47 protein-coding genes and 1 pseudogene are annotated in these 51,680 nt (G+C 58.8%); 38 read left to right on the top strand and 10 right to left on the bottom strand.

Annotated features, from left to right (window positions below; translation table 11 throughout):
• Window positions 1-486: 486 nt before the first annotated feature.
• The 5 genes from DWV32_RS07995 to DWV32_RS07975 all read left to right on the top strand — a co-directional run bounded on the left by DWV32_RS07995 (window position 487) and on the right by DWV32_RS07975 (window position 5,983).
• Complete coding sequence (locus DWV32_RS07995) at window positions 487-2,382, top strand: BglG family transcription antiterminator (protein ID WP_117757822.1); 1,896 nt, start codon at window positions 487-489, stop codon at window positions 2,380-2,382.
• Window positions 2,383-2,501: 119 nt separating this feature from the next.
• Complete coding sequence (locus DWV32_RS07990) at window positions 2,502-2,828, top strand: PTS lactose/cellobiose transporter subunit IIA (RefSeq protein ID WP_117757821.1); 327 nt, start codon at window positions 2,502-2,504, stop codon at window positions 2,826-2,828.
• A 46-nt stretch (window positions 2,829-2,874) separates the two neighbouring features.
• Window positions 2,875-3,168 (top strand): PTS sugar transporter subunit IIB, encoded by a 294-nt coding sequence (locus DWV32_RS07985; RefSeq protein WP_117648560.1) that lies wholly within the window; start codon window positions 2,875-2,877, stop codon window positions 3,166-3,168.
• A 9-nt stretch (window positions 3,169-3,177) separates the two neighbouring features.
• The gene (locus DWV32_RS07980; protein WP_117757820.1) at window positions 3,178-4,527 is read left to right on the top strand and encodes a PTS sugar transporter subunit IIC; all 1,350 of its coding nucleotides are present in this window, start codon (window positions 3,178-3,180) and stop codon (window positions 4,525-4,527) included.
• Window position 4,528: 1 nt separating this feature from the next.
• On the top strand, window positions 4,529-5,983 hold the full coding sequence (locus DWV32_RS07975) for a family 1 glycosylhydrolase (protein ID WP_117757819.1): 1,455 nt from the start codon (window positions 4,529-4,531) through the stop codon (window positions 5,981-5,983).
• Between the two features lie 460 nt (window positions 5,984-6,443).
• Here the strand turns inward: DWV32_RS07975 and DWV32_RS10430 are convergent, their stop codons facing one another.
• Entirely contained in the window at window positions 6,444-7,274 is an 831-nt protein-coding gene (locus DWV32_RS10430) for a C39 family peptidase (RefSeq protein ID WP_233540437.1), read from the bottom strand.
• 564 nt (window positions 7,275-7,838) lie between these two features.
• Between DWV32_RS10430 and DWV32_RS07965 the strand changes: the two genes are divergently transcribed.
• From DWV32_RS07965 to hflX, 25 genes are all read left to right on the top strand, one after another.
• Window positions 7,839-9,290, top strand: a complete 1,452-nt coding sequence (locus DWV32_RS07965; RefSeq protein WP_117757818.1) for an APC family permease — start codon at window positions 7,839-7,841, stop codon at window positions 9,288-9,290.
• Window positions 9,291-9,421: 131 nt separating this feature from the next.
• Window positions 9,422-10,699, top strand: coding sequence for an amidohydrolase family protein (locus DWV32_RS07960; protein ID WP_117655955.1), 1,278 nt, complete (start codon window positions 9,422-9,424; stop codon window positions 10,697-10,699).
• A 117-nt stretch (window positions 10,700-10,816) separates the two neighbouring features.
• On the top strand, window positions 10,817-12,202 hold the full coding sequence (locus tag DWV32_RS07955) for a histidine kinase (RefSeq protein WP_233540436.1): 1,386 nt from the start codon (window positions 10,817-10,819) through the stop codon (window positions 12,200-12,202).
• A 39-nt stretch (window positions 12,203-12,241) separates the two neighbouring features.
• Window positions 12,242-12,976: a LytTR family DNA-binding domain-containing protein gene (locus tag DWV32_RS07950; protein ID WP_117757816.1), complete on the top strand. Its 735-nt coding sequence runs from the start codon at window positions 12,242-12,244 to the stop codon at window positions 12,974-12,976.
• A gap of 92 nt (window positions 12,977-13,068) precedes the next feature.
• Window positions 13,069-14,013, top strand: coding sequence for a zinc dependent phospholipase C family protein (locus DWV32_RS07945; protein ID WP_089573246.1), 945 nt, complete (start codon window positions 13,069-13,071; stop codon window positions 14,011-14,013).
• Between the two features lie 102 nt (window positions 14,014-14,115).
• Window positions 14,116-15,366 (top strand): MFS transporter, encoded by a 1,251-nt coding sequence (locus DWV32_RS07940; protein ID WP_089573245.1) that lies wholly within the window; start codon window positions 14,116-14,118, stop codon window positions 15,364-15,366.
• A gap of 182 nt (window positions 15,367-15,548) precedes the next feature.
• Window positions 15,549-16,736 (top strand): glycosyltransferase, encoded by a 1,188-nt coding sequence (locus DWV32_RS07935; RefSeq protein WP_117757815.1) that lies wholly within the window; start codon window positions 15,549-15,551, stop codon window positions 16,734-16,736.
• Window positions 16,733-18,076 (top strand): histidine kinase, encoded by a 1,344-nt coding sequence (locus DWV32_RS07930; protein WP_117757814.1) that lies wholly within the window; start codon window positions 16,733-16,735, stop codon window positions 18,074-18,076. The genes DWV32_RS07935 and DWV32_RS07930 overlap by 4 nt, the downstream gene beginning before the upstream one ends.
• Window positions 18,077-18,148: 72 nt before the next feature.
• Window positions 18,149-18,865, top strand: coding sequence for a LytTR family DNA-binding domain-containing protein (locus DWV32_RS07925; RefSeq protein WP_006235156.1), 717 nt, complete (start codon window positions 18,149-18,151; stop codon window positions 18,863-18,865).
• 96 nt (window positions 18,866-18,961) lie between these two features.
• Window positions 18,962-19,429: a YfcE family phosphodiesterase gene (locus DWV32_RS07920; RefSeq protein WP_117584170.1), complete on the top strand. Its 468-nt coding sequence runs from the start codon at window positions 18,962-18,964 to the stop codon at window positions 19,427-19,429.
• A gap of 489 nt (window positions 19,430-19,918) precedes the next feature.
• The gene (locus tag DWV32_RS07915; protein WP_006235967.1) at window positions 19,919-21,589 is read left to right on the top strand and encodes a ribonuclease J; all 1,671 of its coding nucleotides are present in this window, start codon (window positions 19,919-19,921) and stop codon (window positions 21,587-21,589) included.
• 1 nt (window position 21,590) lies between these two features.
• Complete coding sequence (locus DWV32_RS07910) at window positions 21,591-24,368, top strand: DNA translocase FtsK (protein ID WP_233540435.1); 2,778 nt, start codon at window positions 21,591-21,593, stop codon at window positions 24,366-24,368.
• Window positions 24,368-25,879 carry a helix-turn-helix transcriptional regulator gene (locus DWV32_RS07905; RefSeq protein ID WP_117757813.1) on the top strand — a complete coding sequence of 504 codons (1,512 nt, stop codon included), beginning with the start codon at window positions 24,368-24,370 and terminating at the stop codon, window positions 25,877-25,879. The genes DWV32_RS07910 and DWV32_RS07905 overlap by 1 nt, the downstream gene beginning before the upstream one ends.
• A gap of 26 nt (window positions 25,880-25,905) precedes the next feature.
• On the top strand, window positions 25,906-26,403 hold the full coding sequence (locus DWV32_RS07900) for a YajQ family cyclic di-GMP-binding protein (RefSeq protein ID WP_117654798.1): 498 nt from the start codon (window positions 25,906-25,908) through the stop codon (window positions 26,401-26,403).
• A 27-nt stretch (window positions 26,404-26,430) separates the two neighbouring features.
• Window positions 26,431-27,780, top strand: coding sequence for a 30S ribosomal protein S12 methylthiotransferase RimO (rimO, locus tag DWV32_RS07895; protein ID WP_117757812.1), 1,350 nt, complete (start codon window positions 26,431-26,433; stop codon window positions 27,778-27,780).
• 99 nt (window positions 27,781-27,879) lie between these two features.
• Window positions 27,880-28,428 carry a CDP-diacylglycerol--glycerol-3-phosphate 3-phosphatidyltransferase gene (pgsA, locus tag DWV32_RS07890; RefSeq protein ID WP_233540438.1) on the top strand — a complete coding sequence of 183 codons (549 nt, stop codon included), beginning with the start codon at window positions 27,880-27,882 and terminating at the stop codon, window positions 28,426-28,428.
• A 12-nt stretch (window positions 28,429-28,440) separates the two neighbouring features.
• The gene (locus tag DWV32_RS07885) at window positions 28,441-28,971 is read left to right on the top strand and encodes a CinA family protein (RefSeq protein WP_117757810.1); all 531 of its coding nucleotides are present in this window, start codon (window positions 28,441-28,443) and stop codon (window positions 28,969-28,971) included.
• A 257-nt stretch (window positions 28,972-29,228) separates the two neighbouring features.
• Window positions 29,229-30,377, top strand: a complete 1,149-nt coding sequence (gene recA, locus DWV32_RS07880) for a recombinase RecA (protein ID WP_117757809.1) — start codon at window positions 29,229-29,231, stop codon at window positions 30,375-30,377.
• An 11-nt stretch (window positions 30,378-30,388) separates the two neighbouring features.
• Entirely contained in the window at window positions 30,389-31,081 is a 693-nt protein-coding gene (locus DWV32_RS07875) for a regulatory protein RecX (RefSeq protein WP_117757808.1), read from the top strand.
• Between the two features lie 257 nt (window positions 31,082-31,338).
• Window positions 31,339-32,889: a ribonuclease Y gene (rny, locus tag DWV32_RS07870; protein ID WP_117629182.1), complete on the top strand. Its 1,551-nt coding sequence runs from the start codon at window positions 31,339-31,341 to the stop codon at window positions 32,887-32,889.
• A 1-nt stretch (window position 32,890) separates the two neighbouring features.
• Window positions 32,891-33,976: an ATP-binding protein gene (locus DWV32_RS07865; protein WP_117639870.1), complete on the top strand. Its 1,086-nt coding sequence runs from the start codon at window positions 32,891-32,893 to the stop codon at window positions 33,974-33,976.
• Between the two features lie 74 nt (window positions 33,977-34,050).
• A complete protein-coding gene (locus DWV32_RS07860; RefSeq protein ID WP_006235982.1) occupies window positions 34,051-34,368 on the top strand; it encodes a stage V sporulation protein S in 318 nt (105 codons plus the stop codon).
• 45 nt (window positions 34,369-34,413) lie between these two features.
• A complete protein-coding gene (gene miaB, locus DWV32_RS07855) occupies window positions 34,414-35,784 on the top strand; it encodes a tRNA (N6-isopentenyl adenosine(37)-C2)-methylthiotransferase MiaB (RefSeq protein WP_117757807.1) in 1,371 nt (456 codons plus the stop codon).
• Window positions 35,784-36,722, top strand: coding sequence for a tRNA (adenosine(37)-N6)-dimethylallyltransferase MiaA (gene miaA / locus DWV32_RS07850; RefSeq protein WP_117639866.1), 939 nt, complete (start codon window positions 35,784-35,786; stop codon window positions 36,720-36,722). Before miaB ends, miaA begins: the two co-directional genes overlap by 1 nt.
• Window positions 36,722-38,011 carry a GTPase HflX gene (hflX, locus tag DWV32_RS07845; protein WP_117757806.1) on the top strand — a complete coding sequence of 430 codons (1,290 nt, stop codon included), beginning with the start codon at window positions 36,722-36,724 and terminating at the stop codon, window positions 38,009-38,011. The genes miaA and hflX overlap by 1 nt, the downstream gene beginning before the upstream one ends.
• On the opposite strand, the gene DWV32_RS07840 is transcribed toward hflX, so the two are convergent.
• Complete coding sequence (locus tag DWV32_RS07840; RefSeq protein WP_117639862.1) at window positions 37,996-38,700, bottom strand: heparan-alpha-glucosaminide N-acetyltransferase; 705 nt, start codon at window positions 38,698-38,700, stop codon at window positions 37,996-37,998. The genes hflX and DWV32_RS07840 overlap by 16 nt on opposite strands.
• Entirely contained in the window at window positions 38,700-39,344 is a 645-nt protein-coding gene (lexA, locus tag DWV32_RS07835) for a transcriptional repressor LexA (RefSeq protein WP_040359862.1), read from the bottom strand. Before lexA ends, DWV32_RS07840 begins: the two co-directional genes overlap by 1 nt.
• 163 nt (window positions 39,345-39,507) lie before the next feature.
• Between lexA and DWV32_RS07830 the strand changes: the two genes are divergently transcribed.
• From DWV32_RS07830 to dut, 3 genes are read left to right on the top strand one after another with little or no spacing between them, the layout of a single operon-like run.
• Entirely contained in the window at window positions 39,508-39,957 is a 450-nt protein-coding gene (locus tag DWV32_RS07830) for a LysM peptidoglycan-binding domain-containing protein (RefSeq protein WP_158566116.1), read from the top strand.
• 51 nt (window positions 39,958-40,008) lie between these two features.
• Window positions 40,009-40,452: a transcriptional regulator NrdR gene (gene nrdR / locus DWV32_RS07825; RefSeq protein ID WP_117757804.1), complete on the top strand. Its 444-nt coding sequence runs from the start codon at window positions 40,009-40,011 to the stop codon at window positions 40,450-40,452.
• 4 nt (window positions 40,453-40,456) lie between these two features.
• Window positions 40,457-40,900, top strand: a complete 444-nt coding sequence (gene dut / locus DWV32_RS07820; protein WP_117757803.1) for a dUTP diphosphatase — start codon at window positions 40,457-40,459, stop codon at window positions 40,898-40,900.
• A gap of 455 nt (window positions 40,901-41,355) precedes the next feature.
• On the opposite strand, the gene DWV32_RS07815 is transcribed toward dut, so the two are convergent.
• Complete coding sequence (locus tag DWV32_RS07815) at window positions 41,356-42,657, bottom strand: glycosyltransferase (protein ID WP_117757802.1); 1,302 nt, start codon at window positions 42,655-42,657, stop codon at window positions 41,356-41,358.
• Between the two features lie 118 nt (window positions 42,658-42,775).
• On the opposite strand from DWV32_RS07815, the gene DWV32_RS07810 reads away from it, so the two are divergent.
• Window positions 42,776-43,714 (top strand): NAD(P)/FAD-dependent oxidoreductase, encoded by a 939-nt coding sequence (locus DWV32_RS07810; RefSeq protein WP_117757801.1) that lies wholly within the window; start codon window positions 42,776-42,778, stop codon window positions 43,712-43,714.
• A gap of 154 nt (window positions 43,715-43,868) precedes the next feature.
• The gene (locus DWV32_RS07805; RefSeq protein WP_187361847.1) at window positions 43,869-44,480 is read left to right on the top strand and encodes a DUF1836 domain-containing protein; all 612 of its coding nucleotides are present in this window, start codon (window positions 43,869-43,871) and stop codon (window positions 44,478-44,480) included.
• 73 nt (window positions 44,481-44,553) lie between these two features.
• Here DWV32_RS07805 and DWV32_RS07800 read toward each other — a convergent pair whose 3' ends face one another.
• The 6 genes from DWV32_RS07800 to DWV32_RS07775 all read right to left on the bottom strand — a co-directional run bounded on the left by DWV32_RS07800 (window position 44,554) and on the right by DWV32_RS07775 (window position 49,407).
• Window positions 44,554-45,420, bottom strand: a complete 867-nt coding sequence (locus tag DWV32_RS07800; RefSeq protein WP_117757800.1) for a DegV family protein — start codon at window positions 45,418-45,420, stop codon at window positions 44,554-44,556.
• 175 nt (window positions 45,421-45,595) lie between these two features.
• Window positions 45,596-46,717, bottom strand: coding sequence for an NlpC/P60 family protein (locus tag DWV32_RS07795; protein WP_117757799.1), 1,122 nt, complete (start codon window positions 46,715-46,717; stop codon window positions 45,596-45,598).
• Window positions 46,718-46,749: 32 nt separating this feature from the next.
• Window positions 46,750-47,280 carry an adenine phosphoribosyltransferase gene (locus DWV32_RS07790; RefSeq protein ID WP_117757798.1) on the bottom strand — a complete coding sequence of 177 codons (531 nt, stop codon included), beginning with the start codon at window positions 47,278-47,280 and terminating at the stop codon, window positions 46,750-46,752.
• 40 nt (window positions 47,281-47,320) lie between these two features.
• Complete coding sequence (locus tag DWV32_RS07785; RefSeq protein WP_117757797.1) at window positions 47,321-48,199, bottom strand: MerR family transcriptional regulator; 879 nt, start codon at window positions 48,197-48,199, stop codon at window positions 47,321-47,323.
• A 3-nt stretch (window positions 48,200-48,202) separates the two neighbouring features.
• Complete coding sequence (locus DWV32_RS07780; RefSeq protein ID WP_187361845.1) at window positions 48,203-48,637, bottom strand: FHA domain-containing protein; 435 nt, start codon at window positions 48,635-48,637, stop codon at window positions 48,203-48,205.
• 65 nt (window positions 48,638-48,702) lie between these two features.
• Entirely contained in the window at window positions 48,703-49,407 is a 705-nt protein-coding gene (locus DWV32_RS07775; protein WP_117757796.1) for a CDP-alcohol phosphatidyltransferase family protein, read from the bottom strand.
• 396 nt (window positions 49,408-49,803) lie between these two features.
• On the opposite strand from DWV32_RS07775, the gene DWV32_RS07770 reads away from it, so the two are divergent.
• From DWV32_RS07770 to DWV32_RS07760, 3 genes and pseudogenes are all read left to right on the top strand, one after another.
• Window positions 49,804-50,532 carry a lantibiotic protection ABC transporter ATP-binding protein gene (locus DWV32_RS07770; RefSeq protein ID WP_117757795.1) on the top strand — a complete coding sequence of 243 codons (729 nt, stop codon included), beginning with the start codon at window positions 49,804-49,806 and terminating at the stop codon, window positions 50,530-50,532.
• Window positions 50,529-51,299: a hypothetical protein gene (locus DWV32_RS07765; RefSeq protein WP_117757794.1), complete on the top strand. Its 771-nt coding sequence runs from the start codon at window positions 50,529-50,531 to the stop codon at window positions 51,297-51,299. Before DWV32_RS07770 ends, DWV32_RS07765 begins: the two co-directional genes overlap by 4 nt.
• A pseudogene (locus DWV32_RS07760) lies at window positions 51,299-51,680 on the top strand (lantibiotic ABC transporter permease); the annotation flags it as partial. The gene DWV32_RS07765 and the pseudogene DWV32_RS07760, both read left to right, overlap by 1 nt.

Here is a 51,680-nt window from a genome sequence, read left to right as displayed (position 1 = left end):
ACAAGGCCGCCGAGACCATGGCCGGCCTCTCCGGTACCCGCATCCACGAGTAGTCTCTACTCCGTTGCCTCTCTCGTGGGCGCCAGGCAAAGCGCCCACAAACTAGCCTCTCTTCATGAGCCCCGCAGTCCGCTCCGACTGCGGGGCTTTTGCTATTCACCTAGTCATTGGGGACAAACCCGGCACTTGGGGACGGTCCTTTCCTGCCGGCAGCTTGGGACAGTCCTTAATAGCCATTGGGGACGTTCTTAAACGACTAGTCAAACAACAACGTTCACAACGACTACTCATTTAAGTCTGTCCCCAATGACTGCCCAATGGCTGGGAAGGCGCATCCCACACCGACGCATTGCCTTCGGGCCCTCTCCCCAGGCTCTCCATAGCTCAGCTGGACTCCCCGCAACCTGTTCCGAGTTGGCGGAACGAGCGCGACGTGGAGTGTCATTCTTTACCGCGTTAGACTAGACGCAGGGAAAGGAGGAGGACATGGATGCTCGCGTCAAGCAGCTTGTAAATATGATCGAGGACGCTCAGCCTGTCGCTGTCGCGGTACTTGCCAAGCGTCTCGAGGTAAGCGAGCGCGCCGTGAGAAACTATATCCATCGCGCAAACGACAGCCTTGCAGGGGTTGCACGCATCGTTGGCAGCAAGGGGCAGTATCGTATCGATGTTGCACGTGCAGATGAGCTTGCTCGCTTGCTAGACGGTGCGGCTCTGGCCCATCCGGGCATTCCTGATACGCGCGATGGCCGTGTGTCCTTCCTTCTTAACGACCTCCTCATGCGGTCCCAGTGGGTGACGATTGAGGAGTATGCGGATTTACTCTACGTTTCGGCGCGGACTCTGTCCAATGACATGCGTCTGGTAGAGCAGAAACTCGCCCAATTTGACTTAACGCTCGAAAAGCGCCCACGCTACGGAATCCGCGTTGCGGGCGGGGAGTCACAACGGCGCCTGTGCCTGGCCTCGCTGGTGAGGCCCGTGTTGCCCGACACCGACGATGCAAAGCTCGCCGAGCGCCTGCGGGCCATCGCCGCATGTGTGGACGATGCCCTGACGGCCTCGCCCGTCACGGTGAGCTCGCTGGCATCCCGCAATCTCATCATGCATCTTTACATTGCTCTTGGCCGCATCGAGCAGGGCTGCTATGTCCCAGCTGCAGAATCGGACGTTCAAAAACTGGAGGGAACGCGCGAATACGCCGCGGCTTTCCAGATTGCCGCAAACATCAAGGATGCCCTGGGCGTGAGCATGCCCCGAGAAGAGGTTGCCTTTATCGCAATCCATTTGCTCGGTAGGGGCACGGGCGTGCCCGAGAAGGGCTCTGCCGTTATCTCGGACGAGATGTGGGAGATTGCTTCCGAGATGGTACGTGCGGTCAACGATGAGTTTAGGTTTGACTTTAGCGGCGATCTTGAACTTCGCATGAACCTTGCTCGGCATATCGGCCCTCTGGGCTATCGCCTTGAATATCACATGCATATGGATAACCCCATGCTGCCCGATATCAAGACGAGGTTTCCGTTGGCCTATTCGATGGCAGCTGGCACCTCGCAGGTGCTCGAGCGTCATTTTGGCAGCCAGCCCTCTGATGAAGAGCTCGGCTACATCGCCATGGCATTTGCCCTGGCCCTCGAGCAGCAAGCCGACCAGCCGCGTCGCAAGCGCATCCTGATCGTGTGCGCCTCGGGAGCGGGAAGCGCCCGTATGCTCGAGCACCAGTACCGCAAGCAGTTTGGCATGTATATCGATTCGATTGAGACATGCGATGTCGCCCGCGTGGGAACGTTCGATTTTTCGCACATCGACTACGTGTTCACAACGGTGCCGCTCAACGTCAAGTTGCCCGTGCCCGTCCGCGAGGCCGATTTCTTCTTGGAGACGAGCGATGTCAACGCTATCCGCAAGGTGCTGAGCGACGACACTGCGCAATCGGACTCCGTGAGCTCTTTCTTTAGCCGTGCCCTGTTCTTCAACCGCGTTGAGGCGTCGTCGAAGCAGGCCGTTCTCCGATATCTCTCCGAGCGCGCCGTCGAGAGCGGCCGTGTCGATGCCCAGTTTGCCCAAGAGGTCGCCGAGCGCGAGAGCGCGAGTGCCACCTCGTTTGGCAATGGGGTAGCCATGCCCCATGGGATGCATCCCTTGAGCGCCGAGGCCTTTGTTACCGTGGGCCTGCTCGAACATCCCATTCTTTGGGACGAATACGGCCATGAGGTCGATATCGTCTTTATGGTGTCGTTTGCCCGGTCGGGCGGCGATGAGGCGCGGATCTTGAGCTCACTGCTCGCCGAGATCTTTATGGACCGCCAGGGGGTCGAGCGCCTACGCGAGCGCCGGTCCTGGCATGAGCTGATGGCGCTTGTGCAAGCGCATACGGCTTAAGACTTCTTTTGTCGATGACCCTGTCAGTCTACCTGCAATAAACCTCGAGGATTGCGGGCGGGAGATAGGCGTTTCGAATATTCAAGTACAAACCAAACATCACGGGAGAGGAGACCGTTATGGACGATCAGGGAACCGAGATGGTTTCGTTTCAGCTGGTCGCTGCAGCGGGAGAGGCACGCAGCCTTGCCTTCGAAGCCCTTGAAAAGGCAAAAGCGGGGGATTTTGACGCCGCCGCCAAACTCATGAAGCAGTCAAAGGATGCGGGAATCAAGGCTCACCACATCCAAACGCAGCTGCTTTCGACTGAGGCAGCGGGCGAGCATCTGTCGGTGGATGTGTTGCTGGTCCATGCTCAGGACCACCTCATGTGCTCCATGCTTGCTCAGGAGCTCGTGCAGGAGCTGATCTGCCTATATGAGCGCACTGCAACCAAGAACGCCTAGCGGCGTGCGGTGACTATCCAACCAATCAATGCGAAGGGAATCCCTTATGAAGATCCTTCTTGTTTGCGCAGCTGGTCTGTCTACAAGCATTCTGATGAAGAAACTCGAGAAATATGCGGAGCAAAACGGCATCGAGCTCGATATCGATGCGGTGGGTATCGGCGAGTATCAGGAGACGTGCGCCAATTATGACGTGCTGCTCTTGGGGCCGCAGGTGTCCTACCAGCTCAACACCGTCAAGCAGGGGAGCGGTAAGCCGACCGCGGTCATCCCCGCACAGGACTACGGCATGGGCAACGCCGCCAACGTGCTGGCACTCGCCCAGTCGCTGTTGGGTTAGGAGGCAACCATGGAAAAGTTCATGACCCTGCTTCAGGAAAAACTGACCCCTATCGCCAATTTCTGCGGCACCGAGCGCCACTTTGCCTCCATGCAAAAGGGCTTTATGAGCGCGATCAGCTTCATCTTGGTATCTGCCGTCTTTATGATCCTCGCCAACCCGCCGGTCACGGCCGACCTGGTGGCGCAGGGCGGGTTCTGGTCCGTCTTTGGCCCTTGGCTCGATTTTGCGACGGCCAATAAGCTCACGCTGCTCATCCCCTTCAATATGACGATGGGCATACTGTCGGTGATCGTGACGTTCGCAATCGCCTATAACCTGGCGGGCACCTACAAGATGCCCAAGCTTAACGCCGGCATGACCTCGCTGGTGATGTTCCTGATCGCCGCGGCGCCGTCGTCCTACTACCAGCTTGCTGACGAGTCCGTGCTCCAGGCGGTCCCCTGCACCTATCTGGGTGCGCAGGGCCTGTTTACCGCCATCATCGTTGCCTTGGTCTCCGTCGAGGTCACGCGCTTCTGCCAGACCAAGGGCATCACCATCAAGATGCCCGATGGCGTGCCGCCGTTTTTGTCCGAAACCTTTGGCGCCATCGTACCTATGCTCGCCAACATCCTCATCTTCTTTGGCGGCAACCTGCTGATCCAGATGATCGATCCCACGCTGTCCATCCCCTCGGTTATCGAGAAGCTGCTCGCTGCCCCGCTTTCCGTCGCAGTTGACTCTGTGCCCGGCGCACTGCTTATCTGCTTCATGACGCTGCTGTTTTGGTGCTTTGGCGTCCACGGCAACATGATCGTGATGCCCATCACCGCCCCGGTCACGCTTGCCGCCTTTGCTGCCAACGCCTCGCTCTACGCTGCTGGGCAGCCGCTTGAGTTCCACCCGGTACTCATGTCGATGGTCATCAACCTCATCGGCGGCACGGGCAATACGTTCTCTTTTGTGGCGCTCTGCGCGTTTAAGGCAAAGTCGCAGCAGCTCAAGGCATTTGGCAAGGCATCGATCGTGCCGAGCTTCTTCCGTATCTCCGAGCCCGCGATCTTTGGCGCACCCATCATCTTCAACCCGATCCTCATGATTCCGTTTGTGCTGGGCGGTATGATTTCGGCCCTGCTGTATTGGGGTGCAATCTCACTGGGTCTTGTCTCTAACTTCTACATCTTGGTGAGCGGCACGTTCCCCATCTTCGTTCAGGGCTTTATCCAGTGCCTCGACCCGCGTATCTGGGTATTTACGATCGTTTTGATCGTGGTCATGGCTGTGGTCTGGTACCCGTTCTTTAAGGTGTACGACAACCAGCTCCTGGCACAGGAGCAGGAGAACGCCGCGGCAGCTTCTGCCAAGGATACTGAGTAGCATGGGTTACTTTGACAGAACGTCTGCTGCCGGTATGCCCGAGGGCTTTTTGTGGGGCGGCGCGCTCGCTGCCAACCAGGCCGAAGGGGGCTGGAACGAGGGCGGCCGCGGTATGTCGCACTCCGACCTGATTCCACAGGGTCCCGACCGCTGGGATGTGATGTTTGGCAGGCAAAAGTCCGTGGATGATCCGGACAGGCTGTATCCATGCCGTTGGGGCAACGACTTCTTCCATCATTGGCGCGAGGACGTCGAGCTCTTTGCTGAGATGGGCTTTAAGTGCCTGCGTCTTTCAATTTGTTGGAGCCGTATTTTTCCCACAGGGATGGAGGCCGAGCCCAACGGTGAGGGCTTGGAGTTTTACCGTCAGGTATTCGAGGCGCTGCGCGAGCACGGAATCGAGCCGCTCGTGACGCTGTCGCACTACGACTATCCGTTGGCTCTGGTCGAGCGTTATGGTGGATGGCAAAGCCGAGAGATGATCGAGCGGTATGCGCACTACGTCGAGACCGTCGGACGTGCGTACCAGGGCCTCGTGCGTTATTGGCTCACCTTCAACGAGATCAACAGCGTGGCGCTGTCCTATCTCAACGCGGGCGTCACGCTCGAGGATGAGCGTGACCGTGCAGCCGTGACCGCGGCGTTCTCGCACCATATGTTTATGGCGAGCGCTCGCGCTGTCGAGATCCTGCACAAGATCGATCCCGCAAACAAGGTGGGTTGCATGATCGCTGCCGGTGCGACCTATCCGTACCGTTGTGCGCCCGAGGACGTATGGCTTGCGTATGAGGAGGACCGCGGCCGCTACTTCTACACTGACGTGATGGCTGCGGGCGCCTATCCTACTTGGAAGCTGCGTGCGCTCGAGAAAGAGGGTGTTCACGTGCCCTTTGAGCCGGGCGATACGGAGTATCTGGCCGAGCATACCGTCGACTTCATTTCGTTCTCGTACTATTGCTCGCGCTTGGTGTGCGCCGATGACCAGGTGATCGCTGAGAAGGCGGAGGGCAACGTGTTCCCGACGCTGCGCAATCCGTACCTCAAGGATAAAGAGACTGCCTGGAAATGGCAGATCGATGCGCTGGGTTTGCGCGTGACGCTTGCCGGCTACCACGATCGTTACCATCTTCCGCTCTTTATCGCCGAGAACGGTGTGGGCGGACTCGATGCGCTGGAAGACGGCAAAGTCCACGATGCGTATCATATTGATTACCTGCGCAGGCATATTCTTGCGCTACGCGATGCAATTGTCGAGGACGGTGTTGACCTGATGGGATACACGCCGTGGGGCTGTATCGATCTGGTATCGGCCTCGACGGGGCAGATGAAGAAGCGCTATGGCTTTGTTTATGTCGATGCCGATGATGCGGGCAAAGGCACGTTCGATCGCTACCGAAAGGACAGCTTCTGCTGGTATCAAAAGGTCATTGCATCAAATGGCGAGGACTTGAGTTAACCCTTGCAAGTCTGCTGCCCCCCGCGGCCCGTTTCGGCCGCGGGGGCTTTTGCTATTTACCTAGTCCCCGATGAGACCCTCATTCTGTGGGCAGTCGTTGGGGACAGACTTAAACGACTACTCATTTAAGTCTGTCCCCAATGACTGCGGAAATCCGGCACTTGGGGACATTCCTTTTCCGCCGGCAGCTTGGGATAGTCCTTAAAGCCCGCATCGATCAACTGCGGAAAGCGCATCCCAGAATGAGCTTCCAACATGGGACGCGGTTTCCCTTGAGGCCCTCAAACGGAAAATGCATCCCGGAAATATGCCGAAAAGTGGCTCTCAGTTTCCCAAGCAGGCCGCTAACGGAAAGCGCATCCCGCTATCGAACTTCAAAGCGGGATGCGCCTTCCGTGCCGGCAGTTCCGGGCAGTCTGGGGCCACCCATTTAAGTCTGTCCCCAATGAGTGCCCAATGACTAGTAGTAGGCCCACATGGCTTCGATTTCGTTGAGGACTTCTACGACGCCCCAGCGGCGAGCGCTGCGGCTTTGCGAGTTGGGGTCGTAGACTCCCACCTGATCGGCATCGTCGATGCCCCAGAGCACGATATAGTGTCCAACGCTGGTAAAGGTGCCGGGGCGAACCGATGCGATGATGGGCGCACCCGAGCGCAGCGCCTGGGTGATGGAGCTGCGATCGATATGGAGCTCCGTTGCGTTAAGGCCCAGCTGCCATGCGCCGCGCGTCATAAATGACCATTCGGTGGCGCCGGTGGGGGCATAGTTGCCCGCCTCGGAAAGGGCGCACATATCGACCGGCGTCATATCGGCGTGGCCGGTCTTAAAGATATAGGCCATGGTGAGGCACGTAGGTCCGCAGGCATTTTGGCGGATGGTGCCGCCAGCGTAGGGCAGCTCCGACCATGCCGGGTCAATCTGATAGATATGGGGCATCGTGCCGGCTTGCCATTGCGAGCGCGGGGTCGAAAAGGCGAAAGAATAACCGGGCGCGACGGGGGCCTTGAGCAGCTTGTCCTCGGCGGTGGGCTCGAGACCGGCCGAGCCGTGGGACATACAGGAGCTCATGAGCACAAAGACCAGACAGGTGAGGATAGAGCACAGCACGAGGCGAAGTCGACGAGCCGGCAGGGCGGGGGCATTCGCGTACGATGTCGAGCGGTAAGGCTTGCCGTCGCGTCCGCCTTGGGGATGCGAAAAGAAGCGGTCGATATGGATGCCGGGCTGACGGTGGCCGTTGCGGCGCAGTTGCGGAACCTCGGCCTGACGCTGTCGAGTGCGCGCGCCCAAGTGGCTATCTTGCTGCGCGCTTGTGCCCGTGCTCGGACGGCCACTCTGCCGTGTTCTGCTTGTCTGCTGCCGAGACGAAGGCCTGGGTTGCTCTTGAGGGCGTTGCGGATTGCTGCTCGTGGCACTTCTGGGCGTCGGCGTGGTGCGGCCAGCAAGGCGAACGCTTTGTCGCCGTTGATCACCGTCGTTGTATCCGTATGCCATTCGTACCGCCTTGTCTCATGTATAACCTATCTATCCTACAAAAAAGATGTGCAACAAATGGGTCTGCGCGTCAAAAGCTCGGTAAACGGTACGAAAGGCGCAAAACACAGGGCCTCAAAAACATCTCTCTATGCGTCCGATGAGCGTACGCCCGTCGGGCGGGTGGCAACAATGGACGGCAAACCGTGCCGTTCGTCCCAAAAACGGCGCCACTCATATGCGAGTTCGGCCTTCGGTCGAGCCATGAGCGGCCATGCTGCGCCAAGGCCGTATTGTAAAGCCACGAAATAAAAGCGCGCGGTCAGACAGGCCACGCAAGGGGTGACGCCAAGGGGCGTCAAAAAGGAAAGGAGGGGAACAATGGCGGACAAGAACGCAGAAGTTGCAGTCGAAGGTAACGGTGGCATGAAGAAAACGCTTTCGCTCTGGAACTTCTTCACCATCGGTTTCGGTGCCATCATCGGAACTGGCTGGGTTCTGCAGGTCGGCGACTGGATGGTCGTGGGCGGCGGTCCCGTTCCCGCTATGATCGCATTCCTCTTGGGTGCAATCTTTCTCGTGCCCGTCGGAGCTGTTTTCGGTGAGCTCACGGCTGCTATCCCCATCTCGGGCGGCATCGTCGAGTATGTCGATCGTAGCTTTGGCCGTACGCTGAGCTATATCACCGGTTGGCTCTTGGCCCTGGGCAACGGCATCCTGTGCCCGTGGGAGGCAATCGCTATCTCGACCCTCGTGTCCGAGATGTTCGGCAGCCTGCCCGGTCTTGAGTGGCTGCGTGCCGTCAAGCTCTATACCATCCTGGGCGCCGACGTTTACCTGTTCCCGACGCTGATCGCGCTCGGCTTTGCAGTCTACGTCATCTTCCTCAACTTCCGCGGTGCCAGCTCGGCCGCCAAGCTCCAGGCCTTCCTGACCAAGGCCCTGCTCTGCGGCATGCTGCTCGCCATGGGCGTCTCGCTGTTCACCGGTTCGCCGGAACACGCCATGCCCGTGTTCTCCCAGGTCACCGGCGCTGGTGGCGGCAAGCCCGCTACCGAGGGCACCAGCCTGTTCGCCGGCATCGTGTCGGTCCTGGTTCTGACCCCGTTCTTCTACGCCGGTTTCGACACCATTCCTCAGCAGGCTGAGGAAGCAGCCGAGGGCCTCAACTGGAACAAGTTCGGCAAGATCATCTCCCTGGCCCTGCTGGCCGCAGGCGGCTTCTACATGGTCTGCATCTACTCGTTCGGCACCATCCTCGACTGGCATGAGTTCGTTAAGAGCCCGGTTCCCGCGCTTGCCTGCCTCAAGGGCATCAACATGCTCCTGTACCTGGCCATGCTCGTCATCGCCACGCTTGGACCCATGGGCCCGATGAACTCCTTCTACGGCGCCACGAGCCGCATCATGCTCGCCATGGGCCGAAAGGGCCAGCTGCCCGAGAAGTTCGCCGAGGTCGATCCCAAGTCCGGCGCTCCCAAGCTCGCCTGCGTCGTTCTGGGCGTCATCACCGTCGTCGGTCCGTTCCTGGGCAAGAACATGCTCATCCCTCTGACCAACGTGTCGGCTCTCGCCTTCATCTTCTCCTGCGGCATGGTCGCCCTCGCTTGCCTGCGCATGCGCTTCACCGAGCCCGACCTGCCTCGTCCCTACGAGGTGCCCGGCGGCAAGTTTGGCATCAGCCTCGCTATCGTTGCCTGCGGCACCATCATTGGCCTGCTCGTGATCCCGTTCTCTCCCGCCTCCCTCAACATGGTGGAGTGGAGCATCGTGATCGGCTGGTTGGCTATTGGCCTGGCCCTCATGGCTTTCACCAATTCCCGCAAAAAGTAACGCCTAGCCGGGGCGGATCGGGTGCGCGGAATCCTCTCTCCCGCGCACCGAACCCGGCACCACTTGGGTAGCTTTGTGAGGCCTTAACCCAACACGGCCTCGCCCACTATATGGATCCATAAGGAGGAACCATGTCCACTAAGTACGCAATCGTTGGCGGCAAGCTCATCGACGGTACCGGTGCCGAGCCGGTCGAGAACTCCCTCGTTCTCGTCGACGACAACGGCAAGATCGAGTATGCCGGTGCTATGCAGGACCTTCCCGAGGGCGTTGAGGTTATCGACGCCGCCGGCAAGACCGTCCTTCCCGGCCTGATCGACACCCACCTGCACTTCTCGGGCAACCTGACCGACGATGACACCGATTGGGTTATGCAGCCGCTCCTCGAGAAGCAGGCCGTCGCCGTCAAGCAGGCCTACGACTGCCTCACCCACGGCCTCACCACCGTCTGCGAGATCGGCCGCTTTGGTATCCAGATCCGTGACTGCATCGACAAGGGCGTCTTTAAGGGCCCGCGCGTTCTGGCCACCGGCCTGGGCTTCTGCCGCGTTGCCGGTCACGGCGACTCCCACCACTGCACCCAGGAGCTCAACAAGGAATCCCACCCCTGGGGCGACCAGGTCGACGGTCCTTGGGATCTGCGCAAGGCCGTCCGTCGTCGTCTGCGCGAGAACCCCGATGCCATCAAGATCTGGGCTACCGGTGGCGGCATCTGGCGCTGGGACTCCGGTCGCGACCAGCACTATTGCTCCGAGGAGATCCAGGCCGTGGTCGAAGAGGCAAAGATGGTCGGCATCCCCGTGTGGAGCCACTGCTACAACAACCACGCCGCTGCCTACGATTCCGTTCGCTTTGGCTGCGAGCAGCTGATTCACGGCTTCGATATCGATGAGCGCACCATGGACCTCATGGCCGAGCAGGGCACCTTCTTCACCCCGACGATCGCCTTCCTGCCCACCTGGTACGCCACCTATCCGCCCGTCTACGTCCCCGAGCTGCACGACAAGTACGAGGGCACCCTGGTCGAGAAGGAGCTGCAGCGCAACTACGACTGCCTGCGCGAGGCCAAGAAGCGCGGTGTCGTCATGACGATCGGCTCCGACTCCTTCTCCTTCGTCACCCCGTACGGTACCTGCTCCATCGAGGAGATGTACGAGTTTGTCGACAAGATCGGCTTCACCCCGGTCGAGACCATCACCTGCGCCACCCTCAACGGTGCCAAGATGTGCCACATCGAGGACGAGACCGGTTCCATCGAGGCCGGCAAGTGCGCCGACCTGCTGGTCGTCAACGGTGACGTCGCCGCCGACATCCACGTGCTCAACACCGACAACATGGACGTCATCATGAAGGACGGCTGGATCGTCGAGGCTGGCACCTTTGGCGAGGCCAACAAATACAGCGCCTAAGATACCGTTTGTCGATGGCTGGATGTAAAACACAGTTTTTGATTGCATAATGCAATGGAGAGGGTCGCTTGCGGCCCTCTTTATTGCTATGGGTGCGGTAGATAAAAGGGGATGACGGTGGATTTAAACAGGCTGATTCTGGGCAAGAGCTACAACTCTACCAAGGTCTTTCGTACGGCCCAGCATGTGGTCCAGGCCATCCTGCTCGGTGTTGTCGTTCCGGCGCTTATCCTGTTGCTTATCTGGGATTTAACCGATAATCCCAATCCCGTTCCGGGCGTTGTCGTTATTGCCGGCCTGGTCATGCTGTGCTTCTTTTTCTCGTATGTCTTTGTGGTCCCCGACGACCTCACATCGAGCGCAACCGACCGTACACTCGCCATCGCATCAAAAATATTCGCCTACACGTCGCGTGGCCTTACGCCCGAAGCTGCCCTGGGCGCCTCCAAAATCATTCTGTCCGAAACTATCGCCTCGGCCATCTGCTTCACCGACGGCAAGCAGGTGTTGGCAAGTTGGGGCGAGGATTCGACAAAGTGTCCCGCCGGCACCCCGGTCGTGCTCGAGACCACGCTCAGTGTGATTGAGACGGGCGAGCAGAGCGTGTTTTCGCGTGACACCTCCAATGAGACGGGTGGCTATTTTCCCCGCCTGCGCGCCGGTATTGTCGCACCGCTTACCGTGCGCGGGCATTGCGTGGGTACGCTCGAGCTGTACTATCCCCGCCTGAGCAGCATCGATATGCGCCAGACGGCGTTAGCCTCGGGCTTTGCCGATCTCATTTCCACGCAGCTCGCCAGCTTTGAGCTCGAGCGCCAGGACGAGCTTACGGCCCGCGTGGAGCTGCGCGCCCTACAGTCGCAGGTCGACCCGCATTTTCTGTTCAATACCATCAGCACTATCGTGTCGCTCGTGCGAACCGAGCCCGACAAGGCGCGATCGCTGCTGATCGACTTTTCCAATTACTATCGTCAGACGCTTTCTGACTCCGATACGCTCACCACGCTCGAGCATGAGGTGGAACAGGGCACTCGTTATATCAATCTTATGCAGGCCCGGTATGGCGACGGCCGTCTGCGCGTTTCGGTCGACATCGACTTTGAGGTGCGCGACAGCATGGTGCCGCCGTTTATCTTACAGCCGCTGCTCGAAAACTGTATCAAGCATGCCCAGCGCGAGACCGAGCCGCTTTCTATTCGTGTTGGGGCTTTTGAGACCGATGACGGTCTGGAGATCATCGTCGAAGATGACGGCATCGGTATGAGCGAAGAAGTCTGCGCGCACCTGTTTGAGCAGCATCGCCGAGAGGAGCCCGAGAGCATTACCGCCGACGGCTCCATCAAGCGAGGCTGCGGCCTGGCGCTCTTCAACGTGCTTCAGCGCATCCATTTCTTTTACGGGGAAGATTCTGGCATGCGCGTGAAGTCCCAGGAGGGCGTGGGGACGCAGGTCATCGTCGAGCTGAACGGCGAGCCGCATGAGCCGGCGCCGATGAAGGTGTAGCGCGCGGTTGGATTGAGAGAAAAAAGAGGGGAAGCGCATATGTCCGAGGGATGGAACATCTTGGTGGTTGATGACGAGCCTCCTATTAGGGCTGAGCTACGTTATCTGCTGGAAAAGGATGCACGTGTGGGACAGATTGCCGAGGCGGGCAATGTCACCGAGGCCGTGGAGTCGATTCTGTCGAACAAGCCCGACGTGCTGTTTTTGGATATCACGATGCCCGGCCGCTCGGGAATTGAGCTAGCCGAGACCCTGCAAAACCTAAAGACGCCGCCGGTGGTGGTGTTTGTGACGGCGTTTGCAGAGTTCGCGGCCGACGCGTATAACCTCGATGCTGTCGACTATGTCGTCAAGCCGGTCGAGGATGCCCGCCTGTCAAAGGCGCTCGACAAGATCGAAACCGCCCTGGGTGTTCGCCGCGCTGTCCATACCCCGCGCCAGCCCCTTCGCCTGACGGTGGACCGCGGGGGTAAAAAGGTGTTCATCCCCGTGGCGGATGTCTGCTACTTTGAGGCGCGTGCCGATTTTTGCAACGCCGTCTGCGCCGAGGGAACATATCTGATTAATGAGTCGATCTCTTCGCTCGAACGTCGCTTGGGCTCCGAGGGCTTTATCCGCGTCCATCGCAGCTATCTGGTCAATTTGGAAGACGTGCACAATGTTGAGATTGGCTCCACGGGGTTGATGGAGCTCAGGCTCGACCGCGTGAGCTCGACGGTGCCGGTGTCCCGCCGTCGTGCCGCCGAGGTCAAGTCGCACCTGGGGCTTGCGTAAGAGGCTTGCGTGCCGTCGTTTACCATCGCAGGTTTGGTATGGGCGCGCGGTGGGCATAATGGGTGGCATCGAATGAAATCGAAAGGATCATTATGCCCGCGCTTATCACCCATCATCTGTTTGGCGAGGAAAGCATCGACCGTCTTCCGCAGGGCGTCATCACGTCCGATGAAGAGCGCATTGCCTTTATCTTGGGCAACCAAGGCCCCGACCCGTTTTTCTTTCACATTCTGACACCGCGTGTTTCCGACTGCACGCTGCTGGCTCAGGTCATGCACCGCTCGCGCATGTCGCGCCAGTTCTCGTGCCTGCGCGATGGCGTGTCGCACCTGCAGCCGCGCGATGCCAATCTGGGTCGCGCGTTTGCGCTGGGCCTGCTGTCGCACTATGTGCTCGACCGCAATGCCCATCCCTTTGTCTACGAGCAGCAGTTTGGCATTGTTGAGTCCGACCCCGAGCTCGAGGCTTCGGGCAGTCAAGTTCACGCCGTGCTCGAAAGCGACCTGGACGTGCTGATGCTGCAGCTTAAACGTGACGGGGCCACGGTCGAGGATTATCCGCCGGCGGGCGAGATCGTCACTACCGACCGCATCAATCGCGTTGCCGGCGTGCTGATGAGCTACGTCGCCGGGCGCGTGTACGGTATCGACATCCCGGCGGGGGAGTACGCCGGCGCCGTAGCCGACATGCAGCTGCTCTACCGTACTATCGAGCCGGCCGGTTCGGCCAAGACGCGCGCGATTGCCCTGCTCGAGGGCTTGGTGCACGATTATTCGCTGCTCGACGGCCTTGCGCACCGCGTGACGACCGAGCTGCCCGAGCGTACCGGCAACCTGGGCCACTTGGCATGGAAGAACCCCTTTACTGATGAAGTCTCGACCGAGAGTTTCCCCGAGGTCTTTGACCGCGCGCTGGTCGATTACGAGTGCACGGTCGCCCGCTTTATCGAGACCGGCGATATGGAAGCCGTGACCAACCACGTCAATTACAGCGGTCGCGTGCTCGGCGCCGACGAGGAGTTCGACCGCGAGGAGTAGGGCTCGTGCGTGCCCCCTTTGCCGAATCCTTACCGGCGCCTCTGGACAATTGGGGTACGATGAACTAACTGCATATCGGGCGAATACGAAGGGGCCCTGTCCATGAAATACACCAAGCTCGAGCGTAACTGGGTTATGTACGATGTGGGCAACTCGGCCCTCGTGCTGCTCAATACCTCGGTGGTGCCCATCTACTTTAACGCCATCAATACCGGTGCTTCCTCGGCAGACCTGGTGGTCGCTTGGGGCAACGCTCAGACGATTGCCTCGCTAGTCATTGCCATGCTCATGCCCATTCTGGGCGCGCTTGCCGATTACGCCGGCAACAAGATCAAGTTCTTCTTGGGCTTCTTCCTCACGGGCCTGGTCCTTTGCCTGGCGCAGGCTATCCCAATGTCCGCCATGGCATTTTTGACCGTGTACGTGCTGTGCACCATCGGCCTTAACTCTTCTATGACGTTCTACGACGCCATGCTGCCCGACATTACCACCGACGAGCGCATGGACGCCGTGTCCAGCTCGGGCTATGCCTGGGGTTACATCGGTTCCACCGTACCGTTCATCATCTGCCTGGCGCTTATCATGGGTGGCCCCGCTCTTGGCGTCCCCACCATGCTGGCAACGCGTCTGTCGTTTATCATCACCGGTGCCTGGTGGCTCATCTTTACCCTGCCGCTCATTCGCACCTATAAGCAAAAGTACGGTCGCGAGCGCGGTCCCCAGGACACCATCGGCCACATCGTGGGCGGTGTGTTCTCCGAGGTCGGACACACCATGCGCGAGATCGCCCACAACAAGACCGTGCTGGTCTACATGATCGCGTTCTTCTTCTACATCGACGGTGTGCACACGGTCATTTCCATGGCAACCAGCTACGGCTCGGCTCTGGGTATCGATTCGACCCAGCTGGTGCTGGCGCTGCTCGTCACGCAGTTTGTGGCCTTTCCGTCCGCCATCATCTACGGCAAGCTCGCCGGACGCGTGGGCACGCTCAACATGATTCTGGTGGCGGTCGCTGCCTACATGGGCATTGTGCTGTTCGCCGCGTTCTTCCTAAAGACCGCCTTTGAGTTCTGGGTGCTTGCCATTATGGTCGGCCTGTTCCAGGGCGGCGTGCAGGCGCTCAGCCGTAGCTACTTTGGCCGCATTATCCCTAAAGAAAAATCCAACGAGTACTACGGCTTCTTTGACATCTTTGGTCGTTATGCAAGCGTCATGGGCACTTTTCTAGTGTCGGTCGTCACCTCGCTGACCGGCAACCCGTCGCTGGGCGTCCTTTCCATTGGCGTGCTGCTGGTTGTTGGCTTTATGCTGCTGGTCCGCCTGTCCCGCATGACTCAGGCGGCGGCGTAAGGCAACCGGGCTCAGTACAGCAATTGTGCCTATCTACAGTACTCTTTTGGAAGTAGCCGCATAAATCATTCTGACTTCCGAGCAATGTTTAGCCCAAGTGGGTATGATGGAATCAGCTAGGTCGCGGGGCGTCGCCTGTGTTTGGCGGCGCCCCGTTTTTGTGTTGCAAGGAGGGTAAAGGTATGAACGCCACGGTTGTGATCCCAACATATTGGGCGGGCGATGATACCCAAGCAAACGCTCCCGGCACCTACGATCACTCGACGCGACTCAACGCCGACAATCCCGAACTCGACCGCTGCCTGGCCTCGCTTGAGCAGGTGTGCGACATCCCGCGCATCATCCTTTTGGTGGTCTGTCCTGTTTCTGCCACAGCCGATGTGTCGCTGCGCGTGCACGAGATTGTCGACGCGCATCCCACGCTCAAGGTCACCGTTGTCACCAACACCCAGGCCTCGCGCATCGCAGACCGGGTTGCTCAGATCGCGCCCAAGGGTTCGGGCGAGTGCGTGAGCCTGCGAGGCTACGGTGCCATCCGCAACATGGGGCTAGCCTGTGCCGCTGTGCTGGGGCATGACGCGGTTATCTTTTTGGATGACGATGAGACTGTCATCGACGCCGACTTTATGAAGCGCGCGACCTATGCGTTGGGGCAGCAGACGCGTCAGGGCTTGCCGATCTTGGTCAAGAGCGGCTATTTCTACGATCGCGACGGCTCGCCGCTGGCTCCCACGGACAAGGCGGGCATCTGCCATCGTTGGTGGACCAAGCGCATCGAGTTCAACCGTTGGATGAAAAAGGCGCTCTCGGGCACCCGCATCTCGCGCTCCAACTACGTGTGCGGCGGCCTGATGGCCCTGCACGCCCGCGCCTTTACGCGTGTGGCCTTTGACCCGTTTATCACCCGCGGCGAGGACTTGGATTACCTCTTTAACATGCGTATGTTTGGCTACGACGTGTGGTTTGATAACGAGTGGACCGTGCGCCATCTGCCTCCGGAGTCCGAAAAGCGCTCACCGCGCTTTATGCAGGATGTATACCGTTGGTACTACGAACGGGCCAAGTTGACGTTCGCCGCGCATCAAAAGGAGCTCATCCCCGTTACGGCGGCATCGCTCATGCCCTACCCGGGCCCGTGGATTTCGCGCGAGCTCGACGACCGCGTGCGCAAGACCGCTATGGTCCGCAGCGTGTTTACCCGCGAGCATGAGGGCTACCTGCGCATTTGGCGCCATGGTATCGGCGAGGCAAAGGCCTATGCGCGCCAAAACGCTGCAAGCTACCTGCGTTTCCAGAGCTTTTGGCCCAAGATCATGGACGGGCTTTGGCGTGACGCACAACTGATCAGTATCCTGGAGGGGGCCGAATGATCGACCGCCGCGCCCAGCGCGATAGTTCAATATCAATCTTTCGCATCATTGCCGTTGCATGCGCCATTTGCGTGCTGGTGTACTTTATTTTTGCCTTGGTGACCGGTATCGAGCCGATCGCCACGGTGATTGCCTGCGCGCTGCTGTGCATCTTTCTGTGCATCTTTATCTTTTTGACGCTCAATCCCGATTCGGTGCGCTCCCAGTACACCGAGGAGACGCTCTCGGTGGCCTCGGCCATGCTCGAGGACATTAAGGGCGGTCTGACGCAGGAGTCGGCGCGTTTGGTGTGCCGGCGCATTTTGCCCGAGACGCGCGCCATGACGGTGGCCATCACCGACGAGGACAACGTGCTTGCCTGCGCGGGCGAGTTTGAGGAAAAACTGCTGCCCGATACTCCCATCCACACGCTTGCCACACGCTACGTTATCGAACATGGCATCGTGCAGTCGTTCAACCGTATGGTGGATGTCGTGGGCTCGGACGGCTCGCACAACCAAGTTCCCGCCGGCATTATCGCCCCCATCAAGGTGGGCGATCGTACCGTCGGCACGCTCAAGTTCTACTACAAGACCCCGCGCGCCGTCGACCGTACCCAGTATGCGCTTGCCTCGGGCTTTGCCGAGATCTTGTCCACGCAGCTCGCCATCCACGAGCTCGAGGTGCAAAAGGAACTCACGGCGCGCGCCGAGGTGCGTGCGCTGCAGGCGCAGATTAACCCGCACTTCCTGTTCAACACGCTGAACACCATTGCATCGTTTACACGCACCGACCCGCTGCGGGCCCGCGAACTGCTTCGTGAGTTCTCATCGTTCTATCGTGCCACGCTCGACAACTCGGGATCGCTTATTCCGGTCTCGCGCGAGGTCGCACAGACCAAGCGCTACCTTACCTTTGAGAAGGCCCGCTTTGGCGAGGACCGCGTGCTTGCGACGTTCGATGTGTCCGAGGACGTGGAAGATACGCTGGTGCCGGCGTTCGTGATCCAGCCGATTGTCGAGAACGCCGTGCGTCATGGTATGGGCGATGACGACGCCCTGAGGATCGACGTGACCGTTCACCAAGACGGCGAGGATGCAATCTTGATTGCCGTGGCCGATAATGGCGTGGGCATGGATGAGGGTACCGCCGCCAGACTGTTTGACGAGCGCTCTGCCCGTCCCGACGCCAGCTCTCCCCAGGGTGGCGGCGCCGGTGTGGCCATGCACAATATTTCGGAGCGCATCCATCGCTTTTTTGGGCCGCACTCCTATACGCGTGTCGAATCGGCGCCGGGCAAGGGCACCAAAGTGCTTCTTCATCTTGATTTGTCAGAGAGCATCTTTGACATTCAAGAGTAAAATAAAAAGCTACGGGCTCAACGTCATGCGACGGACGCCCGGCGTAGTTAGTTGACGAAAGGTTTTATCCCTATGCTGCGTGCGATGATTGTGGATGATGAGGCGCCGGCTCGCTCGGAGCTTCGCTTCCTGCTCGAGCAAACGGGCAAGATCGGCACGATCACGGAGGCGTCGAGCGTCCGCTCCGCCATCGAGATGCTTATGGAAAGTCGCGTGGATGTCGTGTTTCTCGATATCTCGATGCCCGGTGCCTCGGGCCTGCAACTTGCCGAGGCGCTGCATAAGCTCAAAAATCCGCCGGCGATCGTGTTTGTGACTGCGTATAGCGACCATGCGGTCGAGGCATTCGACGTGGATGCTGTCGATTATCTGATGAAGCCGGTCGAGGAAGCTCGCTTGGATCGCGCGATCGAGAAGGTCATGCAACGCGCCAAGCCGGTTACGGACAGCAAGGTGACCATCGAGCGTATCCCGGTGGAAAAGGGCGGCCGCAAGGTGCTCATTCCCGTGGATGACATCCGCTTTATCATGGCAAAGGACGATTACTCCTGCATCTATACCGTCGATGATCGCTTTTTGTCGACGACCTCGCTGGCGCAGTTTGAGGCCAAGCTCTGCGACTTTGGCTTCTTCCGTGTTCACCGCCGCTATATCGTCAACCTAGCGTGCGTCACGGACGTTGAGACGGTGCCCTCGGGCGCCATCCAACTGGGCATTACGGGCGTCGACGAACGCGTGCCGGTTTCGCGCCGCCGCGTCGTGCCGCTCAAGAAGGCCCTGAGTCTCTAGCACACTGGCCCCGCAGCCCTGTAGACCCATCGTCTGCGGAGCCGTGGGGCCTTTTTTGTATGTATCTGCCGAATCGTTTTTTGCGGAAGGGATCCCATGAACAGTGCAAGCGCCAAGCGCATCGACATCATCTCGGACACCCACGGCTATTTATCGCCTGCGCTCTTGGATGAGCTTGAGGGCGCAGACCTGATCATCCACGCCGGCGACCTCACGTCAGAGATGGACTACGAGCACCTGTGCACCATCGCCCCCGTGCGGGCCGTATTGGGCAACAACGATTACTACCGCGACTACGGCCCCGATGTAGACCGTCTTGCGCTCTTTACCTACGAAGGTCTCAAATTCGCCGTAGCCCACTACCGCGAAGACCTTCCGGTGGGATCCGTAGACGTAGCCATCAACGGCCACACCCACGTAACCAAAGAAGCCCAAGTGGGCCGCTGCTTAGTCCTCAACCCGGGCAGCGCCAGCTACCCCAGAGGCACCCGAGGCCCCACCATGGCCAGAATGCTCGTTAAAGACGGCAAGATCCTAAGCACCAAGTTTATTGACTTGGACTAACCGCAACAAAAACGGGGGATGCACAACGCATCTCCCGTTTTTCTTTGAGCCAAAGTAAGAAGTCCAACCAGAACAATCAGACCAACCCCGCCGAGGAGCATGCGGGCTAGCCGCGCAGCGGCGCACGCCCGAAAAACTGGTTGAACAATGTGACGGCAGGGAGGGTCTCCGGGGCTGGGGGCGGGGGTTAAGTTTGTCGCGAGTTCCGCACGCAAAGGAAAGCACTTAATGTGCTTTCCGTCTTGCGCAGGACTGTAGAGCAGCAAACTTAACCCGGCCCGGCCCCCGATGGCCCCAGACCGGCGGGATGGACCAGTTCAGATGGGGCTTTGATGCATGGGTGGTCTGTTGTTGTGCAAATGGGTATCATACTGTGGTTATTGCATCGACTCTGCGATGCATGTTTGTACGTTCCCGGCGGTCGGTTTGCCAGAAGCGCCCCGTCGGTTGTTCCAGACCCGTTTCGAAGAAAGGAAACCACACTAACCTATGGCAGCTAAAAAATCATCTCCCTTGAAGATCATTCCGCTCGGCGGCCTTGACGGCATCGGCAAGAACATGACGGTCTTCGAATGCGGCGACGACATGGTGCTCGTTGACGCTGGCCTCATGTTCCCCGACGATTCCCAGCCCGGTATTGACCTGGTGCTTCCCGACTACACCTATGTTCTGGAGAACGAGGAGAAGCTCCGCGGTATCGTCGTCACCCACGGCCACGAGGACCACACCGGTTCGCTTCCGTATCTGCTGCAGGACCTCAACAACAAGGTGCCCATCTTCTCGAGCAAGCTGACGCTTGGCTTTATCGAAGGCAAGCTTTCTGAGTTCCGCATCCGCGCACCCAAGTTCCGCGAGGTTAAGGGCGGCAGCCATGTCAACCTCGGCGGCATCTCGCTCGACTTCTTCTCGATGACGCACTCCATCCCCGGCGCTCTGGGCGTGTTCATTCGCACCAATCAGGGCACCGTTATGCACACTGGCGACTTTAAGCTCGACCAGACGCCCATCGATGGTGTCACGCCCGACTATGCCGCTATCAGCCGCTTTGCCAAGCAGGGCATCGACCTGTTGCTGTCCGACTCCACCAATGCCACGGTTCCCGGCTTTACCAAGTCCGAGGCCGAGGTTGGTCCCAACCTACTGCATGCCATCAAGAACGCCCCGGGTCGCGTGTTCGTCGCTTCGTTCTCGAGCCATATCCATCGTTTGCAGCAGATCTGCGATGCCGCCCGCAAGTGCGGCCGTAAGGTCGTTGTGACCGGTCGCTCCATGCTCACCAACACCCGCGTCGCGCGCGAGCTGGGCTACCTCAACATCGACGATGCCGATATCATCGATGCCTTCGATATCGATAACCTGCCCGACGACAAGATCGTCGTCATGTGCACCGGTTCTCAGGGCGAGCCGCTGTCGGCCCTGTCCCGCATGGCCAATGGCGAGCACAAGACGCTCTCTATCCACGAGGGCGATACCGTCATCCTCTCGGCAACTCCCGTTCCCGGCAACGAGAAAGCCGTTCAGCAGGTCGTCAACAGCTTGGCCAAGCTCGGCTGCGACGTGTGGGATAAGAACCGTGCTCTTGTCCACGTCTCGGGCCACGGCAGCCAGGAGGAGCTCAAGCTCCTGATGGCCATGGCCAAGCCCACGTACTTTATGCCGGTTCACGGTGAGGCCGTGCATCTGCGCGCCCATGCCCAGCTGGCCCGCAAGATGGGCATCAAGGACGATCATATCTTTATCCTCGATAACGGCGACACGCTCGAGATGCGCGGTGGTATCGTCAAGCGCGGTACGCCCGTCGAGTCCGGTGTCGTTTACGTCGACGGCCTGCGTATCGGCGATACCGACCCCATCGTCCTGCGCGATCGCCAGAAGCTCGCCAACGACGGTATGGTCACGGCCGTTGCCATCGTCTCCCTCAAACACAAGAAGATCGAGGCCATCGAGTTCTCGGGCCGCGGCGTCTCGTTTGCCATCGACGACCAGTTCTCCGAGGATGCTTCCGCGTCCATTATGAAGACGATCGAGAAGGGTAAGTTTAGCTTTACCAGCAGCGGTTCCGATGCCATTCGCAAGGCCGTGCGCGATTCGCTCTCTAACTTTATCTGGAGCCGTACGCGCACCCGTCCGATGATCATCCCGGTCGTCATGGAGGTTTAGTTTGGCGCGCGGATCTGCACAAAACGCCAAAGTCAATAAGGCCAACAACCAACCGGCATCTGCTAAGGGTGCCGGTTCCCATCTGCGTGCCAATAAGGGCCACGAGTCCGAGTTTGATGAGTTTGAGCCCTTGGTCGAGCCTTCGGCCAATCGCGATATCGCCGGTGTGGTCATCGCCGTTTTGGCGATCGCGTCCTTCATTGCCGTGATCTCTCCGGCAACAGCGCCCGTGACGGCTGCGGTTGCCGGTTTCTACCACCTGGGCTTTGGTCTGGGCGCCTACGTGCTGCCGATCGTCATCTTGCTGTTTGCCGCCACGCTCTTTTTGGGTGAGGACTCGCCGCTCAACGTGCGCTCTGTTGCGGGCGGCGCCTTGGTCTTTATCGCCGTCGTCTCCATTCTTTCGCTGATGGTGCCGGGCACGAGCGATTCGTGCGACCTTATGTTTACGCCGCAGAACCTTTCCGTGTCGGGCGGCTACATTGGCGCCTTTATCGCAAGTGCCTTGCAAAACGCCCTGGGTAAACCTATCGCCATGGTTGTCTTGCTGGGGCTTGTCGTCGTTGGTTTGGTCATTATCGGCTTTTCGGTGGGTGGCGTTTTGCGCTCCGCACGCGATCGCGCTGCCGATTTTGCCGAGCGTCGACGTGCCGATGTCAATGCGAGCCCGTGGGGCGATGAAGAGGCCCTGTCGGTTCCCGGCGTCGCCCGTCCGCACCTTAGCATTCTGCGCCAGAAGGGGACTGACGCCGCGGTGACCACGGTCATGGGTGGCGATGTCGACCCGGTTTTGGATGACGACGAGGACGATGACCCATTTGTCGACGTATCCGAGTCGGTTGAAGCCGAGCGCGCCAAGACCACGCTGCTGCCGCGCCGCCATGCCAAGAAGGGCAAGGCTGCGCCCAAGCTCAACACAAGCGAGCCCGACCCGTCTTGGTCCGATAGCGAGATTGAGCTCACCGAGGGTGACGACGAGGACGACGAGGCTCCGCTCGAGACCGCCAAGACAACCTTGCTGCCGCGTCGCCACGCCAAGCGCGGCCAGGTCACTGGACAGCTTTCGATGGAGGACGATCCGGACAAGGTTGACGAGTCCGAGCCGCCGTTTGCCGTGAACCCTGTTTCGGCCGCACCTCAGATTCCCGACTTCTTAAAGCATCCCAAGGTTGCCGATGCGCCTGCCACGAGTGCTGTCGAATCGGCTGCGGCTCGTGATGGGGGAGCGGACGGCGGCGCCGCAGATAACGAGGGCGAAGAAGAGGACGGCCTCAAGCTTCCGCCGCTCGAAATCCTACATGCCAACCCGCAGTCGGCTTCTGCCGCGTCTTCGGATAAGGAGCTGGAGCAGACCGCTGAGTCACTGCAATCCACCTTGCTTGAGTTTGGCCGCAGTGCCCGCGTGGTCGGCTGGATCGCCGGCCCCACGGTGACGACCTTTAAGCTGCAACCTGGCGAGGGCGAGCGCGTGAGCAAGATTTCGAGCCTCGAGGACGATATTGCGCTTTCGCTCGCCGCCCAGTCGGTTCGTATCTTTGCCCCGATCCCCGGCACCTCGCTCGTGGGCATCGAGATTCCCAACCGCAAGCGCCAGAACGTCAATCTGGGCGACGTGCTGCCCTATGTGAAGGGCGGTCCGCTCGAGCTTGCCATCGGCCGCGACGCCGAGGGCACGCCGGTCGTCGCCGACCTCGCCAAGATGCCTCACCTGTTGATCGCCGGTACGACCGGTTCTGGTAAGTCGGTGATGATCAATTCCATCATCACGACCTTGCTCATGCGCGCCCTTCCCGAGGACGTTCGCCTGATCATGGTCGACCCCAAGCGCGTCGAGCTTGCGGGCTATAACGGTCTGCCGCATCTCTATGTGCCCGTGGTGACCGAGCCCAAGCAGGCCGCGAGCGCTCTGCAATGGGCTGTGTCCGAGATGGAGCGTCGCCTGAAGGTCTTCGAGCGTCTCAACGTGCGTAAGATCTCGACCTACAACGAAAAGCAGGCTGCTGGCGAGTTTGAGCATTACGACAATCCGCCGCAAAAGATGCCCTACCTTGTCATTATCATTGACGAGCTCTCTGACCTGATGATGGTCGCCGGTAAGGATGTCGAGGCCTCGATCGTGCGTATCGCCCAGCTGGGCCGTGCCGCCGGTATTCATCTTATCGTTGCCACGCAGCGCCCCAGCTCCAACGTGGTGACGGGCCTCATCAAGGCCAACATCACCAACCGCATCGCCTTTAACGTCGCCACGGGCATCGACTCGCGCGTCATCATCGACCAGATGGGTGCCGAAAAGCTCACCGGTTTGGGCGACATGCTGTTCTCCAAGGTCGACTGGGGCAAGCCCCGCCGTATCCAGGGCTGCTTTGTCTCGGATGACGAAATCAACGAGATTGTCGAGTTCGTCAAGTCGCAGAGCGAGCCCGACTACCACGAGGAGATCCTGTCTGCCGTGGCGCCCGCTTCAATGTCCATGGCGGGTGGCGGCGGCATTGTCCGCACCGGCGTCGCCGAGCCGCAAGACGATGATCCGCTCATCTGGGAAGCCGCCCATATTGTGGTGGAATCGCAGCTTGGCTCCACATCTGGCCTGCAACGTCGTCTGAAGGTTGGCTATGCGCGTGCCGGGCGTATTATGGACATGCTGGAAGAAAAGGGTGTCGTCGGACCGCCCGACGGTTCCAAGCCGCGCAAGGTCCTGTTGGACGAGGAGGGGCTTGCCGCGCTGGAATCTGTCGACGCCGAGATGGCACGTGAAGATCGTGAGTTTGGAGGATTCTGATGGCTGCACGCTTTGGTGACATGCTGCTCGAGCAGCGTCGCCGAATGGGCCTTTCCATTCAGCAGGTCGCCAACACCATCAAAATCAGGCCGCAGATCATCGAGTTTTTCGAGACCGGTAACTTTGCTTCGATGCCGCCGCGCGGCTATGCGCAGGGCATGATTTCGAGCTATGCTCGCTTTTTGGGCCTCAATCCGCGCGAGGTCGTCAATGCCTACTTTGACGACCTGATGGCATACGAACGCGAGACGTCGCAGCAGGGCGGTCGTTTTCAGGACGCCGCCGGCTACGTCAATTCGCGTTCCTCGGTCGATAACGGGCGCTTCCTGATGGTTCAGGGCGGTCGTTCGACCCGCTATGGACAGCGTCCTCAGCAGGCCGGTTATATTACCGAGACGGGTTCGGGCGAGGAGATTCGCTCACAGCGTGACCGGTTCCGCAGTACGCCGATGCCCGAGGACCGTGCACTTCCCGCTGCCCGCGGCGTGGCGCGTGACCCTCGTGCCGGCTACGGCGACGGCGGCTATTCTGATCGCGGTCACCGTGGTGTCTCCACCGGACGCTCTCGCGGTGGCTATGCGGATGCCGATACCACGCAGGTGACGCCGCGTCTTCGCTCTCAATCACAGCCGTATGGCCAGCGCTCTTCGGCTCCGCGTGCGGGCCAGCGTGGCTATCAAGGCCGCGGTGAACTTGCGCCCCGCTCTGGTCAGCGCAGCCTTCAGGGCCAGGGTGGCTATCGCGGCCGTTCCGACAGCAATCGTGGTCGTATGCCTCAGGGAGGCGGCCGCAGCAGTTCCAGTCGTGGACGCGGCGGTTCCCGTACTCCTCAAAACAACGGTCTCGATCCGCGTATCGTCTACGCCGGCATCGGTGCCGTGGCGTTGCTGCTGATCGTGCTCATCGTGGTACTTCTGCGCGGCTGCGCATCTTCGACGCCCGAGACCACGCCCGAGACGCCCACTGCTACCAAGACGACGCCCAAGAAGTCTTCTAAGAAGACCGAAACGGTCGACGAGGACGAAGACACCGATGAGGCGACGGATGAGTCGACCGATTCGGACGCCACCAAGACGACGGCTAAAAAGGAAGAAAACGAGGTAACGAAGGTCAAGGTCTCCGTTGCCAAGGGAAAGACCGCCTGGATTGAGGTCAAGGTCGATGGCAAGTCGGTTTATGGCGCCCAGGCGACTGGCCCCTTTGAGCAGGAGTACACGCCTGAGTCCTCGATCGAGATCACCACGTCCAAGCCTTCCGATGTCACCGTTACCAAGAACGGCGAAAAGGTCCGTTACGATACCAAGACCTCGGGCGTGGCGCGTGTGACGATCACCGTTCCCAAGAAGGAGACGACTGGTTCCGAGAATGGTGAAAGTTCTGATGGTACCGACACCACCGATGGTGCCGACACCACCGACGGCCCCGATGCCCAGTCCACGGATGGCGCCGATACCGCAACTGACGGCCAGACGCCCACCGATTCTACCGACTATTCGTACGATAGCTACTAAGCCGCTCGTACGCGAAAGGAAACATCATGGCTAAAGATTCCAGCTTCGACGTCGTGTCCGAGGTCAACATGCAAGAGGTCGACAATGCCTTCCAGCAAACCACGCGCGAGATTTCCCAGCGCTATGACCTGAAGGATTCCGGCGCCACGATCGAGCTTTCGAAGGGCGACAAGCTCTTTACGATCAACGCCCCGGCCGACTTTGTCTCCAAGCAGATTATCGACGTGCTGAGCTCCAAGCTCATCAAGCGCGGCATCGACCTCAAGGCTGTCTCGTGGGATGCTCCGCAGGCGGCATCGGGCGGCACCGTGCGCGTGCTCGGCCATATCGTCGAGGGTATCGACCAGGCGACCGCCAAGAAGATCAACAAGGACATCAAGGACCAAAAGCTCAAGGTCAAGGTGACTATCGAGGCCGAGAAGCTGCGTGTTTCCTCTGCTTCGAAGGACGCGTTGCAGACCGTGATCCAGTTCCTGCGCGACCAGGACTACGGCCAGCCGCTGCAGTTCACCAACTACCGCTAATATCATTCGAAAGGACTGCTCTCCAACATGGATACACCGTTGGGCTCCGTGCTCTACATCACCCTCGGGTGCGCTAAGAACGAGGTTGACACCGACCGCATGCGTTCTCTTTTGACCGCCGCGGGCTACGAGGAGGCATTTGACCCACAGGATGCCGATATCGCCATCGTCAATACATGCTCGTTCCTCGCCTCCGCAACGTCCGAGAGCATCGAGACCACGCTCGAGCTCGCCAACGAGGTTCAGGACGGCGTTCGTTCTTGTCCCATCGTCATGTGCGGCTGTGTGCCGTCGCGCTATGGCGACGACCTGCCTGACGAGCTGCCCGAGGTCGCTGCCTTTGTGAAGGCCGACGAGGAGGACGGCATCGTGGCGGTCATCGATGGCGTGCTGGGCGTCGAGCGCGAGATTGCCGCCTATATTCCGCAGGTCAAGCGCACCGTCGAGGGCGCCGTTGCTTACGTCAAGATTTCCGATGGCTGCAACCGCTTCTGCAGCTTCTGCATGATCCCCTATATTCGCGGTCGCTATCATTCGCGCAATGCCGAGAGCATTATCTCCGAGGTACGCGACCTGGTTGCCGGCGGTGTGCGCGAGATCGTGCTGATTGGCCAGGACACGGGTATTTGGGGCACCGACTTTGCCGACGAAGACGTCACCGATGACTCGCCGCGCAATCTGGCGCAGCTGCTGCATGCCGTCGCCGAGGCCGTGCGCCCGCACAACGTCTGGGTCCGCGTGCTCTATCTGCAGCCCGAGGGCATGACCGACGAGCTTATCGATACGATTCGCGATACGCCCGAGGTGCTGCCTTATATCGATATCCCCGTGCAGCACTGCGACGCGCGCATCCTCAAGGCTATGCGCCGTTCTGGTTCGCGCCAGGAGCTCGAGGACCTGTTCCGCGATCTGCGTGAGCGTATCCCCGGCATCGTGATCCGTTCCACGGCCATGGTCGGCTTCCCGACCGAGACCGACGACGAGTTCCGCGACCTTATCGACTTTATGGACACCGTCGGCTTTGACTACACGAGCGTCTTTGCCTACTCGCAGGAGGAGGGCAGCCTGGCCGCCAAGATGGAGGGTCAGGTCGATGAGGAGGTCAAGCTCGAGCGCGCCCAGGAGGCCATGGACCTGGCCGAGTCGCTCGGTTTTGCCGCCACCGCCGCACATGTGGGCGAGCGCGCCCAGGTGATTGTCGACGGCATCGAGGAGACCGAGGACGGCGCCGAGCTGATCGGCCATGCTTGGTTCCAGGCGCCCGATTCCGATGGCGCGGTGCACTTGGACGCCAGCGAGGCGTCCGTGGGCGATATTCTGACGGTCGAGTTTACCGATAGCTTCTGCTATGAGCTTATCGGCCATGTTGTGGAGTAGGAGAGCATCGTGGCAAACGAGAGCAATAAGGAACTGACGAGTGTTTGGACGCCCGCCAACATCGTGACGTGCGTTCGCATCGTCTTTATCCCGGTGTTCATGATCGTGTCGGCGCTTTCTCACACGAGTGTTGCCGGTACAGATTGGAGCACCTTCGACGGCCCGCTCGCCGCCGCTGCCTTCATTCTGTATGTGATCCTGTCGTGCACCGATAAGGTCGACGGTTATCTGGCGCGTTCGCGCAATGAGATTACCGACTTCGGTAAATTCTTGGACCCCATCGCCGACAAGCTACTTGTGTTCTCGGCCTTGCTGCTGTTCTTGGACTTTGGCGCCGTGTCGGTTTGGTCCGTGTTCATCATCTTGTTCCGCGAGCTGTTGGTAAGCGCCCTGCGCATGGTTGCGAGTGCCGCCGGCGTGGTCGTTGCCGCCGATAAGCTTGGCAAGTACAAGACGGCGACCACCATGGTCTCCATCTGCGGTTACCTGTGCGTCTTTGCGATGGCCGGTTTGCACCTTGGTCCGCTGTCGCTGACGCTCGGCATCTACTCGGTGTCGCGCTTCCTGTACGCCGTTGCCGTTGTCCTGACCGTTATCTCGGGCGCCCAGTACTTCTGGAACTGCCGCAAGATCGTCTTTTCGGTCTAGGTCCTGGTGGGTATGACGGACTCTTTTGAGCAGATTTCCGCACATAACGAGGAGCTGGCGCGCGATATTGTCGAGCGCGCGAGCGCCCGGGGCGTGACGGTTTCGACGGCTGAGTCGCTGACAGCAGGTATGATCGCCTCGACGATTGCCGATATCCCGGGCGCCTCGGCGGTGCTGCGTGGCGGTGCGGTGACCTACTGCGATGAGATCAAGCATCGCGTTTTGGGTGTTGAGCAGGAGACGCTCGACTGCTATACCGCGGTGTCGCATCAGACCGCGCGCGAGATGGCGGCGGGTTCGCTGGAGCTGTATCAGAGCGATATTTCAGTGAGCGCAACGGGTTATGCCGGCCCCGGCGGCGGCACTGAGGACGATCCGGCTGGCACTTTCTATATTGGCTGGGCGTATCGCGCGGCTGATGGGGAAGTGCCGGTCGTGGACTCTGTGCGCTGCCATTATGAGGGCGACCGTTCGTGTGTTCGTGCCCATGCGGTCGCGGAGGCATTGGGACGCATTGCCCTTGTACTCAACTCTATGGAATAGACGTGTTTTAAGGGGCCTTAGGGCCCCTTAATTGTGGAGATAGGGACCTCTGACGAATTTAGCGTTTGCGCTGGTTATGGGTGTATTCTTGCCTTCCTTGTTCTTATTCGGCCCTTTGTGGTCAAGCATTTGGTCAGTGTTTGGTCGGCGTTTGGTTGGGTTTTGGAAAGACTGCCTGCATATGATTGGCCTGAACGGTTGACCACGAACAGCCGTTCGTTTATTATCGATACAGGTTGTTAAGAGGAGGGCTATTCATGGCCAAGAATTCAGGTCCCGTACGTACCGTTCATGCACCCACGACGGGTAAAGAGCGCGATGAGATGATCGCCACCACCAAGGCCGAGATCGAGAAGAAGTTCGGTCAAGGCTCCATCATGAGGTATGGTGACGGCGGCCCCGAGCTTGAGGTCGAGGCCATCCCCACGGGCGCTCTGGCACTCGATGCCGCTCTGGGTATCGGCGGTGTGCCGCGCGGCCGTATCGTCGAGATTTACGGTCCTGAGTCCTCCGGTAAGACGACGCTTTCGCTCGAGATCCTGGCCGAGGCCCAGGCAATGGGTGGCGTGGTGGCATTTATCGATGCCGAGCACGCGCTCGATCCCACGTATGCCGCCCGTATTGGCGTGGATATCGACGAGGTACTGATTTCCCAGCCTGATACGGGTGAGCAGGCGCTCGAGATTGTTGACATGCTCGTGCGTTCCGGCGCCATCGATGCCATCGTCGTCGACTCCGTCGCCGCGCTGACCCCGCGTGCCGAGATCGAGGGAGAGATCGGCGATACCACGGTCGGTTTGCAAGCTCGTCTGATGAGTCAGGCGCTCCGCAAGCTCGCCGGCTCGCTGTCCAAGTCCAACACGACATGCATCTTCATTAACCAGCTGCGAGAGAAGATCGGCGTCATGTTCGGCAACCCTGAGACCACGACGGGCGGCCGCGCCCTTAAGTTCTTCTCTTCGGTGCGTATCGACATTCGCCGCATCGACAGCATTAAGCTTAAGGATGAGGTTATCGGTAACCGCGTGCGTGCCAAGGTCGTTAAGAACAAGGTGGCAGCTCCGTTCCGTTCTGCTGAGTTCGACATCATGTACGGTACGGGCATCTCTAAGGAGGGCTCGATTCTGGACATGGCTGTCGAGTGCGGCATTTGCAAGAAGATGGGCTCCTGGTTTGCCTATGGCGAAGACAAGCTCGGCAACGGTCGCGAGGCCGCCAAGGCGTTCCTGCGCGAACACCCCGATTGTGCCGACGAGATTGAGCATAAGGTCCGCCTTGCCTGCGGGCTTGAGTTTGATGACGATGCTCCGTCCGAGGTCGAGCTGACCGATCAGCCTGCGCCTGAGGAGTTTGACGAGCTTTACGCCATCGATGGTTCCGCCATGCTCGATGATGACGACGAGTAGCGGTTACGCTCATGTCGTATACGGTGACCGAGGCCACGGTCGTCTTTCCCGATAAGAAGGCGGCCTCCTCGTTCTCGAGCGGGTATGCGTCCAAAAAGCCTTGCGCACATATCGATTGTGAGCTTGAGGGCGGTTTTGAGCGGTCCATTTGGATTCCCGTGCGGGTCGCGCGCCTGTATGTCAAAAATCGCCCCGATCTTCCCTGTGATTGGGATAACTTTCGTGAAGCGGTGCAGCTCATCGAGCGTAAATGTGCACTTACCATGGTGACCGAGATGCTATCGCGACGCGACCATGCGACGGGTGAGGTCCGTGACAAGCTGGCTCGCTACGGCTTTCACCAGTCCGCGATCGATTTCGCCGTCGAGCGCGCCACCGAGTATCGCTTTTTAGACGAGAACCGCTTTTGCTCGTACTTTATCGAGGAACGCAAGCGGCGCGGTTGGGGACAGCGTAAAATCGAGACCGAGCTCAAGCGCCGTCATGTCGTGCTCGATGACATTCCCGGTTATCCCGAGGATTATTTTGCCGTCGAAGACGATTTGGCGCGTGCGTCAGCCCTGCTCGCCAAGCGGCGTGTTCCAGAGACGCGCGGATTCGAAAAACTGGTTCGGTTTTTGATGGGCAAGGGCTTCTCGTATCACATCGCCGCCGATGCCGTTAAGGCACGTCTTAATGCCGAACGCGAGGAATGTGCGGTTTAGGCGTATGCGTTTTGTGGCCCTGCCGTTCACCGCGTTTTAGCCGCCGTGCTGGGGCCATTTATTTGACAGTTGTTGTGGTTCAACGTACGATAAACACTGTCATTTGCTTTGTGATATGTGCTCATCTGTGATGAGTTTGTTTATATGTTTATCTGTATCCGACCCGCATAAGCTGCGCCCATATTACTCAAATGTCGCGAGCCGTTCGTAAGGACGGTTCGCTTTGTTGTGTAACGAATCCATAAAAAGGAGTGAGCATGCCTATCATCGCAGCGCTCGTTGGCATCATTTTGGGTGCCATCGCCGCCATTGCCTACATGCGCACCGCCAAGCAGGGTAGTCTTCACGAGGCCGACGAAAAAATCCAGTCGGCACACGCACAGGCTGAGTCCCTGATCGGTGATGCTAAGCGTCAGGCCGAGACCCTCAAAAAAGAGGCTCTGCTCGAGGCTAAAGAGGAGATCATCAAGAACAAGCAGGCCGCCGAGGCCGAGGACAAGCAGCGTAAGAACGAGATTCGTACGCTCGAGAACCGCGTGATGCAGCGCGAGGAATCCCTCGATCGCCGCAACGACGCTCTCGACAAGCGCGAGCATCAGCTGTCCAGCCAGGCCGGTCAGGTCGAGAAGCGCTCCCGTGAGCTCGAGGAGCTCTGCGCAAAGCAGACCTCCGAGCTCGAGCGTATCGCCGACCTTACCCGCGAGGACGCCCACAAGGAGCTCCTCGATAAGGTTCGCGGCGAGGTCACCCACGAGGCCGCCACGATCATTCGCGAGTCCGAGCAGCAGGTTCGCGCCGAGTGCCACAAGACCGCCCAGGAGATTCTGTCTCTGGCGATTCAGCGCTGCGCTGCCGACCACACTGCCGAGGTCACCGTTACCTCCGTGCACATTCCCTCTGATGACCTCAAGGGCCGTATCATCGGTCGCGAGGGTCGCAACATCCGGACCTTCGAGCAGGTTTCCGGCGTCAACCTCGTGATCGACGACACGCCCGAGACCGTCGTTCTTTCGAGCTTCGACCCGGTCCGTCGTGAGACCGCCCGTGTCGCCCTCGAGAACCTAATCGCCGACGGCCGCATTCACCCTGCCCGTATCGAGGAGATGTATCACAAGGCCGCCGACCTGGTTCAGCAGCGCGTGCGCGAGGCTGGCGAGCAGGCTGCCTTCGATACCGGCATCCACGATCTGCACCCCGAGATCGTCAAGACCCTTGGTGCCCTGCGCTACCGTACCTCGTTTGGTCAGAACGTGCTTCAGCATTCCCTCGAGGTCTCTGATCTGTGCGGCGTGATGGCTTCCGAGCTTGGCCTGGACGTTGTGACCGCCAAGCGCGCCGGCCTGCTTCATGACCTGGGCAAGGCAATCGACCACGACGTCGAGGGCCCGCATGCCGTCATCGGCGCCGAGCTTGCCCGCCGTTATGGCGAGAAGCCCGTTATCGTCCACGCTATTGAGGCTCACCATGCCGATGTCGACCCCAACACGGTGCTCGATGTCCTGGTGCAGGCCGCCGATGCTGTCTCTGCCTCTCGCCCCGGTGCCCGTCGCGAGTCTGCCGAGAACTACATCAAGCGTCTTGAGAAGCTCGAGGAGATCGCCAACTCCCATGACGGCGTCGAACGTACCTATGCCATGCAGGCCGGTCGCGAGGTCCACGTCATGGTCCAGCCGGACAAGATCTCCGATGCCCAGTCCACGGTTCTGGCTCACGATATCGCCCATCAGATCGAGGAAGAGATGGAGTATCCCGGTCAGGTGCGCGTCGTCGTGATTCGCGAGAGCCGCGCTGTCGATATCGCTAAATAACATGAGCGACGCGAACGAGCTCATCTCATTTATCGCGTCGATGTCGGGGGAGGGCAACCTTCGCGTCGAGGAGAACCTTGGCGAGGGGTATGTCCGCCTCCGCGTTTCGGAGGCCGAGCGGCGCCAGGCTAAGCACGACATTCAGCATGTCGAGGACATCGTCATCGAAATGCTCCGTAATGCTCGCGATGCCGGCGCCGACAAGGTCTATCTCGCCACGACCAAGGAAGATGGCGTCCGCACGCTTGTCTTTCTGGATAACGGTTCTGGCGTTCCGCAGGATATGCAAGAGCGAATCTTTGATGCCCGCGTTACCTCCAAGCTCGAGAGCATGAAGATGGACCGTTGGGGCGTTCACGGTCGTGGCATGGCATTGTTTTCGATTAAGCAGAACGCCGACGAGGCCCGTGTGGTCACGTCCGGCGTCGATCTTGGTTCAGCCTTCAAGGTGAGCGTTGCGGCCGACCGCCTCAGTGAGCGTGCCGATCAGTCCAGCTGGCCCCAGGCCGTCAAGGATGAGGACGGACGTTATGTCTGCGCTCGCGGTCCACATAATATTATTCGCGCTGCTTGTGAGTTTGCGCTCGAGGAGTTGCGTGGTTGCGATGTCTATCTCGGTTCTCCGTCTGAGATTGCCGCGACCCTTTATGCTCAAGCGTCAAGTCGGCTCGATACGTCTCGTCTCCTGTTCATTGATGACGAGAGCGAGCTTCCGGTTGTCGATCGTTTAGGCCTTGCTTCTGATGCCGAGGACTTTATCCGTATTTGTTCGGGTTTGGGTCTTGAGATGTCCGAGCGCACGGCCCATCGCATTTTGGCAGGGCAGATTAAGCCCGTTCGCGGTGTGACCGCGCGTCTGCTGCGCGAGCGTGATTCGTCCTCGCATGCGCCGACTCCTGTCGATCTCGCGAAGGATCGTCGCGGGCTACGTATTGCCAAGGATGACATGGCACAGTTTTCGCGCGCTGTGGAACGCGACTTTAATGACCTTGCCGCCCGGTACTATCTCAACCTTTGCGGCGACCCAAAGATCCGTGTTTCGCGTGATCGAATCACCGTGACCTTTGATCTTGCCAAAGAGGAATAGTGCCTTTACCGAGTCCACTCGGTACGATACAGTTGTTGCAGTTAAAACGTACTTTTAAATGCAGGAGTTTCTTCATGGATTGCCTGAAGGTATCAAGCAAATCATCGCCCGCGTCCGTTGCCGGCGCCATCGCCGGCATGGTCAAGGATGGTGTACCCGTCAACATCCAGTGTGTCGGCGCCGGTGCCGTCAACCAGGCTATTAAGGCCGTTGCTATCGCGCGCGGTTTTTTGATTCCAACCGGTTTTGATATTTCCTGCGCGCCCGTGTTCTCCGACATCCTCATTAACGGGGAGTCGCGCACGGCCATCCGCCTTTCTATCTACGTTCACCAGATCAATCGAGCTGCTATGGATAACGTCGTCATGGATGATGTTAAGCCTGTGGCATAGCTTCTGCTTGCCTTGTTTCGCTCCCCATCGTTAGGACTTATGCACATGGACCAGCGTTCCGTACGCGATATTCTTGCCGGTAAAACCTACTTTATCCGCACCTTTGGCTGCCAGATGAATCAGCACGACTCCGAGCGTGTGAGCGGTCTGCTTGATTCGTATGGCTGCCTCATGGCGCTCGATCCCGCGCATGCCGATATCGTTGTCTTCATGACGTGCTGCGTGCGCGAGGCCGCCGATACTCGCCTGTACGGTCAGTGCAATTCCTGCAAAAGCCTGCCGCCTTCGCCTTCGGGCAAGCGCGTGGTTGCCGTTGGCGGTTGCATCGCGCAGCGCGATGGCGAGGGCCTGCTCACCAACGTCGATAACGTCAATGTCATCTTTGGCACGCATTCCATTGCACATGTGGCCGAGCTCATTGCCGAGGCGTTCCGTGATGGTAAGCGTCATATCCGCACCAATGAGCATGAGGATACGGATGTCATGAGCATGCCGTGGCATCGCGAGACTCAGTATCACGCCTGGGTGCCCATCATGACGGGCTGCAATAATTTCTGCACCTATTGCATCGTGCCGTACGTGCGCGGTCGCGAAAAGAGCCGCCCCTTCGAGGAGATTGTCGACGAGGTGACCGGTTTGGTGCGCCAGGGCGTGCGTGAGATTACGCTGCTGGGCCAAAACGTTAACTCATATGGTCGCGATCTGTTTGGCAAGCCGCGTTTTGCCGATCTGCTGCGTGCCGTGGGCAATACGGGCGTGGAGCGCATCTTCTTTACGTCTTCGCATCCCAAGGACCTGTTGCCCGAGACCATCGACGCCATGGCCGAGACGCCTGCCGTTATGCCGCAGCTGCACTTGGCCGTCCAGTCAGGTTCGACGCGGATCCTCAAAGAGATGAATCGCCGTTATACACGCGAGGACTATCTGGGCCTTGTCGATCGCATTCGCAACCGCATGCCCGATATCGCGCTCTCGACCGACATTATCGTTGGCTTCCCGGGTGAGACTGAAGAAGACTTTGAGCAGACGCTCTCACTTGCCGAGACGGTCCGCTATGCTCAGGCCTATACCTTCATCTATTCCAAGCGCGCCGGTACCCCGGCCGCCGAGATTGACGATCCTACGCCGCATGAGGTTATTCTCGAGCGTTTCAACCGTCTGGTTAAGGTTATCGAGACCACGGCACACGAGTATAACCAGGGTGAGCTTCATACTGTGGTTCCGGCGCTCATTGAGGGAACGAGTAAAAAGAACGACGCGGTCCTGCTGGGCAAGAGTCCCAAGAATCAGACCGTGCATGCGCCTATTCCCGAGGGTTACAGCATCGATCAGCTTGTTGGTAAGATCGTTGATGTTGACGTTGACGTTGCCAAGACCTGGTATTTGTCCGGCTCCGTTGTGGGCGAGCCGCGCTAATGGTTTCTCCCGGGGCAGGTCTTTCCGCCGTTGCGATCGTCGGTCCGACGGCGGTTGGTAAGAGTGATGTTGCCGACCGTTTGGCAGCTCGTCTTTCGTCCGAAGTGCTGTCGTGCGATGCGATGCAAATCTATCGCGGCATGGACATCGGTACCGCAAAGATGGCGCCCGATGAGTGCACGGCGCCGCTGCGTCTCGTCGACATTGTAGAGCCGGGTGTGGCATATTCTGCTGCGCTTTATCAGGCCGACGCTCGCGCGCATGTTGAACGTCTCCTTGGTTCGGGTTGCCTGCCGGTTTTTTGTGGAGGTACGGGGCTGTATCTCAAGGCCGCCCTCGATGAGATGGACTTTCCCTCGGGTGAACTTGAGGACGATCGTCGTGCGGGCTATCAGGAGCTTGCCGAGCGTATTGGCGAGGAAGAACTGCATGCCTTGCTTGCCGAGCGCGATCCAGAATCGGCTGCTGTTATTCATCCCCATAACGTGCGCCGTGTGATTCGTGCGCTCGAGATGCATGATGATGGCGTCTCCTATGCGCAGCAAAAGTCGCAGTTTAGTGTTCCGCACGAGCATTATCATGCCCTTTGGTTTGGTCTGACGCGTAATCGCGAGGTGCTCTACGAGCGCATTAACCAGCGCGTCGATCTGATGTTTGAGCAGGGTCTTGTCGATGAGGTCCGCGGTCTTATGGGCCAGGGGCTGGGAGATGCCCTGACGTCGATGCAGGCAATTGGCTATAAAGAGATCATTGATGCTTTCAATGGCGTGATGAGCATGGATGAGGCTCGCGAACTCATTAAGATGCGTTCGCGTCGTTATGCCAAGCGTCAGCTTTCGTGGTTTAAGCGCGATGACCGTATCGTGTGGTTTGATATGGATGAATGTACGATCGATGAGGTCGTTGAGGATATCCTGCATCGTATTGAGGCTGCCTAATGCCCCGTTTCCCCCTTGTTCCCACGGCACCCGAGCCCGAGCGTGCCATTTTAGTTGGTGTTGAGTGGCGCGACAATGCATGGCCGCTCGATCGCTCGCTTGATGAGCTGGAGCGTCTTGCCCACACAGCTGGTGCCCAGTGCGTGGCACGCTTGTCGCAGCGTTTGGTAAAGCCGTATCCTAAATCGTTTATCGGTTCCGGTAAGGTTGAAGAGCTGTGCGGCCTGGTGCATCGCATGGATGCCGATGTCGTTATTTTTGACGACGACCTGACCCCCTCGCAGCAATCCTATTTGGAGAAAGCCGTGGGCGAGCCGGTAAAGATTATCGATCGTACTGCACTGATCCTGGATATCTTTGGCCTGCATGCTCAGACGCGTGAGGGACGCCTGCAGGTACAGCTGGCACAGCTTCAATATTTGTTGCCTCGCCTGCGTGGCATGTGGAGCCATCTCGCTAAGGAGCAGACGCGCGGCGGCATCGGCTCACGTTTTGGTCAGGGCGAAAGTCAGCTCGAGGTCGACCGTCGCCTCATTCGTAATAAGATCGCTGCGCTTCGTCGTGAGCTCAAGCAGGTTGAACAGCGTCGCGATGTTCAATCCAAGAGTCGCATTGAGTCCCCGGCGTTTCGCGTCGCGTTAGCCGGTTATACCAATGCCGGTAAATCGACGTTGCTCAATCGTCTGACCGGCTCTACGGTACTTTCGCAGGACAAGCTGTTTGCTACGCTCGACCCGACGACGCGTTCGTATCGTCTGCCCGGCGGTCGCGGCATGACGATTACCGATACCGTCGGCTTTATTCAAAAGCTGCCGCATGGTCTGGTCGATGCCTTTAAATCGACGCTGTCCGAGGTTTTGGGTGCCGATCTAATTCTCAAAGTCGTAGATGCGTCTGACGAGGACTATGAGCGGCAGCTGGAGGCTGTCGACCGCGTGCTTGATGAGATCGGCGCCGGAGAGCGTTTAACGCTGATTGTATTCAATAAAATCGATCTTCTCGATAGCGTCGATCGATTGAGTTTCCGTCGTCGCTATCCGGAGGCCGTTCTGTTCTCGGCCCAAACGGGCGAGGGGCTCGACGATCTCGTCGACCGGATTGCTCGCGAGGCAGCTGCCACCGATGTGTTGCTCTCCGCTGATATCCCGTATCGTGAGGGCGCTCTCATCACGCTGGTGCATGAGCAGGGAGCCCTTCTGCATGAGGAATATCTCGAGGACGGCGTTCGCATTGTGGCGAAACTGCCGGCTCGTATTGCACCGCGGCTCGAGCGTTATCGCACCGAGTAGACGATCTCCAAAATGCCCAGAATGATGGGCTGATGCAGCAGATAAAAGGGGAGAGCGTGACGTCCAAGGCTGGCGAGCGCCGGCAGGGGGTTGGCGTAGGCCCAGCTAGGGACGGTCTTATCGATACTCTTCGCTATGTGTGCGGCGAAGTATCCTGCAAGATACATAAAGATAAACGGGATGATGGGGTAGTAATCACCTGAGACAAACCCAGGGCTCGGAAATCCCAGCCACGCCAGGTAGGGGACAGGGTAGATCGTTTTGGGGATGCTCCAGGTGAGGGCGAACAACACAAGGCATAGGGGCATGCCCCATCTCGCCGTTATCTTCTTAAGGACGGGATCGGTCAACGCCACGATGCCGGTGCATGCGGCCATGCAGTAGATGATGCCAAAATTAACCGAATCGTCGAATGAGACAAGTGTTGTTGCCAACCAGACAACGAGTGCTGCTAAGGCGTATTTGGCGGCACGTTTGATATTGTTGCGCGAAAGAGTGCACATCCAACCCGCGATAAACAAAAATACCCAGCTGATGCTGGCGCGCCAGACGTCTTGAAAGACAGTCTGGGTAAACCAAGGCATATCCCAGCCGTACAGGTAGGCGAGATCATAGCAAGCGTGAAAACCTGCCATAGAAATCATCGTAAACCCGCGGACGGTATCAAAGATGGTGATGCGTTTTTGCATTACGAGAACCGGCGCATTAAACCGACAACTTTACCCAAAATAACGGGGTTCGTCGCATAGATGGGCTCCATAGTGTCGTTCTCGGGCTGCAAGCGCACGCGCCCCTGCTCCTTGTAGAACGTCTTGACGGTCGCTGAACCATCAATCATGGCCACGACAATTTCGCCGTTCATGGCACTCTTTTGTTCACGGACGATGATGTAATCGCCATTGAAGATGCCGACATTGATCATTGAGCTCCCATGCACCTCAAGGATAAAGGAACCCTGATCAGTGGCGATTTCGGTCGGGATAGTAAACGTGTCTTCAATATTCTGCTCGGCCAGAATAGGAATCCCTGCCGCGACGCGACCAACGAGCGGTAGCGAGACCGTTCCGCGAGGTGCGGTGGGCTCGTCAGATTTAGAAATTGAGACAGAGGAACCGTCCTCGTTAAAGAGTTCCAGGGCGCGCGGTTTGGTGGCATCGCGCTTGAGTAGCCCGCGCGCCTCCAGGGCAGAGAGATGGGCGTGCACGGTGCTGGGGGAGGAAAGGCCCACGGCAGAAGCCATCTCGCGCACGCTGGGCGGATAACCCTTCTCCTGCTGATATTCCTTGATGAAGTCGTAAATTTGCTGCTGACGCTTGGTAATTTTGCGAGCCATCAGGGCATCCTCTCTACCCATGTCAAACAAATGTTCGAATTTTGCTTGACAGGAACAACTGTTCGAAGATAATAATAACCGAACATTCGTTCTCGCGCTAGACATTTTTGTCCGCGCGGCTTGATAAAACTGTTCTCAGCAAAACACGCGAGAGGAGAACATGATGAACGTAACGAATATGGTCCAGGGAAACCTCGCCCTTAAGCTCGAGACGCCTGCAGAACCCACTTTTACGGTTGTTCAGGGTGGCCGCTCCGGCTTTCAGCCTTTGACCGTAAAGCCTGCGCGCAATCAGCAGGCTGTAGTCGCGCCGGCCCGCGTTGCCCTGAAGGTTCCGACGATTGTCGCCGTCGCCGTTGCGCTTACGCTCTTCTTTGTCCTCGCTATGTCGGTCTTTAGCGCTCGTCACGCCGCGTATGCCGAGTCCGTTTCCAACATTACCTACGGGACCATTCGCGTTCAGCCTGGCGATTCTCTTTGGTCGCTTGCCGAAGAATATCCAATCGAAGGCCTTTCCACGCAAGAGACTTCCGACATGATCCGTAGCGTCAATCATCTGGAGCATGGTTCGCTCGCCGCCGGTGCGCATCTTAAGGTTCCTGCTCGTTCGTAATCATTATCGCGCTGCGCATGGTACCCTTGTTATCGTTTAAGAGGAGGTACCATGCGCTGTCCCAAATGCGGCAAGGCACATACCCGCGTCGTTGATTCCCGTATGCAGGAGTCAAATAACACCATTAAGCGCCGTCGCGAATGTTGCTCGTGTAACTACCGCTTTACAACGTTCGAGCGATGCGAGGACCCTATCGAGGTCATTAAGTCAGACGGAACCAAGCAGCGGTTCGATCGCAATAAGCTGCTCGTCGGCTTGATGCGAGCCACCATCAAGCGCGATATCGACACTAAGAAGCTCAATGAGATTATCGATGACATCGAGGTCGAGCTGCGCTCTCGCACGCTGACGGCCGTCACGTCCCATGAGTTGGGTGACATGGTGCTCAAGCGCTTGGCCAAGATCGACAAGGTTGCGTACATCCGTTTTGCCTCGGTCTACCGTGATTTCAAAGACGTCGATGAGTTTCTGCATGAGCTCGACAAGCTAAGGTGATTCCATGTCCAACATTACCGTCAACATAAAGCGTCTCGACCCCACCGTTGAGCTTCCCAAATACGCCCATCCCACCGATGCCGGCTTGGATTTGCGCTCCAACGAGGACTGCGTCCTGAAGCCCTTCGAACGCCGTCTGGTCTCTACTGGGCTGGCCATCGCTCTGCCCGATGGCTACGCCGGCTTCGTCCAGCCCCGCAGCGGCTTGGCCATCAAGCAGGGCCTGTCTATAGTCAACACGCCGGGCCTCATCGACGCTCACTACCGAGGAGAACTCAAGGTTATCCTCATCAACCTGGATCCCTCCAATAACATTCAAATCAATAAAGGCGACCGCATAGCCCAACTCGTCATCCAAGAAGTCCCCACGGTCAACCTCATAGAAGTAGAAGAACTAGACAAAACCGACCGAGGAGCCGGCGGTTTCGGTTTTAGCGGCGTATTGTAATGTCCGCTCACCCGTGGGAGGCCCCCTATATATCATTCCATGCTCAAACATTCTCGCTGCGCTGCGAAACTGCGCGTGGAACGATATATAGGGGTCTCCCACGGGTGAGCTACGTTTACTTGCTAGCGGCTACGCCGGGTTCGCCCCAGTTAGAGCCTGCGAAGGTAGAAACAAATAATCTAATAACAGTTAGTTGATACGACAAAGGAACTGTTCCTTTGTCGTATCAACTAACCAGTAAGAATAATATTGTTACAAGCAAGAAGCCTCCCGTTCGGGGCTCACCCATATCGTTCCACGCGCAGTTTCGCAGCGAGCGCAGCGAAGCGAGAATGTTTGAGCATGGAATGATATGGGTGAGCCCCGAACGGGCGGGATTAGTGCGCCCTGCGCAGCGAGAATGTTTGAGCATGGAATGATATATGGGCGGCTCCCGCCGAGCAGCGGACTATCGCCTAGCGGATATGCGCTGGCTTGCCGCCCCAGTAGAAGCGGCAGAAGGCTCGTTTGCGCTTTTGGGGTTTGCCTACGAGCTCCATGGTTGCGATGGCTATGTCTTCGGCTGCGTGGGGGCGGCGTAGTACTTCGCCGTTGATGAGTAGGGCTTTGAGTGATTCGGGATGGTCGTGCAAGTGACGTAGGGTAACAATGAGTTCTCGTGCCGTGGTGACGTGCATGCTGGCGCCCATGCCGGTGAGCATCGTGGTGTTGGCCTTTTCCTGGCCATAGGACTTGCCCAGCAGGATCATCGGCAGATGTGCGCATAGGCACTCGGTGACGGTGAGTCCGCCCGATTTGAGAATTGCCAGGTCGCAGCCGTGCATAAGCGCTGCCATATCATCGACATAGTCAAGAACCGTGACGTTCTCGAGTTTCATGGCATCGAAGAGTGTCTTGAGGCGGGCGGCGTATTCGGCGTCCTTGCCCGGCAAAAAGACGAAGTGCATGTCCTCGAAGCTGCGCAGGAAGGGGAGTGTGTGGTCCATCGCCGCGCGAAAGCGAACGTACGGTTGAGGCAAACTGGCGCCGGCCATTACCAGCACGACGGTCTTGTCGGTGGGGAGGTTGAACTTGGCTAGCTCTTCCTCGCGATTGTAATCCGTGTCGAATCCGGCGCGAATAGGAATGCCGGTAATGCGAATCTTTGTCTCGGGCACCTTGCGCGGACGTAGCGTTTCGGCCATAAATTCGTTGGCAACACAGAATAAATCGGTGTCCTTGTGGGGCCACCAGCCCTCGACTTCGTAGTCGGTCGGCACGCAGATGACCGGATAATCGATACCCGTAATTACGCGGGCGCCCACGGCGACATTGGCTGCTGTGATGTGCGTTGCGACCACGGCTATGGGCCTGCGGCTACGAATATATTCGTTGAAGGCGGGGAACATAATTCGCGACCATGCTGTGCCGCCGCCCCAGAGCAGATGTCCCGTAAGCGTATATCGCCAGGTCAGGTCGTAAATGGGGCGCGTGGCTCCCGTAAAAGAAGCCGCGGTTTTATTGCCGTCGAATTTAATACGTCCAAAATCAAGGATATCGAGTGCTTCAATCTCAACATCCTCGGGGATGCCATTGTTGCCGCGGATGAGGTCGAATGCCTGCGCAATCGCATTTGCGGCGGCCTTGTGGCCCGAGCCGACCGAGGCGTGCACGATGGTCACGAGAGGTTTTTGCTGAGCCGAGAGCGTGGTTTTCTTCGATTGGGGAGTGCTGAGCGTAAGCAGGGGAGCGTCGTCGCTCGTCTGCGTCTGATCCATCGATAACTCCCCTTCAGCTTTGTAATACGGATTTATCATTGTAGTGCATGAGTGTCACGTTCACGTAAATTTGGGTACGAGCGCAAAGAACGACAACGTTTCGACGAAAGGACGCTTCATGACTACCGATAAGCCGATCGATGTTGCGATTATCGGTGGCGGCCCCGCGGGCTATGCTGCCGCCATTTATGCTGCGCGTGCCAACCTGACGACGACCGTGATTGAGCAGGGCATGTCGGGAGGGCAGATCGCCACAACCAATGAGGTCGAGAACTATCCGGGTTTCCCGCTCCTGAGTGGCGCCGAACTCGGCGAGCGTTTTCAGCAGCATGCAGAGGGCCTGGGAGCACAGGTTACATGGAGCATGGTTACGGGTATCGATTACGATGCCGATGCAGCGTTGTTTACGGTGCATCACGATATGGGCGATACGCTGGCCTCGAGCGTTATCGCTTGCATGGGTGCCACGCCGCGTCCGGCAGGTTTCGCAGGCGAGGATACGTATCGCGGTCGTGGCGTTTCGTATTGCGCGACGTGTGACGGCATGTTTTTCCGCGGCAAGCAGGTTTTTGTAATCGGTGGTGGCAATTCGGCATGCGAAGAGGCTCTGTTCCTGTCCGACCTTGCCAACAGTGTGACCATCGTGCTGCGCCGCGACCAGTTCCGTGCGCCCGATGGTGTTGTTCAGAAAGTACTCGCAAAGGACAATATTACAGTTAGGTACCAAACTAGTATTGTGGAGCTATCGGGCGAAGCCATGCCAGCGACGATTACCTTTAAGGACAATGCATCCGGCGAGACTCATACCGAGTCATTTGAGCCCGGCTCGTTTGGCATCTTTGTCTTTACCGGAACGCAGCCCCATACCGAGCTTGTTGAGCATCTAGTCGATCTGGCGCCTGATGGCGGCATTCTGACTGATGAATCCATGGCGACCCGCACGCCAGGTCTATTTGCCGCTGGCGATATCCGTTTCAAACGTTTACGCCAGGTTGTGACCGCTGTTTCGGACGGAGCCATAGCGGCAACGAGCGCATACGCGTTTCTCCGTGGATAAGTACGATAATATATCTTATGTAAGGTTGCTATCTTTACACAAAGTGGTTGGACGATGCATCAATGTGTTGTCCAACCACTTTTACTTGCCGGCTATGTGGTATGCAAAACTAGATAACCTAGAATACAATATAGAAAATGAACGGAGGACCTTTATGAACCACGTTAAACACGTTATTCCGATGTCCGATTCGTCGGTCAGTATTAAGCCTGAGGATATTCAGCCCACGGTGCTACCCGATGCATTCATTCAGTCCGATATCGTGCGTAAACTCAATACGTTGAGTCTGCCGCGCTATAACCAGTTGCCCAATGTGACGCTCTACCGCGACCAGGTCATTGAGTATGTTGCGCTGTGGATGGAGCCGCTGTCCATTTGCGTTGAGCACCCTGTCATTACGCCATCGATGATCAATAACTACGTGAAGGTCGGCCTGGTGCCTGCTCCGGTCAAAAAGCAATATGGCCGCGAGCAGATTGCCCGCCTGATCGCTATCTGCCTCTTTAAGCAGGTGTTACCTATTGCTGCGGTGCAGGCACTCTTTAACATTCAGCGTTTGAGCTACGATGCCCCGACGGCCTTCGATTATGTGGTCGATCAGCTCGAGGCATCGATTCGTTCGACGTTTTCCGTCGAGCAGACGCCGGTTCCCGATACGGCGCATCAGGTAACGCGTGAGTCGCTGCTTGTGCGCAGTGCGGTTTCATCCTTCGTTTCGAAGGCGTACCTGATGAGCTATCTAAAGTTTAATGGGTTTAATAGCTAGCCGACGTATAAAACGGGCGGAGCAAAGGGTCATCTGTCACTTTGTCCCGCCCGTATTTTTGCTTGGTTGGACTTTATTGGCCCGAAGCCACGTCCATGCCGTAGCCGATAATAAGACCGTGCATCTCGGCGTAATAGGAATCCAGGCCGTTGCAGGGCATGATGATAGTCTTGGAGCCGGGCCAGCGCTCCACAATGCGGCTGGCAAGTGCCTGGGCGCCTGCCTCATTCTCGACATGGTCGATGACGACCTCGCCGCCCGTAAAACCCTCGGCTTCCATGGTGTCGATGATCTTGTTGAACATCTTCTTTTCGCCACGCGTGTGTCCGACGAGTTCGATTTTACCGGCCTCACTCGCCGTGCCCAAAATGCGAATATTGAGCTTGTTGGCAATGACGCCGGCTGCCTTAGGGATACGTCCGGCTTTGGCCAGGTTTTCGTAATTGCACAAGCTGAAGAGGATTTTGCTGTTCTGCTCAAGGCTATTGAAGTATGCGCAAGCGTCCTCGAATGAGACATCCGGATTGCTTGCAAGATACCGGTCGAATAGCAGTAAGATCAGGTCCATTTTGCCGCCGGCTCCGCGTGAATTGACCAAATGAATTTGACGGTTCGGCTCCTCGGCAAGAACCAAATCGCGTGCCGTGGCGGCGGCGTTATAGCTCCCCGATACGCCCTCCGAGATGGGCATACAAATCGTCTTGTCGGCAAGCCTAAAGAGTTCGGTCCACTCGCCTACGCTCGGACAGGCGCTCGAAGAAGCGCTCGACTCCGCCTGCACGGCGCAATTGAGTTCGTGAACGTCGAGCATGAGGTCATCGACGAACTCGCGCTCCCCCACTCGAATTTTGAGGGGTGCAAATGCAAAGGTGGTATGGGGCGCGGTCGGTTGCCAATCGCGGAGGTTACAGCTCGAATCGGAGATAAGTGCCCAGCTCATAGAGGGTCCTTTCTATATGCTTCTCAATCATTATAGCTATATTGCTCACCGATGAAGCGTGCATCTAGTATTGAAAACTAGCACATTAGGATCATGTATGGAGCACGGTCATAAATAAATGAACCTCGCAGCTCAAAGGCCACGAGGTTCACCTTCGTTCGCTATACAGAGTGACTTAGTAGCGCACGAAAATGTAGTTGTTGTTCATACCGGCTGCGACGGAACTGATGATGACGCCCGTTTTGTAGTCGGAAGCATGGATCATCTGACCATTACCGATATAGATGCCGGTATGGTAGGAGTTAACCACAACATCGCCGGGTTGCGGATCGGACACACGGGTCCAACCCATGAAGTCGACCGTGGTGCCCAGACGGCAGTAGCGTCCCGTGAGGCAATAGCTTACAAAACCGGAGCAGTCAAAGCTGTTCGGCCCAATGCCACCCCAAGAGTAAGCGTATCCGAGCTTGCTATAGGCACGCGAAACAACGGAACCGCCGTCAACGGACTGGCTCGGTGCGGAAGGCGTCGGAGCCGGAGCCGGAGCCGGAGCGGGCGTCGGGGGCTGCGGAGTGGGAGCGGGCGCGGGCGTGTTTCCGCCGCCGTCGTTGGTCGTACCGCCACCCTTGTTGGTGTTCTCGCTCGTACCGGCGGTGTCGTTGCTCACCGTGGCCTTTTCGGCGGTGCTAGCATTTATGCCAGCCTGCAGCGCGGCGTTGGCCTGGGCCTCGGCAGCAAGCTCGGCCTGCAACTGTGAATCCAGGGAGTTCACGACACTCTGGGCTTCAGCCTGCTGGGCGTTAAGCTCATCGACCTTCTTTTGCGTGGTGGCGACGTTCTTCTCCTGCTCGGCCTGCTTATCGGTGAGCTGCTGCTTAAGCTCCTTGACCTCTTGAATGGTCTGAGCCTGCTTATCGGAAACTTTGCCGTAGTAGAACAGACGGTTGAGCATATCGCTCAGGTCATCGACGCCGGTCAGAACCTGAAGCAGGCTCAGACCGCCGGTTTTGTACTCGCCGGCGACATAGGTCGAGAGCTTGGCCTGACCGTCAGCGATCTCCTGCTGCTTTTGCGTGATCTCGCCAGCAGTCTGATCGAGCGCCTGCGTCTGCGTGGCGAGCTCATCGTAAATCTGCTGGGTTTGGGTACCGATCTGCTCGAGCTTCGTACGAGCAGCGGCAAGGTCGGATGCGGTATCGGCGTAGGCAGGAGCCGCGAGGCCCAAGCCCAAAACACAAGCGAGGGTTGCCGTAGCAGCGCAGCGTGCCATGTTTTTGTGCGTGTTTGCTGTGCGCATGTAGCTTCCTTTCCAGTAACTAAGGGTAACGGCTAGTCCACCGTCACCAGGCTAAAGAGCTCAACATCGTCGTCAGTCGGCGTGAGCTTCTCGCGCGGGTTGAGAAACGCAAGCTCAAGGATACACCCGTAGCCCACAAGCTTTGCGCCCATATCTCGCACAAGTTTACCTGTTGCCTCGACGGTTCCGCCCGTCGCGACCAAGTCGTCCAGAATCAACACGGTATCTTTAGAGGTAATGGCATCGGCATGGATCTCGATAGAGTCGGTGCCGTATTCGAGCTCATAGCTCTGGCTCACCGTCTTGCGGGGTAGCTTGCCCGGTTTACGTGCGGGAACAAAGCCGGCACCAAGGGCCACAGCCACCGGTACGCCAACCATAAAGCCACGGGCCTCGGGACCCACGACCTTGGTGATCCCCATGCCGGCAAAGTGCTCGGCGAGGGCATCGGTCATGGCTTTGAGCGCCTCGGGATTGCCAAAGAGCGGCGTAATGTCTTTGAAGATGACTCCGGGCTCGGGATAGTCGGGGATGTCGACGATTTGAGATTCGAAGTCGTACATTGCATGACCTTTCAATGGGTTGCCGGATAAGCGGTAGCTGTTATTTGCCCGCGGTGACAGTGTCGGATTGCGAAGGGGCGACAACCTTGAGCGGCTTTACGAGAGAATCCTCGTGTGAAGCCGGCGCGGCAGTTTCTTCGTTTTTGGCCTTGGTGGACTCGGAGCGAGCGATTTCTTCATCGAGTGCATCGATGTCGGCATCCTCGACCACGGCGTTGAGCGACTCAAAAACGCGGTTCTTGAGCAGTGCCGTATGCACACCCTCGGTGAGGTCGTGAAGCTTCTTAAACGCACGCTCGAGCTTGGCGTCGCGCTCGTCATCGGAGGTATCCATTCCGAGCATGCTCACGAGCACCTGCTCAAACATCGAGGACTCGCGGTTGGCGGAAGACACGTACTGACGCAGGTTGCGCGGCTCGATATGGAAGCGTGACAGCTCGGAGCAGTAGCGGATGATCGGAAAATCGCGACCATCGACGAGCTCACGGTTCTGCGGACTCTTGATGATGCGAATGAGGTCGTTCTCGGCGAGCGAGCGGATAAACGAGATCTCGACGCCCAACATATCGGGAATGGTCTCGATGGGATGCAGCTTTTGTTTAGTCTCCTTGGGCTCCGTCTTGAGTGGAACATCGGACAGCAAGCCCACCTCGTAGGCGAGCGTTGACAGGTCCGTGGCGTTTTCCAAGCGCTGCTTAATCACGTTGAGCGGCATGTAGCGAGTCTTCTGCAGGTGCAGAATGACCTCCAGGCGATCAACGTCCTCCTTGGAGTACTGACGGTATCCCTTAGGCGTACGATGAGGGGTAATGAGCCCCTCATCTTCTAGAAATCTAATTTTTGAGTTCGAAAGATCGGGGTATGCGCCTCGAAGTAGGTTGACGACTTGGCCGATACTCAGATAGTTGCGTTCGGCCATGCCCTACTCACCGGTTTCGATGCGCTCCGGCGTGCTCTCGTGGTAGATGAGCGTAAACGTACCGATCTGAACGGAAGAACCGTCGTGCAGCGGGGCCGCGTTGACAATGGCACCGTCGACCCAGGTGCCATTGAGCGAGCCCAGGTCCTCGATGCGGGCGCCGAGGCCCTCGCGAATAATGCGCGCGTGGCTGCGCGAAACGGTCATGTCATTGAGGAAGATGCCGTTCGCAGGATCGCGGCCGATGGTGGTCACGTCGTCCTCGAGTTCAAAGGCGGCACCAGTCTGCGGACCCTTGACGATGGACAGAACGGGGGCGGTGATGCGCACGTTGGCCATGAGGTCGGGAACGGTGACGTCGCTTGAAGGCACGCGGAATACGCAGGTAGCGTCAGCAGTCTTATCATTCTGAGGCATATTGTTAACCTTGTTGTCCATGACAACCCCTATCTAACGCGGCCACGCCGCAAAGAATGAACCGTACGTAATCATACCCCAATGAATCAGTCTTCGATTTCGGGGTTAAGAAAGTCGATGTCCTCGTCCTCGGGATGCGCGATGGCCTGTTTAATGGCCGCCCCGCCCTTAATGGAATAGATGACCGCGGTGAGCATGGAGAAGATGACCCCGCCGTATACAAAGAAGATGCCGAGAGGCACCGAGCTGCCGTTGAGGCCCGGGAATGCTGTGAACGTGGCGGGCAGCAGATGCCAGCCGTCGATGACGGGGAACCCAAGCAGCATGAGCGAGAAGCCGGTCATAAGCAGCGCCGTGGCAATCTTGCCGGGAAAGACGACGTCGATGGGACGACGGTGATAATGGCGCACGATGAGCGTGCCGATGCCCAGGTAGATATCCCGGCCGATAATGAGCACGCAGACCCAGATGGGAAGCTCGCCGCGGACCACGAGACCCAGCACGCCGGTAAACAGCAGCGCACGGTCACAGATGGGATCCATAACCTTGCCGAGCCATGAGACCGTTTTGGTCATGCGGGCAATCTGACCGTCCATCCAGTCGGTGGAGGCCGCGATGGCATAGATGACAATGGCGACGACACGGTTGTTGTCCGTCACAAACAGGTACAGGAAGACGAGCGTGAGGATCAGGCGCGTAAAGGTGATGAAATTGGAGATCGTAAAGATCTTATTCGACGGGTAATCGGAAGTGCCGATAAGCTCCTTTTTGATCTTCTTCTTGATGCCCACAGGACTCCCCCGCTGGTAAACGACAAAACTTTCGATACTATACCCGTTCTGGCGATGTCTATCCAGCGTAAGCATAGAGAGTCCAGACATATGGAGGATGCTACTGGGTTGTGCGGGATTCTGCATTTGTGTACATCAGCCTCCAAATATGACAATTTTCGGCATCTTTGATGGCTTATGTACACGTTTTGATTCGGTGATTACATCGATCGGGAAAGTTGTTGCCTTAAGCAAATTAATCATGATGTGCGGGTCGAGAAGGGCTAGCGCCAAAAGAACCCAACGGCCGTTACGGCTTCGTTAGAAACGCGCCCCACCATGGATGGTGAACCCGAAAGGTATGGCGCGCGGGCACGGTGGCTCGGCCCGCGCGCCCGGAAGAGAAAGGATAAACCCATGGGTTACATGCTCGAGACGCGCGGGCTCACCAAGCGCTTCGGCCGCGGCGACCAGGCGCAGGACGCCGTGACCGACGTGAGCCTTCATATCCGCGAGGGCGAGGTGTACGGGTTGCTCGGCCCCAACGGCGCCGGCAAGTCGACAACGCTCAAGATGATCTGCGGGATGCTGCGGCCGACGGCCGGTGAGATCCTCTTTGCCGGGCACGCCTGGCGCCGCGAGGACCTCTACGCAATCGGCAGCCTCATCGAGGAGGCGCCGCTCTACCCCAACCTCACCGCGCGCGAGAACTTGCGCGTGCGCACCACGCTGCTGGGCCTTCCCGAGAGCCGCATAGATGAGGTGCTCGCCGCCGTGGACCTCGCGGACACCGGGAAGAAGCGCGCCGGGCGCTTCTCGATGGGCATGCGGCAGCGCCTGGGGCTCGCGCTGGCGCTGATCGCCCGGCCACGCCTGCTCGTGCTCGATGAGCCCACCAACGGTCTCGACCCCATCGGCATCGAGGAGCTGCGCGACCAGATCCGCGGCTTCGCGGCGGCGGGTACGACGGTGATCGTCTCGAGCCACATCCTCTCCGAGGTGCAGCAGATGGCGGACACCATCGGCATCATCTGCGGGGGGCGTCTCGCCTACGAGGATGCGCTTCGGCCTGGGCAGGACCTCGAGGAACTCTTCATGAGCTTCTGCCGGGAAGGGCGACGAGCGCGCGGGGAGGTGGCGGCATGACGGGCGAGAAAAGCGGCCTGCTCGCGGGTCTGCGAGCCGAGGCCCTGAAGTCGCGCCACGCGGCGCCGGTTCGCCTGGCCGTGCTCATGGCGCTGCCGATGCCGCTGCTCGGCGCGTTGCCCTACCGGGGCGTGCAGATCTTCAGCGCGTGGAACTACTGGTACGCGCTCTTCCTGCCCGTGTCTCTCTCGCTCGTGGTGGCGTGCGTCGCGCGGGCGGACGCTCGCACGCGGATGCGGGGGCTTCTGGGCCTGGGCTTCCCGCTCGGACGCGCCTGGTGGGCCAAGGCGCTCTGGTGCCTCGCACTCTGCACGCTCTCGAACCTCGTGGTCTTCGGCATCTACCTCGCGGGATCGGCGTTCTCCTCGCAGGGCCTCACGGCCGCGGGTACGCTCACGATGCTCTTCTGCGCGCTCGTCAACACGGTGACCGCGGCGTGGATGATCCCCGCAGGGCTCTTTCTCACGGTGCGGCTCGGCATGCTCGCGGGCATCTTCTGCCCGCTCGTCGCGCAGCTCGTGGGTGGGTTCGCCTGGTCGTTGGTGCCGTTGCCGCAGCTCTTTCCGCCGTCGGCGAGCATGGTCATCCCCACGAGCTTCATCCCCGTGCTGCCGAGTGGCGAGCCACTCGCGGCGGACATGGCGCTCGGCGGGGCGCTCGCGGCGGATGGCATGCTCACGCTGGCGGGCCTTGCGGTCAGCGCGCTCGCGTTCGCCGCGCTCACGGCGGCGGGCGCGGCCTGGTTCGCGCACTCCGAGGAGAGGTGATGGCCATGTCACGAATCTCCGACCCGACGCCGCGCATGACCCTCTCGCGGGCCCTGCTCTCCGAGGCCCTGCGCCTGGCGCGCTCCCCGCTCGCGGCGGTGCACCTCGTCTGCGGCCTGGCAGCCGGTCTTGCCTGCGGCGAGTACTTCTCCGTAGCCCGATGGGACCCGGCGCTGGGCGCGGACGCCTACGCCCAGTTCCTCGGCGCCCTCATGCCGCTCATGTCCGCCATCGTCTGCGGGCTCGCCGTGGACGAGGAGCGCGCTGCCGGGCGCCTCGCCAACCTTACGGCGGTCCCCTCGCGCGGGCGCGCCGTCGCGGCGAAGCTGCTCGCCCTTGCGGCGCTCGGCGCCGCCGCGCTGGCCGTGGCGCTCGGCGTGT

This window comes from Collinsella sp. AF04-24, assembly GCF_003465685.1.
Classification (GTDB): domain Bacteria; phylum Actinomycetota; class Coriobacteriia; order Coriobacteriales; family Coriobacteriaceae; genus Collinsella; species Collinsella aerofaciens_AP.
The sequence above is the reverse complement of the archived record's forward strand: the minus strand, read 5'-3'. Positions and strand labels throughout refer to the sequence as shown.

Coding starts and splice junctions, on each gene's coding strand:
- lexA (WP_040359862.1), bottom strand. CDS start 39,344: ATGGCTCGCAAAATTACCAAGCGTCAGCAGCAAATTTACGACTTCATC.
- miaB (WP_117757807.1), top strand. CDS start 34,414: ATGGACCAGCGTTCCGTACGCGATATTCTTGCCGGTAAAACCTACTTT.
- DWV32_RS07785 (WP_117757797.1), bottom strand. CDS start 48,199: ATGGCCGAACGCAACTATCTGAGTATCGGCCAAGTCGTCAACCTACTT.
- rny (WP_117629182.1), top strand. CDS start 31,339: ATGCCTATCATCGCAGCGCTCGTTGGCATCATTTTGGGTGCCATCGCC.
- DWV32_RS07985 (WP_117648560.1), top strand. CDS start 2,875: ATGAAGATCCTTCTTGTTTGCGCAGCTGGTCTGTCTACAAGCATTCTG.
- DWV32_RS07975 (WP_117757819.1), top strand. CDS start 4,529: ATGGGTTACTTTGACAGAACGTCTGCTGCCGGTATGCCCGAGGGCTTT.
- DWV32_RS07795 (WP_117757799.1), bottom strand. CDS start 46,717: ATGCGCACAGCAAACACGCACAAAAACATGGCACGCTGCGCTGCTACG.
- DWV32_RS07935 (WP_117757815.1), top strand. CDS start 15,549: ATGAACGCCACGGTTGTGATCCCAACATATTGGGCGGGCGATGATACC.
- DWV32_RS07980 (WP_117757820.1), top strand. CDS start 3,178: ATGGAAAAGTTCATGACCCTGCTTCAGGAAAAACTGACCCCTATCGCC.
- hflX (WP_117757806.1), top strand. CDS start 36,722: ATGCCCCGTTTCCCCCTTGTTCCCACGGCACCCGAGCCCGAGCGTGCC.
- DWV32_RS07805 (WP_187361847.1), top strand. CDS start 43,869: ATGAACCACGTTAAACACGTTATTCCGATGTCCGATTCGTCGGTCAGT.
- DWV32_RS07945 (WP_089573246.1), top strand. CDS start 13,069: ATGCCCGCGCTTATCACCCATCATCTGTTTGGCGAGGAAAGCATCGAC.
- DWV32_RS07960 (WP_117655955.1), top strand. CDS start 9,422: ATGTCCACTAAGTACGCAATCGTTGGCGGCAAGCTCATCGACGGTACC.
- rimO (WP_117757812.1), top strand. CDS start 26,431: ATGGATACACCGTTGGGCTCCGTGCTCTACATCACCCTCGGGTGCGCT.
- DWV32_RS07950 (WP_117757816.1), top strand. CDS start 12,242: ATGTCCGAGGGATGGAACATCTTGGTGGTTGATGACGAGCCTCCTATT.
- DWV32_RS07920 (WP_117584170.1), top strand. CDS start 18,962: ATGAACAGTGCAAGCGCCAAGCGCATCGACATCATCTCGGACACCCAC.
- DWV32_RS07830 (WP_158566116.1), top strand. CDS start 39,508: ATGAACGTAACGAATATGGTCCAGGGAAACCTCGCCCTTAAGCTCGAG.
- dut (WP_117757803.1), top strand. CDS start 40,457: ATGTCCAACATTACCGTCAACATAAAGCGTCTCGACCCCACCGTTGAG.
- DWV32_RS07765 (WP_117757794.1), top strand. CDS start 50,529: ATGACGGGCGAGAAAAGCGGCCTGCTCGCGGGTCTGCGAGCCGAGGCC.
- DWV32_RS07965 (WP_117757818.1), top strand. CDS start 7,839: ATGGCGGACAAGAACGCAGAAGTTGCAGTCGAAGGTAACGGTGGCATG.
- DWV32_RS07865 (WP_117639870.1), top strand. CDS start 32,891: ATGAGCGACGCGAACGAGCTCATCTCATTTATCGCGTCGATGTCGGGG.
- DWV32_RS07900 (WP_117654798.1), top strand. CDS start 25,906: ATGGCTAAAGATTCCAGCTTCGACGTCGTGTCCGAGGTCAACATGCAA.
- DWV32_RS07930 (WP_117757814.1), top strand. CDS start 16,733: ATGATCGACCGCCGCGCCCAGCGCGATAGTTCAATATCAATCTTTCGC.
- DWV32_RS07925 (WP_006235156.1), top strand. CDS start 18,149: ATGCTGCGTGCGATGATTGTGGATGATGAGGCGCCGGCTCGCTCGGAG.
- DWV32_RS07905 (WP_117757813.1), top strand. CDS start 24,368: ATGGCTGCACGCTTTGGTGACATGCTGCTCGAGCAGCGTCGCCGAATG.
- DWV32_RS07790 (WP_117757798.1), bottom strand. CDS start 47,280: ATGTACGACTTCGAATCTCAAATCGTCGACATCCCCGACTATCCCGAG.
- DWV32_RS07860 (WP_006235982.1), top strand. CDS start 34,051: ATGGATTGCCTGAAGGTATCAAGCAAATCATCGCCCGCGTCCGTTGCC.
- DWV32_RS07995 (WP_117757822.1), top strand. CDS start 487: ATGGATGCTCGCGTCAAGCAGCTTGTAAATATGATCGAGGACGCTCAG.
- DWV32_RS07885 (WP_117757810.1), top strand. CDS start 28,441: ATGACGGACTCTTTTGAGCAGATTTCCGCACATAACGAGGAGCTGGCG.
- DWV32_RS07815 (WP_117757802.1), bottom strand. CDS start 42,657: ATGGATCAGACGCAGACGAGCGACGACGCTCCCCTGCTTACGCTCAGC.
- DWV32_RS07840 (WP_117639862.1), bottom strand. CDS start 38,700: ATGCAAAAACGCATCACCATCTTTGATACCGTCCGCGGGTTTACGATG.
- DWV32_RS07810 (WP_117757801.1), top strand. CDS start 42,776: ATGACTACCGATAAGCCGATCGATGTTGCGATTATCGGTGGCGGCCCC.
- DWV32_RS07780 (WP_187361845.1), bottom strand. CDS start 48,637: ATGGACAACAAGGTTAACAATATGCCTCAGAATGATAAGACTGCTGAC.
- DWV32_RS07800 (WP_117757800.1), bottom strand. CDS start 45,420: ATGAGCTGGGCACTTATCTCCGATTCGAGCTGTAACCTCCGCGATTGG.
- DWV32_RS07875 (WP_117757808.1), top strand. CDS start 30,389: ATGTCGTATACGGTGACCGAGGCCACGGTCGTCTTTCCCGATAAGAAG.
- miaA (WP_117639866.1), top strand. CDS start 35,784: ATGGTTTCTCCCGGGGCAGGTCTTTCCGCCGTTGCGATCGTCGGTCCG.
- DWV32_RS07915 (WP_006235967.1), top strand. CDS start 19,919: ATGGCAGCTAAAAAATCATCTCCCTTGAAGATCATTCCGCTCGGCGGC.
- pgsA (WP_233540438.1), top strand. CDS start 27,880: ATGATCGTGTCGGCGCTTTCTCACACGAGTGTTGCCGGTACAGATTGG.
- DWV32_RS07940 (WP_089573245.1), top strand. CDS start 14,116: ATGAAATACACCAAGCTCGAGCGTAACTGGGTTATGTACGATGTGGGC.
- DWV32_RS07770 (WP_117757795.1), top strand. CDS start 49,804: ATGGGTTACATGCTCGAGACGCGCGGGCTCACCAAGCGCTTCGGCCGC.
- DWV32_RS07990 (WP_117757821.1), top strand. CDS start 2,502: ATGGACGATCAGGGAACCGAGATGGTTTCGTTTCAGCTGGTCGCTGCA.
- recA (WP_117757809.1), top strand. CDS start 29,229: ATGGCCAAGAATTCAGGTCCCGTACGTACCGTTCATGCACCCACGACG.
- nrdR (WP_117757804.1), top strand. CDS start 40,009: ATGCGCTGTCCCAAATGCGGCAAGGCACATACCCGCGTCGTTGATTCC.